Annotated in this window: 40 protein-coding genes, 1 tRNA gene and 1 rRNA gene; 27 read left to right on the top strand and 15 right to left on the bottom strand. The window is 72.2% G+C overall.

The window, feature by feature from the left end; translation table 11 throughout:
• Positions 1–7: 7 nt before the first annotated feature.
• The 3 genes from rrf (at position 8) to JXZ78_RS36650 (ending at position 1,124) form a co-directional block, all read left to right on the top strand.
• A 5S ribosomal RNA gene (gene rrf, locus JXZ78_RS36640) occupies positions 8–124 on the top strand.
• Between the two features lie 115 nt (positions 125–239).
• Positions 240–938, top strand: a complete 699-nt coding sequence (locus JXZ78_RS36645) for a DegT/DnrJ/EryC1/StrS family aminotransferase (RefSeq protein WP_030024626.1) — start codon at positions 240–242, stop codon at positions 936–938.
• A gap of 110 nt (positions 939–1,048) precedes the next feature.
• Positions 1,049–1,124: transfer RNA gene (locus tag JXZ78_RS36650), tRNA-Thr, on the top strand.
• Between the two features lie 70 nt (positions 1,125–1,194).
• Here the strand turns inward: JXZ78_RS36650 and JXZ78_RS36655 are convergent.
• A complete protein-coding gene (locus tag JXZ78_RS36655; protein WP_372498478.1) occupies positions 1,195–3,867 on the bottom strand; it encodes a SpoIIE family protein phosphatase in 2,673 nt (890 codons plus the stop codon).
• Between the two features lie 257 nt (positions 3,868–4,124).
• On the opposite strand from JXZ78_RS36655, the gene JXZ78_RS36660 reads away from it, so the two are divergent.
• The 12 genes from JXZ78_RS36660 to JXZ78_RS36715 all read left to right on the top strand — a co-directional run bounded on the left by JXZ78_RS36660 (position 4,125) and on the right by JXZ78_RS36715 (position 20,308).
• A complete protein-coding gene (locus JXZ78_RS36660; RefSeq protein WP_238783629.1) occupies positions 4,125–9,635 on the top strand; it encodes a HAMP domain-containing protein in 5,511 nt (1,836 codons plus the stop codon).
• 253 nt (positions 9,636–9,888) lie between these two features.
• Positions 9,889–10,548, top strand: a complete 660-nt coding sequence (locus tag JXZ78_RS36665; RefSeq protein ID WP_030024631.1) for a response regulator — start codon at positions 9,889–9,891, stop codon at positions 10,546–10,548.
• A gap of 226 nt (positions 10,549–10,774) precedes the next feature.
• Entirely contained in the window at positions 10,775–13,585 is a 2,811-nt protein-coding gene (locus JXZ78_RS36670; RefSeq protein WP_030024632.1) for a DNA translocase FtsK, read from the top strand.
• A 328-nt stretch (positions 13,586–13,913) separates the two neighbouring features.
• On the top strand, positions 13,914–14,729 hold the full coding sequence (locus tag JXZ78_RS36675; RefSeq protein WP_030024634.1) for a helix-turn-helix domain-containing protein: 816 nt from the start codon (positions 13,914–13,916) through the stop codon (positions 14,727–14,729).
• A 102-nt stretch (positions 14,730–14,831) separates the two neighbouring features.
• Positions 14,832–16,325 (top strand): 30S ribosomal protein S12 methylthiotransferase RimO, encoded by a 1,494-nt coding sequence (gene rimO / locus JXZ78_RS36680; protein WP_030024635.1) that lies wholly within the window; start codon positions 14,832–14,834, stop codon positions 16,323–16,325.
• A complete protein-coding gene (gene pgsA / locus JXZ78_RS36685; RefSeq protein ID WP_030024636.1) occupies positions 16,322–17,065 on the top strand; it encodes a CDP-diacylglycerol--glycerol-3-phosphate 3-phosphatidyltransferase in 744 nt (247 codons plus the stop codon). The genes rimO and pgsA overlap by 4 nt, the downstream gene beginning before the upstream one ends.
• 162 nt (positions 17,066–17,227) lie before the next feature.
• Positions 17,228–17,773 carry a CinA family protein gene (locus JXZ78_RS36690; protein WP_050503045.1) on the top strand — a complete coding sequence of 182 codons (546 nt, stop codon included), beginning with the start codon at positions 17,228–17,230 and terminating at the stop codon, positions 17,771–17,773.
• Between the two features lie 109 nt (positions 17,774–17,882).
• The gene (locus tag JXZ78_RS36695; protein WP_030024638.1) at positions 17,883–18,266 is read left to right on the top strand and encodes a helix-turn-helix domain-containing protein; all 384 of its coding nucleotides are present in this window, start codon (positions 17,883–17,885) and stop codon (positions 18,264–18,266) included.
• A 368-nt stretch (positions 18,267–18,634) separates the two neighbouring features.
• Positions 18,635–19,105, top strand: coding sequence for a Dps family protein (locus tag JXZ78_RS36700; RefSeq protein WP_030024639.1), 471 nt, complete (start codon positions 18,635–18,637; stop codon positions 19,103–19,105).
• A gap of 160 nt (positions 19,106–19,265) precedes the next feature.
• Positions 19,266–19,448, top strand: a complete 183-nt coding sequence (locus JXZ78_RS36705) for a hypothetical protein (protein ID WP_030024640.1) — start codon at positions 19,266–19,268, stop codon at positions 19,446–19,448.
• 124 nt (positions 19,449–19,572) lie between these two features.
• On the top strand, positions 19,573–19,992 hold the full coding sequence (locus tag JXZ78_RS36710; RefSeq protein ID WP_030024642.1) for a PPOX class F420-dependent oxidoreductase: 420 nt from the start codon (positions 19,573–19,575) through the stop codon (positions 19,990–19,992).
• Positions 19,993–20,113: 121 nt separating this feature from the next.
• The gene (locus tag JXZ78_RS36715; RefSeq protein ID WP_208870247.1) at positions 20,114–20,308 is read left to right on the top strand and encodes a hypothetical protein; all 195 of its coding nucleotides are present in this window, start codon (positions 20,114–20,116) and stop codon (positions 20,306–20,308) included.
• A gap of 99 nt (positions 20,309–20,407) precedes the next feature.
• On the opposite strand, the gene JXZ78_RS36720 is transcribed toward JXZ78_RS36715, so the two are convergent.
• The 4 genes from JXZ78_RS36720 to JXZ78_RS36740 all read right to left on the bottom strand — a co-directional run bounded on the left by JXZ78_RS36720 (position 20,408) and on the right by JXZ78_RS36740 (position 28,784).
• Positions 20,408–20,917, bottom strand: coding sequence for a hypothetical protein (locus JXZ78_RS36720; protein WP_030024644.1), 510 nt, complete (start codon positions 20,915–20,917; stop codon positions 20,408–20,410).
• Positions 20,918–20,997: 80 nt separating this feature from the next.
• A complete protein-coding gene (gene hemC, locus JXZ78_RS36725) occupies positions 20,998–22,056 on the bottom strand; it encodes a hydroxymethylbilane synthase (protein ID WP_030024646.1) in 1,059 nt (352 codons plus the stop codon).
• Between the two features lie 918 nt (positions 22,057–22,974).
• A complete protein-coding gene (locus JXZ78_RS36735; RefSeq protein ID WP_050502507.1) occupies positions 22,975–23,811 on the bottom strand; it encodes an Fpg/Nei family DNA glycosylase in 837 nt (278 codons plus the stop codon).
• Between the two features lie 161 nt (positions 23,812–23,972).
• Positions 23,973–28,784 carry an ATP-dependent helicase gene (locus tag JXZ78_RS36740; protein ID WP_030020321.1) on the bottom strand — a complete coding sequence of 1,604 codons (4,812 nt, stop codon included), beginning with the start codon at positions 28,782–28,784 and terminating at the stop codon, positions 23,973–23,975.
• Between the two features lie 143 nt (positions 28,785–28,927).
• On the opposite strand from JXZ78_RS36740, the gene JXZ78_RS36745 reads away from it, so the two are divergent.
• The 3 genes from JXZ78_RS36745 to JXZ78_RS36755 all read left to right on the top strand — a co-directional run bounded on the left by JXZ78_RS36745 (position 28,928) and on the right by JXZ78_RS36755 (position 31,276).
• Positions 28,928–29,908: an AraC family transcriptional regulator gene (locus tag JXZ78_RS36745; protein ID WP_030020322.1), complete on the top strand. Its 981-nt coding sequence runs from the start codon at positions 28,928–28,930 to the stop codon at positions 29,906–29,908.
• A 265-nt stretch (positions 29,909–30,173) separates the two neighbouring features.
• Complete coding sequence (locus tag JXZ78_RS36750) at positions 30,174–30,971, top strand: AzlC family ABC transporter permease (RefSeq protein ID WP_050502510.1); 798 nt, start codon at positions 30,174–30,176, stop codon at positions 30,969–30,971.
• The gene (locus tag JXZ78_RS36755) at positions 30,968–31,276 is read left to right on the top strand and encodes an AzlD domain-containing protein (protein ID WP_030020324.1); all 309 of its coding nucleotides are present in this window, start codon (positions 30,968–30,970) and stop codon (positions 31,274–31,276) included. The genes JXZ78_RS36750 and JXZ78_RS36755 overlap by 4 nt, the downstream gene beginning before the upstream one ends.
• A 39-nt stretch (positions 31,277–31,315) precedes the next feature.
• Here the strand turns inward: JXZ78_RS36755 and JXZ78_RS36760 are convergent, their stop codons facing one another.
• Both JXZ78_RS36760 and JXZ78_RS36765 read right to left on the bottom strand, forming a co-directional pair.
• Positions 31,316–32,710: an MFS transporter gene (locus JXZ78_RS36760; protein ID WP_157851596.1), complete on the bottom strand. Its 1,395-nt coding sequence runs from the start codon at positions 32,708–32,710 to the stop codon at positions 31,316–31,318.
• Between the two features lie 504 nt (positions 32,711–33,214).
• Positions 33,215–34,141: a hypothetical protein gene (locus JXZ78_RS36765; RefSeq protein ID WP_030020326.1), complete on the bottom strand. Its 927-nt coding sequence runs from the start codon at positions 34,139–34,141 to the stop codon at positions 33,215–33,217.
• A gap of 474 nt (positions 34,142–34,615) precedes the next feature.
• Between JXZ78_RS36765 and JXZ78_RS36770 the strand changes: the two genes are divergently transcribed.
• From JXZ78_RS36770 to JXZ78_RS36790, 5 genes are all read left to right on the top strand, one after another.
• Positions 34,616–34,810, top strand: a complete 195-nt coding sequence (locus JXZ78_RS36770) for a DUF3046 domain-containing protein (protein ID WP_030020327.1) — start codon at positions 34,616–34,618, stop codon at positions 34,808–34,810.
• 249 nt (positions 34,811–35,059) lie between these two features.
• Positions 35,060–36,295, top strand: coding sequence for an AI-2E family transporter (locus JXZ78_RS36775; RefSeq protein ID WP_167745429.1), 1,236 nt, complete (start codon positions 35,060–35,062; stop codon positions 36,293–36,295).
• 255 nt (positions 36,296–36,550) lie between these two features.
• On the top strand, positions 36,551–37,678 hold the full coding sequence (gene recA / locus JXZ78_RS36780; RefSeq protein WP_030020329.1) for a recombinase RecA: 1,128 nt from the start codon (positions 36,551–36,553) through the stop codon (positions 37,676–37,678).
• Positions 37,679–37,684: 6 nt separating this feature from the next.
• On the top strand, positions 37,685–38,377 hold the full coding sequence (gene recX, locus JXZ78_RS36785; RefSeq protein ID WP_030020330.1) for a recombination regulator RecX: 693 nt from the start codon (positions 37,685–37,687) through the stop codon (positions 38,375–38,377).
• Between the two features lie 434 nt (positions 38,378–38,811).
• On the top strand, positions 38,812–40,119 hold the full coding sequence (locus JXZ78_RS36790) for a hypothetical protein (RefSeq protein ID WP_238783632.1): 1,308 nt from the start codon (positions 38,812–38,814) through the stop codon (positions 40,117–40,119).
• A 112-nt stretch (positions 40,120–40,231) separates the two neighbouring features.
• Here JXZ78_RS36790 and JXZ78_RS36795 read toward each other — a convergent pair whose 3' ends face one another.
• The 8 genes from JXZ78_RS36795 to JXZ78_RS36825 all read right to left on the bottom strand — a co-directional run bounded on the left by JXZ78_RS36795 (position 40,232) and on the right by JXZ78_RS36825 (position 47,519).
• Complete coding sequence (locus JXZ78_RS36795) at positions 40,232–40,621, bottom strand: rhodanese-like domain-containing protein (protein WP_030020333.1); 390 nt, start codon at positions 40,619–40,621, stop codon at positions 40,232–40,234.
• Positions 40,618–41,157, bottom strand: a complete 540-nt coding sequence (locus JXZ78_RS36800) for a cupin domain-containing protein (RefSeq protein ID WP_030020334.1) — start codon at positions 41,155–41,157, stop codon at positions 40,618–40,620. The genes JXZ78_RS36795 and JXZ78_RS36800 overlap by 4 nt, the downstream gene beginning before the upstream one ends.
• Positions 41,158–41,233: 76 nt before the next feature.
• The gene (locus JXZ78_RS41205; protein ID WP_324607239.1) at positions 41,234–41,320 is read right to left on the bottom strand and encodes a putative leader peptide; all 87 of its coding nucleotides are present in this window, start codon (positions 41,318–41,320) and stop codon (positions 41,234–41,236) included.
• Positions 41,321–41,427: 107 nt separating this feature from the next.
• Positions 41,428–43,704, bottom strand: a complete 2,277-nt coding sequence (locus JXZ78_RS36805; RefSeq protein WP_238783633.1) for an FAD-dependent monooxygenase — start codon at positions 43,702–43,704, stop codon at positions 41,428–41,430.
• A gap of 163 nt (positions 43,705–43,867) precedes the next feature.
• Positions 43,868–44,833: an amino acid ABC transporter permease gene (locus JXZ78_RS36810; RefSeq protein WP_030020337.1), complete on the bottom strand. Its 966-nt coding sequence runs from the start codon at positions 44,831–44,833 to the stop codon at positions 43,868–43,870.
• Positions 44,830–45,477 carry an amino acid ABC transporter permease gene (locus JXZ78_RS36815; protein ID WP_030020338.1) on the bottom strand — a complete coding sequence of 216 codons (648 nt, stop codon included), beginning with the start codon at positions 45,475–45,477 and terminating at the stop codon, positions 44,830–44,832. Before JXZ78_RS36815 ends, JXZ78_RS36810 begins: the two co-directional genes overlap by 4 nt.
• Before the next feature lie 292 nt (positions 45,478–45,769).
• Entirely contained in the window at positions 45,770–46,678 is a 909-nt protein-coding gene (locus tag JXZ78_RS36820; protein ID WP_030020339.1) for a glutamate ABC transporter substrate-binding protein, read from the bottom strand.
• A gap of 55 nt (positions 46,679–46,733) precedes the next feature.
• Positions 46,734–47,519 (bottom strand): amino acid ABC transporter ATP-binding protein, encoded by a 786-nt coding sequence (locus JXZ78_RS36825; RefSeq protein WP_030020340.1) that lies wholly within the window; start codon positions 47,517–47,519, stop codon positions 46,734–46,736.
• Positions 47,520–47,858: 339 nt separating this feature from the next.
• Here JXZ78_RS36825 and JXZ78_RS36830 point away from each other — a divergent pair, with 339 nt between their 5' ends.
• From JXZ78_RS36830 to JXZ78_RS36845, 4 genes are all read left to right on the top strand, one after another.
• A complete protein-coding gene (locus tag JXZ78_RS36830) occupies positions 47,859–48,596 on the top strand; it encodes a response regulator transcription factor (RefSeq protein ID WP_030020341.1) in 738 nt (245 codons plus the stop codon).
• Positions 48,597–48,614: 18 nt separating this feature from the next.
• Positions 48,615–50,021 carry a sensor histidine kinase gene (locus tag JXZ78_RS36835; protein ID WP_030020342.1) on the top strand — a complete coding sequence of 469 codons (1,407 nt, stop codon included), beginning with the start codon at positions 48,615–48,617 and terminating at the stop codon, positions 50,019–50,021.
• A gap of 319 nt (positions 50,022–50,340) precedes the next feature.
• Positions 50,341–50,544: a cold-shock protein gene (locus tag JXZ78_RS36840; protein WP_030020343.1), complete on the top strand. Its 204-nt coding sequence runs from the start codon at positions 50,341–50,343 to the stop codon at positions 50,542–50,544.
• A gap of 191 nt (positions 50,545–50,735) precedes the next feature.
• On the top strand, positions 50,736–52,143 hold a 1,408-nt coding region (locus JXZ78_RS36845; protein ID WP_372498479.1), incomplete at its 3' end, for a DEAD/DEAH box helicase.

The raw sequence follows: 52,143 nt of genomic DNA on the forward strand, positions 1-52,143 counted from the left end.
ATAGTGTTTCGGTGGTCATAGCGTTAGGGAAACGCCCGGTTACATTTCGAACCCGGAAGCTAAGCCTTTCAGCGCCGATGGTACTGCAGGGGGGACCCTGTGGGAGAGTAGGACGCCGCCGAACAATCTTTCAGCTCCGGTCCCTGAACCTTCTGGTTCAGGGACCGGAGCTTTTTTGTTCTTGTGGTGCAGTGCGGCGCGTTACTTCATGTTCACTTCAAGTGGTCAGGCTCCGTGGCATGGGGACAGTCGAAACGCTCAGGTCGGCCGGTGTCCGCGCGGGCGACGAGGTGGTGGTGCCGGCGTACGGCAGCCCTGAAGTCACCGAGGCCGTCGTGGAGCTGGGCGCGCTGCCGGTCTTCGCCGACGTGGACGCGGACAGTTTCTGCCTCGACCCGGCCGCGGTGGCCGACGCCGTCACCCCGCGCACGGCTGCCGTCGTCGCCGTACACCGCTTCGGCCGGCCGGCGGACATGGGCTGGATACGGGAGACCGGGCGGCGGCACGGGCTGCTGGTCGTCGCCGCCGACGAGCCCGGTGCCGGGCGGGCGGACCAGGGCGACGTACAGCGCCGACAGGACCGCGCCGCTTACCTGAACGGGCGGCTGACCGGCGTCCTGACGCCGCCCGCCGTCGCGGGCCACACCTACGAGCAGTACGTCGTGCGGGTGCCGGGCAACGGACGGCCGGACCGGGACGCCTTCGCGCGGGCGCTGCGCTCCCGGGGCGTCGCCTGCCGCGTCCCCGTACAGGCGCCGGTGTACCGCTTGCCGGGGCTGCGTCGGGACGTGTTCCTGCCGCAGACGGAGCGGGCCGTGGACGAGACGCTCGCACTGCCGGTGCGCCCCGAACTGTCGCGACGCGAATTGCAGAAGATGGCCGGCGCGTGCAACGCGCTCGGCGGACTGCTGCGGCCGATGCTGCAACCAGCGTTCTGAAAAATCCCTTTTGCGGGGGAGTGGCGGGCGGTCAGCGGGCACTCTTCCGGGTGAGCGTTCCTTGATTCGGTTTATCGGACGAGTTCGGGTAGAGTTTTCCTCGTTGCTGCGCCCCAATAGCTCAGTCGGCAGAGCGTCTCCATGGTAAGGAGAAGGTCTACGGTTCGATTCCGTATTGGGGCTCCAGAGGGAAAGGCCCCCGCCGTACGGCGGGGGCCTTTTTCGTTGCCGGAAAAGGCCCGTCGGGCCCCCGGGGTCACGCGTCGAGCGGGACCTCGGGGACACGCATGGCGAGGATGGCCATGTCGTCGGACGCCGGTTCGGCGGCGAAGCGCTCCACAGCGCGCAGGATGCGCGCGGCCACGGCGCCGGCGGTCAGACCTGTACAGGTCGTCAGCACGTCGGTGAGACCGTCGTCACCCAGCATCCGGGTGCCCTCGCGGCGCTCGGTGACGCCGTCGGTGACGCAGAGCAGGACGTCGCCCGGATCGAGCGTGACGGTCTGCTCGTACAGCTCCAGGTCGTCCATGACGCCCAGCAGGGGCTGCGGCTCGGCGGCCGGCTCGACCGTGCCGTCCTGGCGCAGGCGCAGCGGCAGCGGATGGCCCGCGCAGACGACCTTCAGGACGGCGCTGCCGTCGCGCTGCGGCCACAGCTCGCCGTAGAGCAGCGTCAGGAAGCGGCTGCGGGCTCCCTCGTCGAGGATCGCGGCGTTCAGGCGCTCCAGGACGGCGGGGCCGCCGAAGCCCTCCCGGGCGAGCAGGCGCAGGGCGTGCCGGGCCAGGCCGGTGACCGCGGCGGCCTCCGGGCCCGTACCGCAGACGTCGCCGATGGCGAAGCCGTACGCGCCGTCGCGGATCGGGAAGAGGTCGTAGAAGTCGCCGCCGACCTCGTTGCCCTCGCCGGCCGCGCGGTAGATGACCTCGACCTCGACGCCCGGGACCTCGGGCAGCTCCGGCGGGAGCAGGCTGCGCTGGAGGGACTGGCTGATGGCCGTGCGCTCCGAGTACAGGCGCGCGTTGTCCAGGGCGAGTGCGGCCCGCCGGGAGAGGTCCTCGGCGAGTTCCAGGATCTCCTGGCGGAAGTGTTCCTCGCTGGGCTTGCCGAGGGTGAGCATGCCGATGACACGGTTGCGGGCGACCAGGGGCAGGACGACGGTCTCGCCGCCCACCGCGGAGGCGGTGGCGAGGGTGGCGCCGGGGCCCTTGGAGGGGCGGGCCGAGTTGCCGAGGCCCAGGCTGCGCAGGGAGGTGCGCAGGGCCGCGTCGTGGGCGGCGTCGGTCGGCGCGTTCCAGAGGCGGGCGCCGGGGGTGGGCACCGGCTCCGGCGGGTCGACCTTCATCAGGAGCGACTTGAGGCCGTCGATGCGGTCCTCGTCCTCGTGCAGCACGTAGGACAGCTCCGGCTCGGACGCCTGGTCGGCGACGGTGTAGACGGCGCACCAGGTGGCGAGGGTGGGGACGGTCATCTGGGCCATCAGGGCCAGCGTCTGGTCCCGGTCGAGGGTGCCGGCCAGCAGGTCGGAGGCCTCGACGAGGAAGGAGAGGGAGCCGCGGCGCAGGCGTTCCAGTTCGGTCAGGCGGGCCCGTTCGACGGCCAGGGCGATGCGGTCGGCGGCGAACTGGAGGCGCAGGGCCTCCTCGTTCGTGTAGCGGCCGGGGGCTTCGGCGGCGACGCCCAGGGAGCCGGTGAGGCGGCCCTCGACCTTCAGGGGGACCGTGACGACCGAGCGCATGCCGGTGCCGGAGAGCAGCGGTACGGCGCCCGGTACGGCGGTCAGGTCCTCGTGGACGGCCGGCATCCGGGCGGAGCCGTACCGTCCGGAGCCCGCCTCGACCGGGACGCGGGCGAAGCGCTGGCGGGCGGAGGGCAGGCCGGTGGAGGCCCGTACCTCCAGTTCGGTCTCGTCGTCGGTGGCCAGCAGGAGGTACGCGGCGTCGCCGTCGAGCATGTCGCGGGCGCGTTCGACCGTGCGCTGGAGCAGGCCGTCCAGGTCGTCGGGGGCCGGCGAGCCGATGAAGACCTCGAACGGGTCGGCGGGGCCGCGGCCCTCGGACGGCTGGGCCGCCTGGTCGGGGGCGGGGGTGCGCAGCGGGCTCTGCAGGACGGCGCGCTCGTGGTCGCGCACCAGGAGGCAGACCGTGTACGGCTCGCCGTCGGCGTCGCGGACGCGCAGGTGGGAGGCGTACACCGGGACGACCCGGCCGTCCGCGCCCCGTATGCCGTACGAGCCCTCCCAGCGGGAGAGCAGCAGCGCCTCGGCGATGCCGGTGCCCGTGCCGGGGGTGTGCGGCCAGGCGGCGAAGTCGGTGAGGGGTTTGCCGACGACCTGCTCGGGGTCGTAGGCGAAGAGGTCCCGCGCGTCCTCGTTCCAGAAGCTGATGCAGCCGCCGCGGTCGATCTGGACGACGGCGACGCGGACCCGGCTGTCGGCGACCGGCAGGGCGTCCACGGGCAGGGCGGGGCCCGCCGAGCGGGTGCCGGCCGGGCGCTCGGGCAGGTCGAGCTGGAACCAGACGTGCTTCTGGGAGGCGGTGTACTCCACGCCCCAGCGGCTGGCCAGCGCGCCGCACAGCAGCAGTCCGCGGCCGCCCTCGCGATCCGGATGGGCGAACGCGCGCCCGGCGTTCTGGAGCGGGATCTCCCGTTCCGGATAGCGGTCCGCGACCTCGATGCGCACGCCGCCGTCCGTGCGCAGGCACAGTACGTCGGCGGCGGTGCCCGCGTGGACGACGGCGTTGGTGACCAGTTCGCTGGTCAGGACGACGGCGTCGTCGACGATGTCGCCGTAGCCCCAGCCCTGGAGGGTGTCGCGCACGAAGGCGCGGGCGGTGGCGACCGAGCGGCCGACCGGCTCGAACGTGGCAGCGGCCCGCGCGGTGATCACTGGTCTCCTCATGCGTGTGTCGGTGATCTGCTCTCCCACCATGGCGGCGCCCCTCCGAAAGCCTGGTGTGCTCCCCACTGCCCGTGCTGGACGGCCGGGGCGGGTGGACAGCCGGATGCCAGGTTACTTACCTTCGCCGCGCGTGCGGATGCCGGTCACGTCTGTTTGCGCCCCGATCGTGCTTCGGGACGGTATGCGATGCTGCCGAACTGTTATGGCCTGGTTGGGCCATGGTGAAACACTGGGCAAGCTCAAAGAGAAGGCCCGGGTAGAACGGTCGACCCTGCGGGAGGGACACGGTGGAGTCTGGCGCAGCGGCGCGGGGCACGAGCACGCGCGCGAAAGGCGGACGTTCCCGGAGCAACGGGACGACTGAGGTGGATACGGCTGCGCTGAACCGGCTGCTGGCTGCTCTCGTCTCGATGCGGGACGGGAATTTCCGTAAGCGGCTGACGGTCTCCGGTGACGGAGCGATGTCGGAGATCGCCGCTGTCTACAACGAGGTGGCGGACCGCAATCTGCACCTGACGGGAGAGCTGGCGCGGGTGCGCCGGGTCGTCGGCCGTGAGGGAAAACTCACGGAACGGCTGGAGGCCGGCGCCTGTGAGGGCTCCTGGGCCGCGGCCATCGACGCCTCGAACGCCCTGGTCGACGATCTCGTACGGCCGGTGTCCGAGGTGGGCCGGGTGCTCTCCGCGGTGTCCGAGGGCGACCTGGAACAGCGGATGGACCTGCGCTCGCGCGGTACGGACGGGACCTCGGCGCATCCGCTGCGCGGGGAGTTCCTGAAGGTCGGCCGTACGGTCAACGGTCTGGTGGACCAGCTGTCGGCCTTCACCGACGAGGTGACGCGGGTCGCCAGCGAGGTCGGTACGGAGGGCAAGCTCGGCGGGCAGGCGCGGGTGCGCGGCATGTCCGGGTCCTGGAAGGACCTGACCGAGTCCGTCAACACGATGGCGTCCCGGCTGACGGCACAGGTGCGGGACATCGCGCTGGTCACCACGGCCGTCGCCAAGGGTGATCTGTCACGCAAGGTGACCGTGCATGTCGCCGGCGAGATGCTGGAGCTGAAGAACACCGTCAACACGATGGTGGACCAGCTCTCCTCCTTCGCCTCCGAGGTCACCCGGGTGGCGCGCGAGGTCGGTACGGAGGGCGAGCTGGGCGGCCAGGCGCAGGTGCCGGGTGTCGCGGGGGTCTGGAAGGACCTCACGGACTCCGTCAACCTGATGGCCGGCAACCTCACCGCCCAGGTGCGCGGGATCGCCCAGGTGACGACGGCGGTCGCCAACGGCGACCTGTCGCAGAAGGTCACGGTCAGCGCGCGCGGCGAGGTCGCGCAGCTGGCCGACACGATCAACACGATGACCGAGACGCTGCGTACGTTCGCGGACGAGGTCACCCGGGTCGCCAACGAGGTCGGGGCCGAGGGCCAGCTGGGCGGGCAGGCGCAGGTGCCGGGCGCCGCGGGGACGTGGAAGGACCTCACCGATTCGGTGAACAACGCCTTCCGCAACCTGACGGGGCAGGTCCGGGACATCGCGCAGGTGACGACGGCGGTGGCCAACGGTGATCTGTCGCAGAAGGTCACGGTCGACGTCGCGGGCGAGATGCTCGAACTGAAGAACACCGTGAACACGATGGTGGACCAGCTGTCCTCGTTCGGTGCCGAGGTGACGCGCGTCGCGCGGGAGATCGGCGTCGAGGGCGAGCTGGGCGGCCAGGCCGCCGTACCGGGTGCCGCGGGCACCTGGAAGGACCTCACGGACTCCGTGAACACGGCCTTCCGCAACCTCACCGGTCAGGTGCGCAACATCGCGCAGGTGACGACGGCGGTGGCCAACGGTGATCTGTCGCAGAAGGTCACCGTCGACGTGTCCGGCGAGATGCTCCAGCTGAAGAACACCGTGAACACGATGGTGGACCAGCTGTCCTCGTTCGCCGACCAGGTCACCCGGATGGCCCGGGACGTGGGCACGGAGGGCCGCCTCGGCGGTCAGGCCCGGGTGGACGGCGTCAGCGGTACGTGGAAGGAGCTGACCGACTCCGTCAACTTCATGGCGGGCAACCTGACGTCCCAGGTGCGGCAGATCGCCCAGGTGACGACGGCGGTCGCGCGCGGCGACCTGTCGCAGAAGATCGACGTGGACGCGCGCGGCGAGATCCTGGAGCTCAAGAACACCATCAACACGATGGTCGACCAGCTCTCGGCCTTCGCGGAACAGGTCACCAGAGTGGCCCGCGAGGTCGGTACGGACGGCAGGCTCGGCGGCCAGGCACAGGTGCCGGGCGTCGCGGGCGTCTGGCGCGATCTGACCGACTCGGTGAACGGCATGGCCGGCAACCTGACCGCCCAGGTGCGCAACATCGCGCAGGTCGCGACGGCGGTGGCCCGCGGTGACCTGTCGCAGAAGATCGACGTGGACGCCCGGGGCGAGATCCTGGAGCTGAAGAACACCCTGAACACGATGGTCGACCAGTTGTCGTCGTTCGCCGACCAGGTGACGCGCGTCGCCCGCGAGGTGGGCACCGAGGGCATCCTCGGCGGCCAGGCCGAGGTGCAGGGCGTCAGCGGTACGTGGAAGGACCTCACCCAGTCCGTCAACTTCATGGCGAACAACCTGACGTCCCAGGTGCGCAGCATCGGCGAGGTGACCACCGCGGTCGCGCGCGGCGACCTGTCGAAGAAGATCACCGTCGACGCCAAGGGCGAGATCCTTGAACTGGTCACGACCGTGAACACGATGGTCGACCAGCTGTCGCTCTTCGCCGAGCAGGTGCTGCGCGTCGCCCGTGAGGTGGGCACGGAAGGCCAGCTGGGCGGCCAGGCGCGGGTCCCCGGGGTCACCGGCATCTGGAAGGACCTGAGCGACAACGTCAACCTGATGGCCAACAACCTGACCATCCAGGTGCGCAACATCTCCCAGGTCTCGGCGGCGGTCGCCAACGGCGACCTGACCAAGAAGGTCACGGTCGAGGCGCGCGGCGAGGTCGCGCAGCTCGCCGACACGGTCAACACGATGGTCACGACGCTGTCGTCGTTCGCCGACGAGGTCACCAGGGTGGCCCGTGAGGTGGGCACCGACGGCATCCTGGGCGGCCAGGCCCGCGTACCCGGCGTCGCCGGTACGTGGAAGGACCTGACCGAGTCGGTGAACTCGATGGCCAACAACCTGACCGGCCAGGTGCGCAACATCGCGATGGTCACCACGGCCATCGCCAAGGGCGACCTGACCAAGAAGATCGACATCGACGCGCGGGGCGAGATCCTGGCCCTGAAGACGACCATCAACACGATGGTCGACCAGCTCTCCTCCTTCGCCGAGCAGGTCACCCGGGTGGCCCGTGAGGTGGGTACGGACGGCCAGCTGGGCGGCCAGGCCCAGGTGCGCGGCGTGGCCGGCACCTGGAAGGACCTGACGGAGTCGGTGAACGAGATGGCGGGCAACCTGACCCGTCAGGTGCGGGCGATCGCCGCCGTCGCCGCCGCGGTGACCCTGGGCGACCACAACGTCCGCATCGACGTGGACGCGGCGGGCGAGATCCTGGAGCTCCAGGACAACGTCAACACGATGATCTCCACGCTCCGCGAGACCACCCTGGCCAACGAGGAGCAGGACTGGCTCAAGGGCAACCTGGCCCGGATCTCCGGCCTGATGCAGGGCCGCCGCGACCTCAAGGACGTGGCGACGCTGATCATGAGCGAGCTGTCCCCGGCGGTCTCGGCGCAGCACGGCGCGTTCTTCCTCGCCGCGCAGCCCGGCGACAGCAACGAGATCGGCGCGGACGGCGGTGAGCCGGGCGCCTACGAGCTGCGGCTGATGGGCTCGTACGGCTACTCGATGGGCACCATGCCGACGACGTTCCGGCCGGGGGAGACCCTGATCGGCACGGCGGCGGCGGAGAAGCGCACGATCCTGGTGGAGAACGTGCCCTCCGGCTATCTGAAGATCGCCTCCGGGCTGGGCGAGGCGCCTCCGGCCAACGTGATCGTGCTGCCGGTGCTCTTCGAGGACAAGGTGCTCGGCGTGATCGAGCTGGCCTCCTTCCAGCCGTTCACCCAGATCCAGAAGGATTTCCTCAGCCAGATCGCGGAGATGATCGCGACCAGCGTCAACACCATCTCCGTCAACACCAAGACCGAGGTGCTGCTCAAGCAGTCGCAGGAACTGACCGAACAACTCAAGGAGCGTTCGGGCGAGTTGGAGAGCCGCCAGAAGGCGCTGGAGCTGTCCAACTCCGAACTGGAGGAGAAGGCCGAGCAACTGCGCGCGCAGAACCGTGACATCGAGGTGAAGAACACCGAGATCGAGGAGGCGCGGCAGGTCCTGGAGGAGCGTGCCGAACAGCTCGCCGTCTCGATGCGCTACAAGTCGGAATTCCTGGCGAACATGTCGCACGAGCTGCGGACGCCGCTGAACTCGCTGCTGATTCTCGCCAAACTGCTCGCCGACAACGCGGAGGGGAATCTCTCCCCGAAGCAGGTCGAATTCTCCGAGACCATCCACGGCGCCGGTTCCGACCTGCTCCAGCTCATCAACGACATCCTGGACCTGTCGAAGGTCGAGGCGGGCAAGATGGACGTCAGCCCGACCCGGATCGCGCTGGTCCAGCTCGTCGACTACGTGGAGGCCACGTTCCGGCCGCTGACCGCGGAGAAGGGACTCGACTTCTCCGTACGGGTCTCCCCGGAGCTGCCCGCCACGCTGCACACCGACGAGCAGCGGCTGCTCCAGGTGCTGCGCAACCTGCTGGCCAACGCGGTAAAGTTCACCGACAGCGGCGCCGTCGAGCTGGTCATCCGGCCGGCCGGCGACGACGTGCCGACGGACATCCGTGAGCATCTGCTGGAGCACGGCGCGCTGCGCGAGCCGGACGCCGACATGATCGCGTTCTCGGTGACGGACACCGGTATCGGCATCGCGTCCAGCAAGATGCGGGTGATCTTCGAGGCGTTCAAGCAGGCGGACGGCACCACCAGCCGCAAGTACGGCGGTACGGGCCTGGGCCTGTCCATCAGCCGGGAGATCGCGCGGCTGCTCGGCGGCGAGATCCACGCTGCCAGTGAGCCGGGCCGCGGTTCGACCTTCACGCTCTACCTGCCGTACAACCCGGGCGGGCTGCCGCCGCAGGGCTACCCGCAGTTGGTCGCGGGCGGCCTCGCGATGGACGCCGAGGCGCGGGACGCGGAGCTCGGCCGGCAGGCCGCGGAGGAGGCCGTACAGGCCGGTGTCGCGCCGTCCCGGGGCAGCGGCCCGGGGATCGCCCGGCGTCGCCGCCGCCCGGTCGCCGTCGAGGCGCCGCGGCCGGAGCTGCCGGCCGCGCCCGTACCGGCGGCGCCGCGGCCCGCGGAGGAGCCCGCGCAGGCGTCCGTCGAGGAGCCCTGGATCGGCAACGGCCAGGACCTGGTGTCGGGCGGGTTCGACGGCGGGTTCCACGGCGAGAAGGTGCTGATCGTCGACGACGACATCCGTAACGTCTTCGCGCTGACCAGCGTGCTGGAGCAGAACGGGCTGTCGGTGCTGTACGCGGAGAACGGCCGGGAGGGCATCGAGGTCCTGGAGCAGCACGACGACGTGGTGCTCGTCCTGATGGACATCATGATGCCGGAGATGGACGGCTACGCGACCACGGCCGCGATCCGGCGGATGCCGCAGTTCGCCGGGCTGCCGATCATCGCGCTGACCGCGAAGGCGATGAAGGGCGACCGGGAGAAGAGCATCGAGTCCGGGGCGTCCGACTACGTGACCAAGCCGGTGGACACCGACCACCTGCTGACGGTGATGGAGCAATGGATGCGCACGCGGTGACACGTTCGTCAAATGAGGCTCGTAAGGTTCCCCGCATGTTGACTCAGTGTGGCCGGCCACGTGTGGGAGAGCGGTATTCGGGGAACCTTCTGGTCTCTCACTGCGTTTGTGCTACGTGCACAGTGACATCACGGTGACAGGGTGTGGCGACAGGCGGGGTGCGGCTACGATGACCGGCACAAGGACGGGCGGCACGACAGAGCCGTCCCCTGGGGCGGCGTCCGGTTCATTGCCGGGGCGAGGAGGACGGGCCATGGTGCAGAAGGCCAAGATCCTCCTGGTCGATGACCGGCCGGAGAATCTGCTGGCGCTGGAGGCGATCCTCTCCGCGCTCGATCAGACACTGGTGCGGGCATCGTCCGGGGAGGAAGCGCTCAAGGCACTGCTCACCGACGATTTCGCGGTGATCCTGCTCGACGTGCAGATGCCGGGGATGGACGGGTTCGAGACGGCCGCGCACATCAAGCGGCGCGAACGGACGCGGGACATCCCGATCATCTTCCTGACCGCCATCAACCACGGCCCGCACCACACCTTCCGTGGTTACGCGGCGGGTGCGGTCGACTACATCTCCAAGCCGTTCGACCCGTGGGTGCTGCGCGCCAAGGTCTCGGTCTTCGTCGAGCTGTACATGAAGAACTGTCAACTGCGGGAGCAGGCGACGCTGCTGCGGCTCCAGCTGGAGAGCGGCCGTGCCGCGGCGGACGAGGCCAGGGAGCCCGCCGGGCTGCTCGCCGAGCTGTCCGCCCGGCTCGCGGCCGTGGAGGAGCAGGCCGAGGCGCTGTCCAAGCAGCTGGACGAGTCGGCGGACGCGGCGGCCATCGCGACCGCGGCCCATCTGGAGCGCAAGCTCACCGGACTGCGGCGGGCGCTGGACGCCCTGGAGCCCGGCACGGGCAACGGCGCCTCCTGACACGGTGCCCTGCGGCGCCGTCAGGCGCCCCAGCGGCCCGCTGGGCGGCCTGCGGGCCGTGGCGGCGGGTTCCCGCCCCGGCGCGCCTCTGACGGGCCATCACCAGCCGTGTGCGGTGCCGGTGTCGTGAGCCGTCGGCGTGAAGTGTCCGGCGCGGAGCGCGACACGAATGGGTGAAGGGCCGAGCGCTCGTGTCACTGTGGCCGTCGCCTGTAATCTCGTCACCATGGCCTCACGTACGTCCGGCAAGGGTTCCCAGAGCACGGCGGGCCCCTCGAAGCAGCGCGCCGGACAGCCCGGAGGCGCCGCCAAGAAGGCCGCCGCGAAGAAAGCACCGGCGAAGAAGGCGCCGGCTCCGGCCAAGAGGGCGCCCGCCAAGAAGACCGCGCCGGCCAAGCGCGCGCCGGCGAAGAGAGCGGCCGCCAAGAAGGCGCCGCCGAGACCCGCGCCGTCGCCCACCGGCGGCGTCTACCGCCTGGTGCGGGCCTGCTGGCTCGGGCTGGCGCACGGCGTCGGCGCGCTGTTCCGCGGCTTCGGGCGCGGCGCGAAGAACCTGGACCCGGCGCACCGCAAGGACGGGCTCTCGCTGCTGCTCCTCGGCCTCGCCCTGGTCATCGCGGCGGGCACCTGGTCCAGCCTCAGCGGTCCGGTCGGCGACCTCGTCCAGCTGCTGATCACCGGCGCCTTCGGCCGGCTGGACCTGGTCGTGCCGATCCTCCTCGGCGGCATCGCGCTGCGGCTGATCCGGCACCCGGAGCAGCCCGAGGCCAACGGGCGGATCGTGATCGGGCTGTCCGCCCTGGTCATCGGCATCCTGGGGCAGGTCGCGATGGCCTGCGGGTCGCCGGGCCGGGGGGACGGCATAGCGGCCATGCAGGACGCCGGGGGCTATGTCGGCTGGGCCGCGTCCAAGCCGCTGATCTTCACCGTCGGGCAGACCCTGGCGGTGGCGCTGCTGGTGCTGCTCACCGTCTTCGGCCTGCTCGTCGTCACCGCCACACCCGTCAACGCCATCCCGCAGCGGCTGCGGCTGCTCGGTGCCCGGCTGGGTCTGGTCGAGGTGTACGAGCCCGAGCCGGTGGCCGTGGAGCCCGAGGAGTACGCCGAGGACTGGCGTGACCGGTCCGGGCGGGGCACGCGGCGTGCGACCGGGCCGGCTCCCGCGGACGATCCGGACGCCATAGAGGAGGCGGCGCTGGCCAAGCGCCGCCGCGGGCGCCGTACGCCCCTGCAGCCCGCCGACCGTCCCATGGACGCGGTCGACGTGGCCGCGGCGGCCGCCGCCTCGCTGGACGGGGCCGTCCTGCACGGCGTCCAGCCCTCGCCCCTGGTCGCCGACCTCAGCAGCAGCATCTCCGGCGAGCGCCGGGACGGTGAGCACCGCGACGACGAGCGGCCCACCGCCGGCAAGAAGCAGGACAGCGGCGCGGTGCCGCCCGCCCGCGGCCCGGGCCAGGGCGGCGGGGACAAGCACTCGGGCCCGGTGCCGGACTTCACGAAGGCCGCGCCGGAACCGTCCGGCGAGCTGCCCCCGCGGGCCGAGCAGATGCTGCTGTCCAACGACATCACTTACGCCCTGCCGTCGCTGGACCTGCTCACCCGCGGCGGCCCCGGCAAGACCCGCAGCGCGGCCAACGACGCCGTCGTGGAGTCGCTGACCACCGTCTTCCAGGAGTTCAAGGTGGACGCGGCGGTCACCGGCTTCACCCGTGGCCCGACGGTCACCCGCTACGAGGTCGAACTGGGCCCCGCGGTGAAGGTCGAGAAGATCACCGCGCTGGCCAAGAACATCGCGTACGCGGTCGCCAGCCCGGACGTCCGGATCATCAGCCCGATCCCCGGCAAGTCCGCGGTCGGCATCGAGATCCCGAACAGCGACCGGGAGATGGTCAACCTCGGCGACGTGCTGCGCTCGGCGGAGTCGGCGGGCGAGGACCACCCGCTGCTGGTCGGCCTCGGCAAGGACGTCGAGGGCGGGTACGTCTCGGCCAACCTGGCGCGGATGCCGCACATCCTGGTGGCCGGCGCGACCGGCTCCGGCAAGTCGTCCTGCATCAACTGCCTGATCACCTCGGTGATGGCGCGCGCCACCCCCGACGAGGTGCGGATGGTGCTGGTCGACCCCAAGCGCGTCGAGCTGACCGCGTACGAGGGCATCCCGCACCTGATCACCCCGATCATCACCAACCCCAAGAAGGCCGCCGAGGCCCTGCAGTGGGTGGTGCGCGAGATGGACCTGCGCTACGACGACCTGGCGGCCTACGGCTACCGGCACATCGACGACTTCAACGCGGCCGTGCGCAGCGGCAAGGCGAAGCCGCCGGAGGGCAGCGAGCGCGACCTGTCGCCGTACCCGTACCTGCTGGTGATCGTGGACGAGCTGGCGGACCTGATGATGGTCGCGCCGCGCGACGTGGAGGACTCCATCGTCCGCATCACCCAGCTCGCGCGCGCCGCCGGCATCCACCTGGTGCTGGCCACCCAGCGCCCCTCGGTGGACGTGGTGACCGGTCTGATCAAGGCGAACGTGCCGTCCCGGCTGGCGTTCGCGACCTCCTCGCTCGCCGACAGCCGGGTCATCCTGGACCAGCCGGGCGCGGAGAAGCTCATCGGCAAGGGCGACAGCCTGTTCCTGCCGATGGGCGCGAACAAACCGGTGCGGATGCAGGGCGCGTTCGTCCAGGAGGACGAGGTCCAGCAGGTCGTCCAGCACTGCAAGGACCAGATGGCGCCGGTCTTCCGGGACGACGTCACCGTCGGCACGGCCAAGAAGAAGGAGATCGACGAGGACATCGGCGACGACCTCGACCTGCTGTGCCAGGCCGCTGAGCTGGTGGTCTCCACCCAGTTCGGGTCCACCTCCATGCTCCAGCGGAAGCTGCGGGTGGGCTTCGCCAAGGCCGGGCGGCTGATGGACCTGATGGAGTCGCGCAACATCGTCGGGCCGAGCGAGGGGTCGAAGGCGCGCGACGTCATGGTCAAGCCGGACGAGTTGGAGGGCGTACTGGCGGTCATCCGGGGGGAGACGCCTTCATAGCGGCCGATGTTCTCCGGAGCCGTCGTCCGGGTGCGTCACCCGGCGCGGGGTGACGGCGGCGGAAGTTCAGGAGCCGCGCTCCAAGTTCACTCGTACGGGCGGTCCGGAGCGGCTGTCGGAGATCGAAAGCAACCGTTTCCTCCGTCGCTACGTCACGTTGAGGGAGGTGGTGGAAGGATGATGCAGCCTCGGCAACCGGACCGGGCGTCCGGCGGCCTCACCCGGCCTTCTGATGGCGTACAAAGTCCGCTCTTCCGCTTGCCCGACCCTTTCGGTACACCCCTAGACTGAACCTCCAGCAGGTGGCTCACGCTCGAAAGGCGCCCACGTGTCCATCGGCAACTCCCCCGAAGACGACCGGCCCTCCATCGGCCACGCCATCCAGCAGGCCCGTATCGCGGCGGGACTGACCGTCGACGAGGTCAGTACCACCACCCGGGTGCGCGTGCCCATCGTGCAGGGCATCGAGCAGGACGACTTCTCAGGCTGCGGCGGCGACGTCTACGCGCGGGGGCACCTGCGCACCCTCGCGCGCGCCGTCGGCCTCGATCCGGAACCGCTGATCGCGCAGTTCGACGGGGACCGCGGCGGCCGCCCCGAGCCGACCCCCGCGGCGCCCCTCTTCGAGGCCGAGCGCATCCGGCCCGAGCGGGGCCGCCCGAACTGGACGGCGGCGATGGTCGCGGCCATCGTCGTGGTCGTCGGGTTCGTGGGCTTCACCCTTTTCAGCGGCGGCGGCAAGGGGAGCGCGGTCGCCGACGGGGAGAACACCGTGGCGCCGGTGCAGCCGACCAAGCCCGCCGCCGGCAAGTCCGGCAAGGCCGCCAAGCCCAGCACCGTCCCCGGCCCCGGGCCCTCGGAGAGCGCCATCGCGGGCGTACCGAAGGACAAGGTCACCATCAAGATCACCGCGAAGGACGGGCAGAGCTGGATCTCCGCCAAGGACGCCAACGGCCGGCTGCTGGAGGACGGCCTGCTCAAGAAGGGCGAGTCCAAGACCTTCACCGACAAGAAGCGGATCGACCTGGTCGTCGGCAACGCCGGGGTCGTGCAGCTGTTCGTCAACGGCAAGGAGGTCGAGAAGGTCGGCGACAAGGGAGCGGTCGAGCGGCTGAGCTACTCGGCGGGCCCGCAGGCGGGCTGACCAGGCCGGGACCGGGCCCGAGCCGGGCCGGGACCGGGGCACCGGCCGGCCCCGGCAACCCTGGCAGCGATGGAGGTTGCCGGGACAAAGTACGCTGACTCCATGCCCGAACGCCGTACCGTCGCCCTTGTCACTCTTGGCTGCGCCCGTAACGAGGTGGACTCGGAGGAGCTCGCAGGCCGCCTGGCAGCGGACGGCTGGGACCTCGTCGAGGACGCCGCCGATGCCGATGTCGCCGTCGTCAACACCTGCGGTTTCGTCGAGGCCGCCAAGAAGGACTCCGTCGATGCCCTGCTGGAGGCCAACGACCTGAAGGACCACGGCCGCACCCAGGCGGTGGTGGCCGTCGGCTGCATGGCCGAGCGGTACGGCAAGGAGCTGGCCGACGCCCTGCCGGAGGCCGACGGCGTCCTCGGCTTCGACGACTACAGCGACATCTCCGGGCGGCTGCAGACGATCCTGAGCGGCGGCAACGTCGAGGCGCACGCCCCGCGCGACCGCCGCAAGCTGCTGCCGATCAGCCCCGCCGAGCGCCAGGACGCCGCAGGCGTCGCCCTGCCCGGCCATGGCGCCGCGGAACCGGCTCCGGCCCCCGCGGACCTGCCGGAGGGCGTGGCGCCCGCCTCAGGGCCCCGTGCGCCGCTCCGGCGCCGGCTGGGCACCAGCCCGGTCGCCTCCGTGAAGCTGGCCTCCGGCTGTGACCGCCGCTGCTCCTTCTGCGCCATCCCGTCCTTCCGCGGCTCCTTCATCTCGCGCCGCCCCTCCGACGTGCTCGGCGAGACCCGCTGGCTGGCGGAGCAGGGCGTGAAGGAGATCATGCTGGTCTCCGAGAACAACACCTCCTACGGCAAGGACCTGGGCGACATCCGCCTGCTGGAGACGCTGCTGCCGGAGCTGGCCGCCGTCGACGGCCTGGAGCGCGTCCGGGTCAGCTACCTCCAGCCCGCCGAGATGCGCCCCGGCCTGATCGACGTGCTGACGGAGACCGACAAGGTCGCCCCGTACTTCGACCTGTCCTTCCAGCACTCGGCACCGGGTGTGCTGCGCGCCATGCGGCGCTTCGGCGACACCGACCGCTTCCTGGGCCTGCTGGAGCAGATCCGCGGGAAGGCGCCGCAGGCCGGTGCCCGCTCGAACTTCATCGTCGGCTTCCCCGGCGAGACCGAGGACGACGTCGCCGAGCTGGAGCGCTTCCTGACCGGGGCCCGGCTGGACGCGATCGGCGTGTTCGGCTACTCCGACGAGGACGGCACCGAGGCCGCCACGTACGAGAAGAAGGTCGACCCGGACGAGGTCGCCGAGCGCCTCGCGCACATCTCCCGGCTGGCCGAGGAGCTGACCGCGCAGCGCGCCGAGGAACGGCTGGGGGAGACCCTCAGCGTTCTGGTGGACAGCGTCGACGAGGAGGACGGGGTCGTGGGGCGCGCGGCGCACCAGGCCCCCGAGACCGACGGCGTCACCTTGCTGCGCACCTCACTCGATCTCGCGCCGGGTCGTATGGTCGAAGCAAAGGTCGTGTCCAGCGAGGGCGTCGACCTGGTGGCCGAGGTGCTGTCGGTGGACGGCGCGCCGTGTACTGAGGAGGCGGGCAGATGACCGGAGTCCCGGCTTCCGCGGCCGGTGGGCACCACCGCCCGGCGCCGGCCGTCCGGACGGCCGGACTGTGGAACATCGCCAACGTCCTGACCATGGTGCGGCTGCTGCTCGTACCGGCCTTCGTGATGCTGCTGATGCACGGCGACGGCTACGACCCGGCCTGGCGCTCGTTCGCCTGGGCGGCGTTCGCCATCGCCATGATCACCGACCTGTTCGACGGCCACCTGGCACGCCAGTACGACCTGGTGACGGACTTCGGGAAGATCGCCGACCCGATCGCGGACAAAGCGATCATGGGCGCAGCGCTGATCTGTCTGTCCATCCTGGACGACCTTCCCTGGTGGGTGACCGGCGTCATCCTCTTCCGGGAGCTGGGCATCACCCTGATGCGGTTCTGGGTGATCAAGCACGGGGTGATCCCCGCCAGCCGCGGCGGAAAGCTGAAGACCCTCGCCCAGGGCACCGCGGTCGGCATGTACGTGCTCATGCTGACCGGGCCGCTGGCGTCGTTCCGGTGGTGGGTGATGGCGGTCGCCGTGGCGCTGACCGTCGTGACCGGCCTGGACTACGTACGGCAGGCGGTCGTCCTGCGGCGCGCCGGGCTGGCCGAGGCGCGGGCCGTACAGGCCGAGGAGCGGGCCAGGACGGCCGCGGAGGCGCACGGCGACGGCCCTGCCGGGAGCGCGGGGGCCGCGGGCCGGTCCGGCGCCGTGGCGGACGACGGGAACTCCGTACGGTGAATCCGGAGCCGGCCGCCCGGGCGACCTTCCGAAGTGGCTGCGGAAATGCGCGCTGATACGGGCCGGAAGGCGGGCGGGGAAGCGGGCGGCGAGGCCGCCGACGCCCCTGACGCCTCTGACGCCTCGGACGCTTTTGACGTCCCCGAGGCCGTGCGTGCCTCGGTGGGCGAGGGGGACGGGGAGCCGACCGCCGAGGCGGCGTCCGCGGCGGCGCGGGTGCTCGACCTCCTCGCCGCGCGCGGGCAGAGCCTGGCCGTCGCCGAGTCGCTCACGGGCGGGCTGGTGGCCGGGGCGCTCACCGGGGTACCCGGAGCCTCCCGGGTCTTCCGGGGCTCCGTGACGGCGTACGCGACCGAGCTCAAACGGGACATTCTCCAGGTCGACGGGTTGCTGCTCGACGCGCGCGGAGCCGTGGACGCGGAGGTTGCCCGCCAGATGGCCCGTGGTGTAAGGCGTGTGCTGAGCGCGCACTGGGGTATCGCCACTACAGGGGTTGCCGGTCCGGACCCCCAGGACGGACAGCCCGTAGGCACCGTCTTCGTCGCGGCCGACGGCCCCGGCGGAGCGGGCGGTGTGCTGCGCCTCACGCTGGACGGCGACCGTCGGCGGATCCGCCGGGACACGGTGGCCGCGGCGCTCCGGCTGCTGGTGAGCCAACTGACAGAGAACGCGGCCGCACAGGATACGGAACAACGGGGGGAAAATTGATGTTTGCAGCCCTGAGTGAACACGAACTCGCGCCCCGCACGGCCGAGGCCCGAGGCGGTACGGTGGGGCGAGAAGGATCCGGATCCGAGGTCCGAGGAGGGAGCCAGCGATGATTCTGCTTCGTCGCCTGCTGGGTGACGTGCTGCGCCGACAGCGTCAGCGCCAGGGCCGCACCCTGCGCGAGGTCTCCTCCTCCGCCCGGGTGTCGCTCGGCTACTTGTCCGAGGTCGAACGGGGACAGAAGGAAGCCTCTTCCGAACTGCTCTCGGCGATCTGCGACGCGCTGGACGTGCGCATGTCCGAGCTCATGCGGGAGGTCAGCGACGAGCTGGCGCTCGCCGAGCTGGCGCGCTCCGCCGCCGCGAGCGACCCGGTGCCCGCACCGGTCCGCCCCAAGCTGAACTCGGTGTCCGTGACCTCGCTGGCCGGGGTGCCGGAGGACCGCGTGACGATCAAGGCTCCCGCGGAGGCCGTGGACGTCGTGGCGGCCTGAGGCCGTGGGCTCCGGGCCCTTCCGCGTCCGTCTGCCCGGGTGCCCCTCCCGAGTGCGCTGAGTGCGCCGAGCGCCTGTGAGGGCGTTACCGCGAGCTTCCTGAGCGCCGGTGAGTGCCGTACGCGCCCTGTGGGCTTTCCTGAACTTCCCTGACCCCCGTCCGGCGCCGCTGGGCGGGGGTCGCGGCGTCATGGGGCCGTGCGGTCCGAGTGCCCGGGGCGAAGGACGGGGGCGGCGAGGACCTTCGTCCTGAAGGTGAAGGGTCCGCGCATTACCGCAGCACATCTGGGTACCCGATCCGTACAGACAGGAACAATCGTTTGTACGACGGGCGAACGTATTCATTCGCCCTGAAAAGGAGTAAATGGATGTCTGTCGTCAAGAGCACGCTGTCCGACGACGCGCGCAAGGTGGTCGGGGAAGCACTGCAGGGAGCCCTCGTCGACCTGGTGGATCTCTCGCTCGTGGCGAAGCAGGTCCACTGGAACATCATCGGCCCGCGTTTCCGGTCCGTACATCTCCAGCTCGACGATGTCGTGGACACGGCCCGCGCCTACGCCGACACGGTGGCCGAGCGTGCCTCGGCGATCGGTGTCTCCCCGGACGGCCGGGCCGAGACGGTCTCGAAGACCAGCGGCATCGACACGGTGCAGGACAACTGGATCAAGGACGCCGAGGTCGTCCGGGTCGTGACCGACGCGCTCGGCGCCGTCATCGCCCGGATGCGTGAGCGCATCCGCGTCACGGACGAGCCCGACCCGGTCTCCCAGGACATCCTCATCGGCCTGACCGCCGACCTGGAGAAGCACCACTGGATGTTCCAGGCCGAGTCCGCCTGACCGGTCGTGGCCCTTCCCGGCCGGCCGGTCCGTATGCAGCGTGACCAGCCAACCAGTCTCTTCAGCGCCCCTCTGATGCCGTCAGGGGGGCGCTTGGGCGTTACGGGGAGCCGGCCGTCACGGGCCGGGTCCTCGGTCGTCACGGGCGGGGCCGGAGGCGGTGCCCTTCGAGGGTGACGACGAGGCCGTGGCGGGCGATCTCTGGTGCGCCAGCGCGGGCCCACCGCCGGTGGGCCGCCTCGATCCCGTCCCGGAGCCGGTGGGCGAGGAGAGCCGCGTGGAAGCCGGTGCCGGTGCCGATCTCCACTACGCGTTGCCCGTCGCCGAAGGCAGCGGACGGTGACGTGGCCGTGCGACCCGCGTGACGGAGTGCCGCGGTGGCGTGTCTGTGAATCGGGAAGGTGTGGGCGGACGATCATGTTGGGGAAACGAACGCCGGATCAGCAACGTACGGAGGAGTGTCCGCTATGTCGAAACCCCCGCTGCCGCAAGAGGCGGTCGCCATGCTGGAGAAGGCCAACCCGGCCGTCATCACGACCCTGCGGTCGGACGGTCAGCCGGTCTCCACGGCGACCTGGTACCTCTGGGACGACGGCCGGGTGCTCGTCAACATGGACGAGGGCCGCAAGCGCCTGCAGCACCTGCGGAACGACCCCCGGGTGACGATCACCATCCTCGACGAGTCGAGCTGGTACACCCACATCAGCATCATCGGCCGCGTCACCGAGTTCCGTGCGGACGAGGACCTGGCCGACATCGACCGGCTGGCTCGTCACTACCTCGACGATTCCTACCCGCAGCGCGACCGTGCCCGGGTCAGCGCCTGGATCGAGATCGACCGCTGGCACGGCTGGGGCACGCTCAAGGACAGCAGCCAGGCCGGCTGACGTTCCATGGGACGGACCTCCCCCGGGATGCGGGGGAGGTCTTGTGCCGAAGCTGTGCGTTTCTGCGTCCGGCCTACGGCCGGCACCTCAGCCGCAGCCGTGGACAGTGATCTTGTCGGGGGTGATGGTGCTCATGACTGGTGAGCCCTTGCGTGTGGCCCTTGCCGAGCTGCGGGAGTCGTTCGACGTGCTGCTGCGCCATGGCGAAGCCACGGCGGGCACCGAGGTGACCCTGGACAAGGAGTACTTCTGGTCCGTGCCTTTCCATCTGGTCCGGCTCGCTGATGTCCTGCGAGCGATCGGCCATGACCTCTGACCTACCCGGGGGCCGTGCGGACGCGGGAGTTACGACGGTGACCGCATCCGCCTGCGACACCGACCCTGGCCGGCAAGGTCAGAATCCACGGCTGGACCACTAGGCGGCGAGTTCGTACGCCTCCAGACGTTTGATCATTCGGCGGACCACCAGCAGGGGAATCACGCCGAAGACGCCGAACGACATGTCGATCAGCTGCCAGTAGAACGGAATTCCGCGGATCGAGCCGCAGATGAGGGCCAGTGGAATGATTCCCGCGCAGGCGATCATGCCGAAGTCGATGACCCAGATGTTGCGGACCGGATCGCGGAACGGGCCGTAGAACGCCACCGCGATGACCAGGTGGGCGAACGCCAGCCAGTCCGTTCCGTACAGCATGAACGGATACTTCGCGTCGGTCGCCTCCAGCCCCTCCCGGGCTCTGCCGATCCACTCCACCAGCCCCGGGAAATGCCCGGCGAGTGATGACGCGTCCGACCGCAGCAGTTCGTCGGCCCACCGGATTTCCGTGGCGAGCGGAAAAGCCGTCAGCCCGCTCAGTACGAGACCGATGATGAAGACGACAAGCCAGATACGAATACGGCGCCGAAGCGCCTTACGCCCCTCCATGATCGGGAGCGTACGCCTGTCTTCACCGGCCTTTCGGGCCGGGGTCGGTGTGCGAAATGCGGGAGGTGCGGGAAAGCGGTTCAGAGCGGGATTCCGGTGTCGATCAGGGAGCGGGCACCCTGGCTGAGGAGTTCGGTGGCGGCGTGCGCGCCGAGTGCCGCCGGGTCGTGCGGGGCGTCGCTGCACAGATGGACCTGCGCGAAGGCGGCGCCGTCCGGGGAGAAGACCATGCCGCGCAGGGAGAGCCGGCCGCCCGGGCCGGTGACGCAGTAGCCCGCGATGGGGCTGTTGCAGTGCCCGCGCAAGCCCTGGAGCATGACGCGTTCGGCGGTCGCCTCGGTGAGTGTGGGCTCGTGGTTGAGCTGTGCCAGCAGCGCGGCTACGGCGCTGTCGTCGCGGCGGCACTCCAGGGACAGGACACCGGCGCCGACGGCCGGCAGCAGTTCCTCGACCTCGAAGACCTGCCGCGCCCGGTGGCTCAGGCCGAGCCGCGCCAGTCCGGCACCCGCCAGGACCAGGGCGTCGAGGGTGGGGGGTTGGGTGGGGTTGGTGGTGGGACCTGTGGGGCGAGTGGGTTGATCGGGTTGATCGGGTTGAGAGGAGTCGGTGAGGGCGGTGGGGGTGTGATGCTTGCCGTCCAGGAGGTCGAGACGGGTGCCCACCGCGCCGCGTACGGGGATGATCCGCAGGTCGGGGCGGGTACGCAGGAGCTGGGCCCGGCGGCGTACGGAGGCGGTGCCGACCCGGGCGCCGGGCGGGAGCTCGTCGAGATGACGCACCGCCGAGTGGTCGGGGACGACCAGGACGTCGCGGGCGTCGGCGCGCTCCAGGTGGGCGGCGACGACCAGGCCCGCGCGGAGCGGCACATCGCCGGGCACGTCCTTGAGGCAGTGCAGCGCGAGATCGATGTCGCCGCTCTGCAACCGTGCGTCGAGCGCCTTCACGAACAGGCCCTTCCCGCCGATGCCGGACAGCTCGCCCTGCCAGAGATCGGCCTCGGTCCGGACCGGGACGGCCACGGTCCGCAGCCGCGGGTCGAGCTGGTGCAGCAGCTGGGTGACCTGGGCGGTCTGGGCGAGAGCCATGGGGCTCGTACGGGTTCCGATGCGCAGCTCGCGGGCGGGGAAATCGGTGCTCACGGGCGGCCTCCGTTCGGTGGATCTCGGGCGGTGCCCGCCGTCGGCGGTGATCATTCAGTGCAGCGTAGGAGACACCGGGCGACGGGCCGGGGAGGTGCGGGTTCGGGCTGGTGTACGGGGCGGAAGGCGGCGGGCGCGCCGGGGCGCGCGTCCGTCGGGCCGGGGGCCGGCCTCCGGGCGTCTGGATGCGGGCCGGGGGGTGGCGGGCGAAAATACCGGGAAGACAGAGATCCGTGAGAACGGGGTATGGACGAGCGGGCCCCGTCGAGATGTTCGCGCCGGTTGTGCCCCGGTGCGCCCTCCCGCTGGGCGGCTGCGTCCGTCTAGCGTCGGACGGAGGAGGCAGCCATGGCTAGGCACGACTTCTTCGCCCGGTTCGGCATATCTCCGGCCCGGCTGGCGGCCAGGGTTGCCGCCGCGGGTCTGTGGTGGTGGGCCGTACTGCGGCTGACGCTGTGGCCGGGCACACAAGGGATCGTCGAGGGAGCGGTGGCGGCCGGAGGGTGGGGGCTGAGCCTGTTGCCGGTGCACTGCGTGCCGTGGGCGGACCGGATGCGGGGGAGGGGCGCGGGCAGGGGACGGGGCGGCAGAGGTGGGAACGGGAACAGGGGCAGGAGGCCGGGTGGGCGGGGTCGGAGCTGGGGCCGGGAGCGGGGTGGGGGTTCCGGCGGCTGGTGGTAGGGGGAGAAGGGGGATGGGAGTGGGAGAGAGGGAAGGTCACCTGATTGGCCGAAGGGGCGGGAGGCCGGGCGGGCGGGGGTGCCGGGGGCGGCGCGGGGCAGCCGGGTGGCGGCGCGGTAGGGATTTCTTCCGTGACGTGACGTGACGTGACGGAGCGGGGCGTGGCGTGGCGGTGGCGGTGCTACGGGGTGACGAGGGCGGCGGCGCGTACGGGAAAGGGCACGAGGTGACGCGGCGTCAGGCGCCTTGCGCCGGAGCGGCCTTGTCGCCCTTCGACGCCGCCCCGTCCTCCTCCGGCTGGCAGGTGGGGCACCAGTAGGTGACGCGTTCCTGGGTGGGCGGGCCCTGTTCTCCCGTACGGATCGGTGTACCGCAGCGGAAGCAGGGGCGGCCCGCGCGGCCGTAGACCCACTGGCGGCGGTCCGGGCGGGCGCTCGGCGTCGTGACGCGGGCGAGGCGGTCCTTGTTGGCTTCCAGGAGCTTCTTGGCGAGGGTCGTCGCGCGTTCCGGCGTCGGCAGACGGCCGACCGGGAGCCAGGGGGAGGCGCGCAGCAGGAAGCACAGTTCGCACTTGAAGACGTTGCCGATGCCGGCCAGGTTGCGCTGGTCGAGCAGGGCCTCGCCGAGGGGGCGGGCGGGGTCGGCGAGCAGGCGGCGCAGGGCCTCGGCCGGGTCCCAGTCGGGGCCGAGCAGGTCGGGGCCCAGGTGGCCCACGGCGTCGTCCTCGTCGGCGGTGCGCAGGAGTTCGAGGACGGGGAGGCGGTAGCCGACGGCGGTGCGGTCGGCGGTGGCGAGGACCGCGCGGATCTGGTGGGCGGGGCCGCCCCGCCAGCGCTCGGCGGGCGCGTAGATCTTCCAGGCGCCGTCCATGCGCAAGTGGGAGTGGAGGGTCAGTCCGCCTTCGACGCGGGTGAGGAGGTGCTTGCCGCGCGGGACCACCTCCAGGACCGTACGGCCGGACAGGTCGGTGGTGGCGAGCTTCGGCACGCGCAGGTCGGATCGGGTCAGCGGCTTGCCGGCCAGCGCTTCGTGCAGACGGCGGGCGGTACGCCAAACGGTGTCGCCTTCGGGCATGGGGACATTGTGCCGGGTGGGGACGGGCTGCGGGCTGCGGGCTGCGGGCTGCGGGTGGAAGCCGGAAGAGGGGGCTGGATGTGGGGGTTGGGTGTGGGGGCTGGATGTGGCGCCCCGGCACGAGGTACGGAAGCGGTCTGCGGTCGGCCGCGTCATGACGGTCACGGCCGGAGGCGGAAGCCGCGTGGTGTGGGGTGGAAACCGGCGGCCTCCAGGGCAGGGGCGAGCGGGGCGGTCAGGGCGGCGACGCCGTTGACGCGCTCCACGGTGATCGTGCCGAGAGCGCCCGCGCGGGCCGCGTCGGTGAGCGCTTCGAGGGCGAGCCGCAGGCGGGTGCCGGCGGGGGAGCCGCTGTCGGGTGCGGTGCCGTCGGCGGCGTGTGTCCAGGCCAGCAGGGTCTTGCCGCCGCGTTCCATGTAGAGCGTCAGTTCGCCGTCGACGAGGACGACCAGGGAGCCCGCCTTGCGGCCCGGTTTGTGCGTCGAGCCGTCGGGCGGCTCGGGCCAGGACAGGGCGGCTCCGTACGCGTTCGCCGGGTCGGCGGCGGCCAGTACCAGGGCCCGCTGCGGTCCGGCGGAGCGGCGGTCCCCCGGGCCGTCCTGGGCGTACTCGTCGGCGACCCGCTCGCGGCCGGTGTTGACGGCGCGGAGCCGGTCGACCGCACCGTCCATCGCGAACTGCGCCGCTCCCAGCCCTTCGACCACATAGCCGCGCCGGGCCTGTCCGGTCTCCTCGAAGACGGCCAGGACGCGGTAGGCCGCGGAGAAGCCGCCCTCGACGCCTTCGGCGGCCACGGCGCCACGGGTGACGACGCCGTGGCGGTCCAGGAGGGCGCGCGCCAGGGCGTGGGCGCGGTGGGTGGGGTCCGGCTCGGGGGCGGGGAGCAGCGACCAGCGGCCGGCGACGGTCGGCGGGCCGGAGCGGGAGGCCGTGGGGCGGCCCGTACGGCCGGTGGCGGCGGTCAGCGTGCCGTACCGGCCGCGGGGGACCGCGCGCTTGGCGCGGTGGGCGGTGGAGCCGGACGTGCGGCCCGAGCCGAGGAGGGACCGGAGCGGGGCGAGGGTGTCGTTGGTGAGGCGGCCGGACCAGGCCAGGTCCCACAGGGCGTCGGCGAGTTGGGGGTCGGTCGCCTCGGGGTGGGTGGTGGCGCGGACCTGGTCGGCGAGCTGGCGGAAGAAGAGGCCGTAGCCGGGGGCGAGGGCCTGGAGGACGGACTCGTGCAGGGGGGACAGCTCCAGCGGGTGCGGTGGCGGCAGGAGCAGCGGGGCGGTGTCGGCGAGGTAGAGGGACACCCAGCCGTCCTTGCCGGGCAGCGCTCCCGCGCCGGCCCACAGCACTTCGCCGGTGGAGGTCAGCTCGTCCAGCAACGCCGGGGCGTAGTCGCCGACCCGGGACGGCAGGACCAGCTTCTCCAGGGCGGAGGCGGGCACGGACGCGCCTTGCAGCTGCTCGACGGCGCGGACCAGGCCGTCGATGCCGCGCAGGCCGTACGAGCCGCCGCGCCGCGCCGCCGCACCGTGGTGTGCCGGGGGGAGCAGGGGCCCCACCTGCTGCCACTGCGGGAGGAAGGACGCGAGGGCGGCGGGCGGTACGGGCTCCAGCTCGTGCCGCAGCGCGGCCAGGGAGCGGCGGCGCAGGCGGCGCAGCACCTGGGCGTCGCACCATTCCTGGCCGATGCCGGAGGGGTGGAATTCACCCTGGACGACGCGGCCGGCCGCGGCCAGGCGCTGTAGGGCGCCGTCGGTGACGGCCGTGCCGAGGCCGAAGCGGGTGGCGGCCTGCTCGGAGGTGAACGGGCCGTGCGTACGGGCATAGCGGGACAGGAGGTCGCCGAGCGGGTCCTTGACGGGCTCGGTGAACGACTCCGGGACGCCCACGGGCAGGGCCGTGCCCAGGGCGTCGCGCAGCCGGCCCGCGTCCTCGATCGCGGCCCAGTGGTCCCGGCCGGCGATCCGGACCGTGATGGCCCGGCGGGCCGACGCCAGCTCCCGGACCCATCCGGACTCGGCGCCGCGCTCGGCCAGCTCCTCGTCGGTCAGCGGGCCGAGCATCCGCAGCAGGTCGGCGACGCCTTCCGCGTCCTTGACCCGGCGGTCCTCGGTGCGCCACTGCAGCTCGCTCTCCAGCTCGGCCAGGACGTCGGCGTCGAGCAGTTCCCGCAGTTCGGCCTGGCCGAGCAGCTCGGCCAGCAGCCGGGAATCCAGGGAGAGGGCGGCGGCCCGGCGCTCGGCGAGGGGGGAGTCGCCCTCGTACAGGAACTGGGCCACGTACCCGAACAGCAGGGAGCGGGCGAAGGGGGAGGGCTCGGGCGTGGTGACCTCGACGAGGCGGACCCGGCGGGCCTCGATGTCCCCCATCAGCTCGGTCAGGCCGGGTACGTCGAAGACGTCCTGGAGGCATTCGCGGACGGCTTCCAGCACGATCGGGAACGACCCGAACTCGCCCGCCACCTGGAGGAGCTGGGACGCGCGCTGCCGCTGCTGCCACAGGGGGGTGCGCTTGCCGGGGTTGCGGCGGGGCAGCAGCAGGGCGCGGGCCGCGCACTCGCGGAACCGGGAGGCGAACAGGGCCGAGCCGCCCACCTGGTCCGTGACCACCTGGTCGACCTCGCCCTTGTCGAAGACGACGTCGGCGGCGCCCACGGGGGACTGCTCGGGGTCGTACTCCATGCCGCGGGCCGCCGGGTCGAAGTCGCCGGTGTCGCTGTCGAGCAGGTCCAGACCCATCAGGTCGGCGTCCGGCAGGCGCAGCACGATGCCGTCGTCGGCGTGCATGACCTGCGCATCCATGCCGTAGCGCTCGGAGAGGCGGGCGCCGAGGGCGAGCGCCCAGGGGGCGTGCACCTGCGCGCCGAACGGGGAGTGCACCACCACCCGCCAGTCGCCCAGCTCGTCGCGGAAGCGCTCGACGACGATCGTGCGGTCGTCCGGCACATGGCCGCAGGCCTGCTTCTGCTCGGCGAGGTACGCGAGGACGTTGCCCGTCGCCCAGTCGTCCAGGCCGGCGGCGGCCAGCCGCTCTCGGGCGGCCTCCGGAGCGAGCGCGCCGATCTCGCGGAGGAACGCGCCGAGCGCGCGGCCCAGTTCGAGCGGGCGGCCGAGCTGGTCGCCCTTCCAGAAGGGCAGCCTGCCGGGCACGCCGGGAGCCGGGGAGACCAGCACCCGGTCACGGGTGATGTCCTCGATGCGCCAAGACGTCGTACCGAGGGTGAAGACATCGCCGACGCGGGACTCGTAGACCATCTCCTCGTCCAGTTCGCCCACCCGTCGCCCACCACCCCGGCCGGAGGCACCGCGCGCCGCGGTGTCCGACGAGCCGCCGCCCTTCGCCGGTTCGGAGCCGGCCAGGAAGACGCCGAAGAGGCCCCGGTCGGGAATCGTGCCGCCGGAGGTGACGGCCAGCCGCTGGGCACCGGGGCGCCCGGTGACCGTCTGCGCCACCCGGTCCCACACGACGCGCGGCCGCAGCTCGGCGAAGGCGTCGGACGGATAGCGGCCCGCGAGCATGTCCAGCACGCCGTTGAACGCCGACTCGGGCAGCGCCGCGAAGGAGGCGGACCGGCGGACCAGGGCCAGCAGCTCGGTCACGTCCCAGGTGTCCATCGAGGCCATCGCGACCAGCTGCTGGGCCAGCACGTCGAGCGGGTTGGCGGGGACGCGCAGCGACTCGATGGACCCGGCGCGCATCCGCTCCGTGACCACCGCGGCCTGCACGAGGTCGCCGCGGTACTTGGGGAAGACCACGCCCCGGGACACCGCGCCGACCTGATGGCCGGCGCGGCCGACCCGCTGGAGGCCGGAGGCCACCGACGGCGGTGACTCGACCTGCACCACCAGGTCGACCGCGCCCATGTCGATCCCCAGCTCCAGGCTGGACGTGGCGACCACGGCCGGCAGCCGGCCCGCCTTCAGGTCCTCCTCCACCTGGGCGCGCTGCTCCTTGGACACCGAGCCGTGGTGGGCGCGGGCCAGCAGCGCGGGCGCCCCCTTGGCGGCACCGGCCTCCGCCATCAGCTCGGCGGGGGAGTGGTTCTCGGGCAGCGCCTCGCCGGTGGCGCGCTCGTACGCGATCTCGTTGAGCCGGTTGCACAGGCGCTCGGCGAGGCGCCGGGAGTTGGCGAAGACGATCGTCGAGCGGTGCGCCTGCACCAGATCGGCGATCTTCTCCTCGACATGCGGCCAGATGGAGGGCTTCTCACCGGTGTCGCCCTCCTGGACGGGGGAGCCGCCCAGCTCGCCCAGGTCCTCGACGGGGACGACCACCGACAGGTCGAACTCCTTGCCGGACGGCGGCTGGACGATCTCCACCCGGCGCTGCGGCGACAGATAGCGGGCGACCTCCTCCACCGGGCGCACGGTCGCCGACAGGCCGATGCGCCGGGCCGGACGCTCCAGCAGATGGTCGAGCCGCTCCAGGGAGAGCGCGAGGTGGGCGCCGCGCTTCGTGCCCGCGACGGCATGCACCTCGTCCACGATGACCGTCTCGACGCCTTCCAGGGCTTCCCGGGCCGAGGAGGTCAGCATCAGGAAGAGCGACTCCGGGGTGGTGATGAGGATGTCCGGCGGCCGGTTGGCGATCGCCCGGCGCTCGGCGGCCGGGGTGTCGCCGGAGCGGATGCCCACCCGGATGTCGGGCTCCGGCAGCCCGAGACGCACGGACTCCTGGCGGATGCCGGTCAACGGGCTGCGCAGGTTGCGCTCGACGTCGACCGCCAGGGCCTTCAGCGGGGAGACGTACAGCACGCGGCAGCGCTTCTTCGGCTCGGCGGGCACCGGGACGCTCGCGAGCCGGTCGAGCGAGGCGAGGAAGGCGGCCAGCGTCTTGCCGGAGCCGGTCGGCGCGACCACCAGCACGTCCGAACCCTCGCCGATGGCCCGCCAGGCACCCTCCTGCGCGGCGGTGGGCGCGCGGAACGCCCCCGTGAACCAGTCGCGGGTCGCGGGGGAGAACGAGTCGAGCGCTGCCTTGGCCATGTCCCCCATCGTGCAACGGACCACTGACAATCGCCGGTGACCCGCCGTTCACCTGCGCTGATGCGGGCGAGCGGCGGCGGTCGGCGCCGTCCACGTGCCGGACGGACCGCCCCCGGCAGGCCGGGCCGCAGCACAATTGAGCCATGACGGGGCACGGGGCGGCGGACACGCGGGGCGCGGAAGGCGGGCCGGGCCCGCCGTTCGCGGTGGCGGCAGGCGCGGGAGCCGGTACGGGCGGGCCTCCGGCCGCGGCGCCCGCCGGCCGCAAGGGCGGCGAGTGGGCCCGGCACTGGCAGTACGCCGAACTCCCCGGCCTGGACCTGCTGCGCGCCCGCTACGTACGGCACTCCTTCCCCCGCCACTCCCACGACGGTTACGTCCTGGGCGCCGTCACCGGCGGCGTCGAGCGGGTCGGACTGCCGGGCGGCATCACGGACGCCGGGCACGGCGGCATCATCATGATCAACCCTGAGGTGCCGCACACCGCGCAGGCCGGTGCGCCGGAGGGCTGGTCGTACTCCACGCTCTACCCCTCCGAACAGCTCGTCGCCGGCATCGCGGCCGAGACGACCGGCCTGACCGGCACCGCCGCGTTCACCGAGCCCCTCGTCGACGACACCCTCGCCGTCCACCTCGTCAACGGTGTGCACCGCGCGGCCGAGGAAGGCAACGCGCTGGCCGCCGACAGCCTGCTGCGCATCGTGGTGGCCCGGCTGCTGCGGCGCCACGGCGGCCCGCTGCCGACCCGTATGCCCGCCACAGCGGGAGCCCGTACCGCCGAGCGCGCCAGAGCGCTCCTGGAAGCACGGCTGACCGCGCCACCGACCCTGGAGCACCTGGCCCGGGAACTGGGCACCAGCCCGTTCGCCCTGCTGCGCGCCTTCAAGAACGCGTACGGGATGCCGCCGCACGCCTGGCTCACGAACGCCCGCATACGCCGGGCGCGCCGGCTCCTGGAAGCCGGCACGGCACCGGCGGACGCCGCCGTCGCCGTCGGGTTCACCGACCAGCCGCACCTGAACCGGCACTTCACCCGGATCGTGGGTGTGCCGCCGGGCGCGTACCGGCGTGAGCGGGCGGGCGGCGCAAGAACGTACAAGACCGCGGGGGAGGGCGCTTCCTAGGGTCCGGAGCGTGGCACAGGAAACGCAGCGAGAACGCAACCGGCAGTCGCAACAGCACCGAGAGAACCGTACGGAGCAGGAGCTTCGGGAGTTTCAGGAGCTCCAAGACATCCAAGGCATCGAAGGCATCGAAGACGTCCAAGGCGTCCAAGACATTCATGGGGTCCGAGGGGCCCGAGGGATCAGCGGGACTCTAGGGGTCCAAGAGGCCGACGAGTTGCGAGAGGCCGGAAAGTCTCCCAAGACACCCCAAGCGCACCAGACAATCCCATCCCGTCAGCGACACCAGCCGGAACAGACACATCAACCACGGCCGGCCAAGCCCCCTTCCGCGGTCGTCAGGGACGCGCTCGGCGTCGGTGTCGCCGTCGGGCTGTCCGGCTTCGCCTTCGGGGTGACCGCGGTGGGCTCGGGCCTCTCGGTGTTGCAGACCTGTGCGCTGAGCCTGCTGGTGTTCACCGGCGCCTCGCAGTTCGCGCTGGTCGGCGCGCTGGCCGCGGGCGGCAATCCGTTCACCGCCGCGGCCGGGGCGTTCTTCCTGGGCACCCGTAACGCGTTCTACGGACTGCGGCTGTCCGGCCTCCTCGGGCTCCGGGCCGCGGTCAAGCCGTTCGCCGCCCACTGGGTCATCGACGAGACCTCGGCCGTCACCCTGGTCCAGCCCGACCGGCGCAGCGCACGCCTCGGGTTCGCGGTCACCGGGCTGACCCTGTACCTCCTGTGGAACCTCACCACGTTCGCCGGGGCCAAGGGTGCCGGGGCCCTTGGCGACCGGGCGGCCTGGGGCCTGGACGCGGCCGGTCCCGCGGTCTTCGTGGCGCTGCTGGCTCCCCTGCTCACCTCCGCGGTGGAACGTTTTGCCGCGGGGCTCGCGGTCGTACTGCTGCTGATGTCGCTGCCGTTGCTGCCGGCGGGTGTGCCGGTCCTGGTCGCGGCGCTCGCCGCGCCGGCGGTCCTGTACGGGGAGGGGCACCGGGCCCGTAAACGTACCGCTGACCGGCCTGAAACCGGCGCGGATACGCCCGTACGGGGGAACAGCGCGGGAGAGGTGGACGCACGATGAGTGTCTGGATCGCGATCGGCGTCACCGCCGTGGGCTGCTACCTGGTGAAGTACCTCGGCCTCCTGGTACCGGCGGGTGCCCTGGAACGGCCGCTCGTCAAGCGCCTCGCCGCTCTGGTGCCGGTGGCGCTGCTCGCCGCGCTCACCGCCCAGGAGACCTTCAGCGACGGGCATCAGCTGCTGTTCGACGCCAAGCTGGCGGGCGTCGGTGCCGCGGTGGTCGCGCTGCTGCTCCGCGCGCCGTTCCTGCTGGTCGTGGCGGTCGCGGTGGCGGTGACGGCGGGGGTACGGGCGCTGGGCGGGTGAGGGCACCGGGCGGGTGCGGGAGGCGAGGACGGGAAGCGGTCATCCCCGTACGACCCTCGCCTCCGCGACCCCCAGCCGCCACGCGTCCCGTTCGGGGCGCAGGAAGAGCGTCACGGCCACTCCGGCCAGCACCGTCAGGCCCGCCATCGTCCCGTACGCGCCGAGGTACCCGTCCGCGACGGTCTCCCCGGCGTCCACCAGCCGGCCCGTCACCGCGGGAGCCAGCACGCCGGCCAGAGCGAAGACGCAGGTCAGCGCACCGAGCGCGACGCCGCGCCGGTCCGCGGGAGAGATCCGGGAGACGGAGGTCTGCGCCACGGTCATGATGATGTCCGAGCCGGCCATCGGACCGAGCAGCAGGACGGCTTTCAGCCACAGCACGTCCGTCGCGGCGAAGGCCAGGGTCGCCGCGCCCGAGAGGAGCAGCACCAGCCCGTTCTTCACGCCGGAGGGCAGGGGGATACGGGGGCGCAGGCCGGCCGCCGCACGCCTGCCCGCGCGCTGTACGAGCAGGCCGTGGGCCAGCATCGCGGTGCCCTTGGCCAGTGCGGCCAGCATGATCAACAGGCTCGCCTGGCGCAGCCCCAGCCCGCCGACCTCCTGGAAGTAGTCCACGGCCCAGGTGAGCGAGGCCGACACCGTCCAGAAGGCGGCGAACGCGCCGAGCGCCGCGGACAGCCAGGTCCTGGAGAGCAGCAGCTTCCGGTACGGGACGGAGCCGCCGCCGAGGGAGGTGTTACGGGCGGGACGCTTTCCCACCGGGGTGCCGTCGGTGGACCGCCGTCCCACCGGGGCGCTGTCGGCGGATCGCTGCCCTACCGGGGCATCGCTGACGCGCCGCCGCCCTACCGGAGGCGCCAGGGGTCCTTCCTCGCCGTACCGGAGCCACACCGCCGCCCACACCAGGCCGACGAGGCCCACCACGCCGAACGCCCAGCGCCAGCCCCACGCGGCGGTGACCGCGCCGAGCACCGGCGCCGCGACGGCGACGCCCACCGCCGCGCCGACCAGGAAGATCGCGGTCGGCAGCGTACGGTCGCGCTCCTCGAACCAGCCGTGCAGGTGGTGCACCGCCACCGGGGTCGCCGGGCCCTCCGCCGCGCCCAGCAGCACCCGGGTGGCGACCAGGACGCCGAACCCGGCCACGCCGAGCAGCATCGGCAACTGGGCGGCGGACCACAGCAGCGCCATACCGAGCAGCAGGACCGGGGTGCGCACCGTACGGGTGAGGAAGGAGCCGCCGAGCGCCGCCAGGCTGAAGAGCGCGAAGAACGCGGCGGACGCGGTGCCGAACTGTTCGCGGGTCAGGTGCAGTTCGGTCATCACCGGGTTGGCGACCAGGCCCATCACCATCTTGTCGGCGAAGTTGACGAGCATGAAGGCGACCAGCAGCCAGGTGGTGCGCCAGGCCCGCCGGTGCTCGGAAGCAGTCATTCCGGAAAGCTCGCCGGGGTACGCCCCGGGCCCGGTCGCACGGGTCACCGAACGGCCTCCCTGTCCCGATCCACGTCTCCGGCACCGGCTTGCGGCGAGCCGGATTCCGGTCGTACCAGCCCTGCCCTGGCGTACGCGCCCGTGTGCCCGGGGGCCGGCCCGGAGATGGCCGTGAGGGCGGGCCCGGGGGCTCCGGCCCCCGTCCCGGTGCTCTCCCTGTGCGGACTGTGCGGGCTGTGCTGCGTCGAACCATCCGTCATGCCGGGCAGCTCCTCATGCGCGCCGGGCACCTGTGCTGGTCAGGCGCCCGCTGTCGGTCCTCGGGTCGGTCCTCGGGTCGGTCCTCGGGTCGGTCCTCGGATCGGCCCTCTGGTCAGTCCTCGGATCGGCCCTCTGGTTAGTTCTTTGGTTAGTCCTCTGGTCGGTTTTCCGGCCTGCCCCGGCGGCAGGAGTCCGGTGTCCCCGAGGGCCCGACGCCACCCGCCGGTGTCACAGCCGTACCCGCTACCGGGCGGTGAGGCGCCCGTACGCGCGCAACGTCAGCAGCGCCTTGACCGTCACCATCGGGCGGCCCTCCAGAGCCGTTCCGGGAGCCCACACGCGCCAGCTCACGGGCCAGCCGCCGTCCTCCCGCTGGAGGGCGGCGAGGTGGTCCAGCGCCCGGTCCGTCTCCGCGTCCGTGAACCAGCGGCGGGCGAGAGAGCCCGGCGTGGCCGCGTAGTCGTACGCGAAATGGTGCTCCCCGGGCGCGTAACCGTCGGGTACGGGGGCGTCCGCCGTGCGGTCCGGGTCCAGGAGGACCAGCCGCTGCTCGCGCACCATGGTGCCCAGGCGCTGTGCGGCCGCCTCGGCGCGCGGCCGGTCGGGTACGCCCTCCAGGAAGGCGAGCGCCGCCTGGACCTCGTACGGGTGGGTCCGCTCCAGGGACTCCACCGCCTGCCAGCAGAAGTCCGTGGCCCGGAAGAGCCAGGCGTGCCACACCGCGTTGCGGTGCAGCAGGCCCACGACGGGTCCGGTGGTCAGGAGGGCGCTCGGCGGGTCGTCGGGCACCGGGAGCCACGGCGCGGCCGGATAGCCGCGCAACTCGGGGCGCACGGCGGGCAGCGCGCCCTCCAGGGTGGACACCCCGGTCAGATAGCGGCAGATCCGCTCGGCCCGCCGGCCGCCGCAGCGCCCGATGAGGTCGAGGACGTACAGGGCGTGCGCGGTGTGCAGCGGCTGGCTGACCGGGCCGCGCAGGTCGGGTTCCAGGGCGTGGCCGTAACCGCCGTCGGGGTTCGCGTAGGCGGTGAGCGCGGCGTCGACACCGTCCGCGCCGCCTTCCAGGAAGTGGTACGCGAAACGGCGCTGTTCGAGCACCCGGGCAGTGAGCCAGATGAAACGCTCGGCACGTGCCAGTGAGGTCGGCTGTGGTGCTCCGTTTTCCGCCATGGACCGACGGTAGGGCCGTGCGCGCCGCCCGGCACCGGCGTGGACGTGGCTGCACTCTCAGGGGCGGGGTTCCGGACGTGCGCGGTTGACGGTCGTCCGGCAGCGGACGGGCCCCAGCCTCGACAGCGGCGGTCCGCGGACCCGGCAGCGTTCGGGCCCACCCCCGGCAGTGGCGGCCCGCAGTCCCGGCAGCGGGCGGTCCGCAGTCCTGGCAGGTCTGTCGGCCCCACTGGTGGGGCGCCGGTTCGCCTCCGTTCCCGGAGCGCCCGTGTGCGCGCTGTTGCTGCTGCCCTTCCCGTCCTTCCCGTCCTTCCCGCCCTTCGGCCTCTCCGGCAGGTCGGCCGGGGCTTTACTCTGCGTACATATACGTCCTTCACGCCGGCGCGGGAGGCCGCGCCGCCAGAGTGGTGCGGCCCTGCCGGGAGTGCAAGGTATGGGAAACGTGCAGGTCAAGGCGAGTGCGGAGTGGGTTTCATGCGGTTGACGGTCTTCTGGGAGCGGATGGCGGATCACTTCGGTGAGGGGTACGCCGACTCGTTCGCGCGCGATCATGTGATGTCCGGGCTCGGCGGGCGGACCGTGCACCAGGCGCTGGCGGACGGGTGGGAGGCCAAGGACGTGTGGCGGGTGGTCTGCGCGACGATGGACGTGCCGTACGACAAGCGCTGACGGGAGCGACGGCTCCGGGGGTGGGCCCGGGAGCGGACCCGGGGGCGCGCCGGCCCCGTGGACGGCGGCTCAGGCGACGGCGGAAGGCGGCACGGAGGTATCGGGCGGAGGTATCGGCCGGAGGCGGGCGGCGGTGCCGAGCGGGGCAGGGCGGGAGTTGTCGGACCTGTGAGCGACACTGGGCCCGTGCCAGCGACCGAGAATCCCACCCGTCACGACGACCCGCGCCCCGGAGGCGCCGCCCAGCGGATGCCACGGTGGCTGCCCCGCGCCATGGTGCTGGCGCTCGCCCTCGTGGCCTGCTTCCAGCTCGCCAGCTGGGCGTTCCACCAGCTCATCTCGCTGCTGCTGAACGTGCTGATCGCCTTCTTCCTCGCCCTGGCCGTCGAGCCGGCCGTGGACTGGATGGCGGCCCGCGGGCTGCGCCGAGGGGGCGCCACCGGGCTGGTCTTCCTCGGCATACTCGTCGGGACCGCGGGCTTCTTCGCACTGCTCGGTTCGATGCTCGCGGGCCAGATCGCCACCATGGTCCAGGAGTTCCCGCAGTACCTGGACTCGGTGATCAGCTGGATCAACACCACCTTCCACACCCACCTCTCGCGGGTCGAGGTGCAGAACAATCTGCTGAAGTCCGACTGGCTGCAGAAGTACGTACAGGACAGCGCCAACAACGTGCTCGCCGTCTCCGCGACCGTCCTGGGCAGCCTGTTCAACCTCCTGACCGTGGCCCTGTTCTCCTTCTACTTCGCCGCCGACGGCCCCCGGCTGCGCCGCGCCCTGTGCTCGGTCCTCCCGCCGTCCCGGCAGGCCGAGGTGCTGCGCGCCTGGGAGATCGCGGTCGCCAAGACCGGCGGGTACCTGTACTCCCGCGGCCTGATGGCACTGATCTCCGGCATCGCGCACTACGTCCTGCTGGAGATTTTGGGCGTCCCGTACGCACCGGCGCTCGGCATGTGGGTCGGGCTCGTCTCCCAGTTCATCCCGACCATCGGCACGTACCTCGCCGGCGCGCTGCCGATCCTGATCGCCTTCACCGTCAATCCCTGGTACGCGCTGTGGGTCTTCGGGTTCGTCGTGGTGTACCAGCAGTTCGAGAACTACCTGCTCCAGCCGCGCATCACGGCCAAGACCGTGGACATCCACCCGGCCGTCGCCTTCGGGTCGGTGATCGCCGGTACGGCGCTGATGGGCGCGGTCGGCGCGCTGATCGCCATCCCGGCGACCGCGACGCTCCAGGCGTTCCTGGGGGCGTACGTGAAGCGGTACGAGGTCACGGACGAGGTACGGGTACGGGGCGGCAACCGGCGCCGGCGCGCGACCTCGGCCCTGCGGCGGCTGCGCCGGTCCCTGCACGACGAGCCGCCGGCCGCGCCCCTGGAGGGCCGGGAGACCGGTGGGGACGGGGACGAGGGTGATCGGGACGGGCGAGGCGGAAGCGGCGGGAGCCGCGGGAGCGGGCCCGGCGCGGGGGGCAAGGAGAGCTGAGGGGCCGGGCGGCCGGGCCGGGCCCCGCGTTCCCGCCGTACGGGATCGTCCGGGCGTGACCGGGGCGACGGGCCCGGCGTGGTGCGCTTGACACTGAAATCGAACATCTATTCTTATGAGACGTCCGGCCCGTGTCTCCGCCCGGAGTTCCCGGGAGTTATCCACAGGCCGGAGCCGGGTCCGGGCGCGTTGTCAGTGGCAGGCGTTAGCGTCATGGATGTGAAGCGATCGACTCAAGCAAACCGGGTGGAAGCCATGGCAGGCACGGACCGCGAGAAGGCGTTGGACGCCGCGCTCGCACAGATTGAACGGCAATTCGGCAAGGGCGCCGTGATGCGGATGGGCGAGCGCCCGAACGAGCCCATCGAGGTCATCCCCACCGGGTCGACCGCACTCGATGTCGCGCTCGGCGTCGGCGGCATCCCGCGTGGCCGTGTGGTGGAGGTCTACGGCCCGGAGTCCTCCGGTAAGACGACCCTGACCCTGCACGCGGTGGCGAACGCGCAGAAGGCCGGCGGCTCCGTCGCCTTCATCGACGCCGAGCACGCGCTCGACCCCGAGTACGCCAAAAAGCTGGGCGTGGACACGGACGCGCTGATCCTGTCCCAGCCGGACAACGGCGAGCAGGCCCTGGAGATCACGGACATGCTGGTCCGCTCCGGCGCGCTCGACCTCATCGTGATCGACTCGGTCGCCGCGCTGGTGCCCCGGGCCGAGATCGAGGGCGAGATGGGTGACTCCCACGTGGGTCTCCAGGCCCGGCTGATGAGCCAGGCTCTGCGGAAGATCACCAGCGCGCTCAACCAGTCCAAGACCACCGCGATCTTCATCAACCAGCTCCGCGAGAAGATCGGCGTGATGTTCGGCTCGCCGGAGACCACGACCGGTGGCCGCGCCCTGAAGTTCTACGCCTCGGTGCGGATCGACATCCGCCGTATCGAGACCCTCAAGGACGGCACCGAAGCGGTCGGCAACCGCACCCGCTGCAAGGTCGTCAAGAACAAGGTCGCCCCGCCCTTCAAGCAGGCGGAGTTCGACATCCTGTACGGCCAGGGCATCAGCCGCGAGGGCGGCCTGATCGACATGGGTGTGGAGCACGGCTTCATCCGCAAGTCCGGCGCCTGGTACACCTACGAGGGCGACCAGCTCGGCCAGGGCAAGGAGAACGCCCGCAATTTCCTCAAGGACAACCCCGACCTCGCCAACGAGGTGGAGAAGAAGATCAAGGAGAAGCTGGGCATCGGCGTCAAGCCGGCGGAACTGGCGGAGCCGGGTGCGGACGCGGCGGGAGCGGCGGCCGACGAGGAGGCCCCGGCCAAGTCCGTACCGGCACCGGCCGCCAAGGGCGCCAAGGGCACCAAGGCCGCCGCGGCCAAGAGCTAGTCCATCGTGACGCGGCGAACGGAATGGCCCGACGACCACGGCCACGGCCCCGGTGCGGGAGTCGGTCACGACGAGGGGCGTGACGACGACGGCCGGGGCGGGAGCGGCAGCGCCGCGGGCGGCGCCGAGAACCGTAGGAAACGCAAGGACGGCGGTGGTTCCTCCTCGTCGAGGGCCGAGGCGGGACCGCCGCGTACGCCCGAGGAGCAGGCGCGGGCCATCTGCCTGCGCCTGCTCACCGGGTCGGCGCGGACGCGCAAGCAGCTCGGGGACGCCCTGCGTGAGCGGGGCATCCCCGAGGACGCCGCACAGGAGGTGCTGTCCCGCTTCGAGGAGGTGGGGCTGATCGACGACGCCAAGTTCGCCGATGCCTGGGTGGAGTCCCGGCATCACAGCCGGGGGCTGGCCCGCCGGGCGCTCGCCCGCGAGCTGCGCACCAAGGGCGTCGCCCCCTCGACGGTCGACGAAGCCCTCGGGCAGCTGGACTCCGAGCAGGAGGAGCGCACGGCCCGCGAGCTGGTCGACCGCAAGCTGCGGGCGACCCGGGGCCTGGACCGGGAGAAGCGGATACGGCGCCTCGCGGGAATGCTGGCCCGCAAGGGATACTCGGAGGGCCTCGCCCTGCGGGTGGTCCGGCAGGCCCTGGAGGAGGAGGGGGAGGACCCGGAGCTGATGGAGTATCACTTGCCGGAGGCGTGATCCGGAGGCGTGATCCGGAGGCGTGATCCGGAGGCGTGATCGCGGCGGGGTGTGAGCCGATGGGGGCGTGGCCCGGCGGAGGTGTGAGCCGACGGGGGCGTGGCCCGGCGGAGGTGTGGGCCGGAGGGGGCGCGCGCCGGTGGGGACCGAGCCGCGGTCCGCGACGGTCGGTACAGGCCGCGACGGTCGGTACGGCCTGTGACGTGCGGCCCGGCACTCGACGTGCGGCCCGGCACTCGACGTGCGGCCCGGCACTCGACGTGTCGTCCGGCTCATGACGGACGGGTTGGCCGGTGACGGACCAGCCCCCGCTGCCGTGTCCGTTCTCGTCGGTGGCCGGAGCCGCATCGACCGGCTTCCGGGGGGAAGCCCCCCTCCGACGAGGAGGCTGGCTGCAATGTGCTGTGCGTGCCGTGGGCGGCAGAGTGCGGTGCATGATCTTCACTCGAAAACGCCGTGGATGGTCCGCCGCGCCCGGCATCCTCGTCCTGGGGTGCGCCGCGGCCGTACTGGCTACCGGGGCAGTGGCGACGACCACGGCGGCAGCGACGCCCGAGAGCCCGGGTGCGGGCCCTGGCACCGGCACGACGACCGCGACCAGAACCTCACCCACGGCCGGACCCGACGCCGCCGAGCAGCGCTCGGTGCCCGGTTCGGTGGTCTCCGTCGCCCTCGTCGCCGACCTGGACGCGAAGAAGGTCGCGGCCCGTCTGGAGAAGGCCGGTATCGACGCGGCCCAGGTCCGTTACGGCGTACGCGCCCACCGCGTCGTCTACCGCACCCGCGGCCTCCGGGGCGAGCCCACCACGGCCAGCCAGCTGATCGCCGTACCCAAGAACGGCAAGCGGGTCCTCCAGACCGTGTCCTGGCTGCACGGGACGACCGTGTACCGAGGCGACGTGGCCTCGGTGAACGAGCAGTCCACCGACCGGGCGGCGGCCCTGCTCTTCGCCTCGACCGGCCGGGCCGTCTCCGCGCCGGACTACCTGGGCCTGGGCGAGGGCCCCGGCATCCACCCGTACGGCCATCCGCGGGCGACCGTCACCGCCTCGGTCGACGGGTTGCGCGCGGCCCGTGTGTTCGCCCGGCGGGAGCAGCGCATCCTCGACAGGAACGTGCTGGTCAGCGGCTTCTCCCAGGGCGGGCCCGCCACGATGATGGTCGGTCGGGCCCTCCAGCGGGGCGCCGACCCGTACTTCCGGCCGGGGGCGCTCGCCCCGATCGCCGGGCCCTTCGACCTGAGCGGTTTCGAGGCCGCGGCGGCCGACGACAAGGTCGTCCGGTCGTCGCTCTACCTGGCCTACTTCGCGACCGCGTGGGACCGGATGTACGGGCTGTACGACACGCCGGGGCAGGCCTTCCGCGCGCCGTACGACAAGACGGTGGAGTCCCTGTTCGACGGCGATCACAAGACGTCGGAGATCGCGGCCGCGCTGCCGGCGACCTCGGAGGAACTGTTCACGCCGGAATTCCTCGACACGGTTCGCAGCCCGCGGGGGAAGCTGCGGCAACAGTTGAAGGCGCTGGACACCACCTGCGACTGGCGCCCGGAGGTGACGGTGCACCTCTACCACGCCAAGGGCGACCAGGACGTGGCGTTCGAGAACGCGCGCCACTGCGAGCGGCACCTCACCGCCAACGGGGCCGCCCACCGGCTCACGGACATCGGAGACGTGGACCACAACGGGACGGTGCGCAAGGCCCTGCCCCTCGTGGTCCGGCAGTTCGACGCCGGACGCTGAGACGCCACCACCTGAGACGCCACCATCTGAGACGCCACCACCTGAGACGCCGCACATCGAGACGCCGCACTGAGCCGACGGCGGGCCCGCTTCGGGCGGACCCGCCGTCACCTCATCCGTGGCCGCGGGCGCGGACCGGCAGTCCTGCCGCCCGCCATGCCTGGAAGCCGCCCACCAGGTCGGTCGCCCGGTACAGGCCCAGTTGCCGCAGGGAGACGGCCGCGAGGCTCGACGCGTAGCCCTCGTTGCAGACGACGACCACCGGCAGGTCGTGGCCGGTGGCTTCCGGGGCGCGGTGGGCGCCGGTGGGGTCCAGGCGCCACTCCAGTTCGTTGCGTTCGACGATCAGCGCACCCGGGATGGTGCCGTCACGTTCGCGCAGCGCCGCGTATCGGATGTCGACCAGCAGCCCGCCGTCCCGCTGGACCACCGCGGCCTGCTCGGGGGACACCCGGTCCAGTCCGGCCCGTGCCGCCTCCAGAAGCGCGTCGACGGCGCTCACCGCCAGTCCTCGGGCAACTCGACCTCTTCGAGGCGCAGGACGGGACCGGTGCGGCTGTAGCGGCGCATCAGCGGCAGCGGCGGATAGTAGGCGTGCACCGAGACGGCGTGCGCGTCCTCGGAGGGGTTGAGCACCTGGTGGACGTGGTGGGGGCCGAAGGCGCGGCCGCGGCCGTCGGCCAGCTTCCGCTGCCGGTCCACGCCGTCCGCCAGTTCCAGTGTCTTCCAGCCCTCGGTGGGCAGTTGGGCGGCGAGCGACTGCTCGGTCAGCTCGCCCGCGGCGGCGGCGAACGCGCCGTGCGAGCCGCCGTGGTCGTGCCAGCCGGTGCCCGTACCGGGCGGCCAGCCGATCAGCCACGCCTCGCTGCCGCCGGGACCGTCGAGCCGGATCCAGGTCCGGCCTTCGGGGTCGAGGGGCAGTGAAGCGATGAGTGAGGTGTCGGCGGCGGTGCGGCGGGCGAAGTCGAGGAGTTCGGCGGCGGTGGGGCCGCCGGTGGCGTCCGGACGCGGGCGCGCGGGAGTACGTACGTCGGGCACAGGAACCGTCCTGAGTGATCGCGAAGAGGCGCGCGGGCAGCGGGAAACGCGGCGGCGCGCGGGGGAGGGATGCGGATCAGCAGGACGGACGACACACACAGCCCGCGTAGCGGACCAGGTCCAGATGGACCCTCCGCCAGAAGCGCGAACCGTTCTCCGTCACGTTCCGGAGTCAAGCACGGCGCTTCCCGCAGGGTCAACCGCCGACGGTGGCGCGAGGGCGTGCACAGGGGCGCTCGCCGACCGGCGCCACGGCGCGCGCGGGAGCGCTCACCGACCGGTTCCGCCCCCCGACCGGACCTCCGCCTCCGTCACGTCCCGGGCCGTGCCCCTGTCGGCTTGCGGGGATGCCGCTCCCTCGGCAGGCTCCGGTCCGTCGTCCGGCCGTGCCGGATGCGCGAACGGCCCCTCCGAACCCGCGCCGACCCCGTTCCCGGGCCCAGGACCGGCCCCGTTCCCGGCCCCGGCCCCGGCCCCGAGCCCAGAATCGGCCCCGGCTCCGGCCCCGGTCTCAGCCCTGGCCCGCTCCACACCGTCGAACGCCGCAGCGCCCTCCGCGCGCCCCACAGGTCCCACTGGCCCCGCGGCCCTCGAACCGTCCCGCACACCGTCCCCCATGCCGCCCGCGGGACCGCCCTTCGACCCGTCCCCCGGGCCGCCGCTCCCCGCGTCCCCGCCCCCACCCCGTACCGCCTCCGCGCACGCGTACAGTTCCGCCGGCCGGACGCCTCCCATGGCCGTGACCAGGTGCCCGTCCGGCCGTACGACCAGGACGGTGTGGGCGACCGCGCCCGGGTAGGACTCGGCGACCAGTACCTCGGCGGGCATCGGCAGGGCGTCCACCGTCTTCGAGAGACGCGGCATCAGGCCGGCCGACTTCCAGTGCCGCCGGTCCCACACGCCCGTACCGGGCGCCACCAGCACCACCAGCAGCCCCCGTCCCAACCGGGTGCGGAGCGGTACCTGGGAGCCGTCCGAGGCCGTCACGGGGACGTCCGCGACCGGCGCGCCGACCTCCGTGCCCACCGTCATCGCGCACGACGGATCGACGGCCGGGGCGAGCGGGGAGCGGGCGTACGCGGGGGGCGCGCCGAGTGGCCCGCGCCCCAAGTGCCCGTCGGTGAGCATCGCCGTGTGCCCGCGCGCGGCCCCGGGCAGGACGGCCCGCCACCGGCCGCCCCGCTCGCCGTCGCGCAGCAGCGGCAGGGCCCGGTCGGCGGCGCGCAGCCGGGCCGTCACGGCACCCCTGCGCTCGGCCTGGTAGCTGTCCAGCAGGGCCTCCGAGGCGCCCTGGTGCCAGGCCAGGGCCAGCTTCCACGCGAGATTCTCGGCATCCCGCAGGCCCTCGTCCAGGCCCTGGGTGCCGAGCGCGCCGAGCAGGTGGGCGGCGTCACCGGCGAGGAAGGCGCGGCCGCGCCGCCAGCGCCGGGCCAGCCGGTGGTGGACCGTGTGCACACCGGTGTCGAGGAGTTCGTACGGCGGTACGGCGGGAACGTGCGGGCCACCCCGGCCCCCACCCTTCCCACCGGAACCGGAACTGGAACCGGGCCCGGCACCGGCACTGGAACCGGACCCGCTCGCCGGCCCGGCACCCGCTCCCGCCCAGGTCCCAGCCCCGGCCCAGCCCCCCGCCTCAGCCGCCCACACCGCCAGCGAATCGCGGATCCGGGCCACCAGCGCGTCCGGCGTCACCAGGTCGCGGCCGGGCGGCAGCAGCCAGTCCAGCCGCCACACCCCGCCGGGCAGCGGCCGGGCGGTCACCTCGCCACCGGACCCGCCGCCGCCCTGCCGCGCGGGCGAGCGGTGCAGCAACGCCTCGCCCGGCCAGGGAAGTTCCGTACGCAGCGCCGCCACCGCGTGCCGCTCGACCGCCGTACGCCCCGGGAAGCGGACCTCCAGCAGTTTGCGGACCGTCGAGCGCGGACCGTCGCAGCCGACCAGGTAACTGGCACGCCACCACGCGCCGTTGGCGCCACGGGTATGTGCGCTGACCCCGTACTCGTCCTGCCGCAGTTCGTCGAGCCGGCTGCCGGCGACGATCCGGACGCCGGGCTGCGCCGCGAGCGCGGTGCGCAGCGCCCGGGCCAGCGCGTGCTGCGGCACATGCACGGGAGAAACAGGGGAAGCGGGAGAAACGGAAGGGCCGAGAGAAGCGGGAGAGCCGAGAGAAGCAAGAGAGCCGAGAGAAGCGGCAGAAACGAGAGCGCCGGGAGCGCCGGGAGCGCCGGGAGCGCCCGGAGAACCGGAAGAAACGGCGGAACCAGGCAACAGCTCCTCCGGGCCGAACTCCACCCGCTCCAGCAGCCGCCTCCGCCGCACCGAGCGCCAGGCCGTCCAGCGGGTGCCCGCCGAGGCCAGGGCCGGGCCGCAGCCCAGCCGCTCCAGGAACGCGGTGGTGTCCGGCCGCAGGACGACGGTGCGGGCGGGCCGCGGATCGATCGCACCGGGGGCTTCGTCCAGCACCACGCAGGGGACGTCGAGGCGGGCGAGGGAGAGGGCGAGTGCGAGGCCGACGGGTCCGGCCCCGACGACGATCACCGGGTCCACGGCGTGGCTCCCCCGGTCCGCGGGTTCTTACGGGACGTACAGGAGCTGGCAGTTGGAGCCCGGTGCGCGATCACACAGCGTATGCAACCCATTGCGGGCGCCCGCGTCAAGTGACGGGGGCAGCGGCGCACGCGGCACTGCCCCCGCCCACGGTGTCACATCGTCAGGGCGTGAAGCCGCCCCCGCCGCCCAGGCCCGGGGGGCGCCGGGTGTCGATCGGCCCGCCGGGTGTGCCGTCGGTGCCGTCCAGCGCGTCCGACGCGGTGACCGGCTCGGCCGCCCCGGCCACTGCGATGCCGGTCTTGGCCCGCCGGCCGCGCCGCTCGATCCAGTTGGCCAGCGCGGACAGCGCCAGACACATCGCCACGTAGATCGCACCGGCCACGATGATCATCGGCACGTACGGGTTCTCGTCGTTGACGACGATGGTGCTGGCCATCTGCTGGATCGTGTACAGCAGCTCCTCGAAGGTGATCACATAACCGAGCGAGGTGTCCTTGAGGGTCACCACCAGCTGGCTGATGATCGTCGGCAGCATCGCCCGGACGGCCTGCGGCATCAGCACCGTCGTCATGACCTGCGTCTTGCTCATGCCGAGCGCGTACGCCGCCTCGCGCTGGCCCCGGGGCACCGCGTTGATGCCGGCCCGCAGCACCTCCGCCTGCACCGAGCCGTTGTAGACGGTCAGGCCGACGACCAGGGCCCAGAACTGCGGGGAGTCGCCGGTCAGGCCCAGCTCCTCCTTGTAGGAGAGCAGCAGCACCCACAGGGCGTAGATCGTGATCAGCAGCGGGACGGCCCGGAACAGCTCGATGAATCCGGTCGCCAGCCAGCGCACCGGCTTGTGGTCGGAGAGCCGGGCGACGGCGAGCAGCACGCCGAGCGCGAGGGAGAGCACCGCGGCGACCGCGAAGACCTGGAGGGTCGTCAGGACACCGTTGCGGATGTTGGTCCGCACGCCGGCGTTGTTGAAGATGTTCCACATCTCCGGCTCGAACTGGCCCTTGGCGGCCAGCCGCAGCACGGCGAAGACGAGCAGGCCGAGCACGGCGAGCGCGCCGACGACGGTGTAGACGCGGTTGCGGACCTTGGCCTTGGGCCCCGGGGCGTCGTAGAGGACGCTGGTCATCGGGCCACCTCCAGGCGGCGTTCGAGCAGCCGGAAGATGCCGCTGATGGCGAACGTGATGATCAAGTAGGCGAGGGCGATCCAGAGGAAGATCCAGCCGATCGGCCGGCCCTGGTCGTTCAGGAGTTTGGAGACGTTGAACAGTTCCGCGTTGCTGAAGGCGCCTGCGATGGCCGAGTTCTTGGTGAGCGCGATCAGGATGCTGCTCAGGGGCGGGATCACGGTGCGGGTGGCCTGCGGCAGGACGATGATGCGCAGCGTCTGGACGAAGGTCATCCCGATGCTGCGGGCGGCCTCCGCCTGGCCCAGCGGCACGGTGTTGATGCCCGAGCGGACGGCCTCGCAGATGAACGAGGACGTGTAGAAGCCCAGGGCCAGCGTCGCGAGCACGAACGGGCTGATGCCCGGGAAGAAGATCTGCGGGACGACGAAGAAGGCGACCAGGAACAGCAGGGTGAGCGGGGTGTTGCGCAGCAGCGTCACCCAGGCCGTCCCGAAGGCGCGCAGCGGGGGCACCGGCGAGACCCGGAAACCGGCTATGAGGAGGCCCAGCAGGATGGCGAGCGCCCCGCTGGCCGCGGTGAGCGACACGGTTCCGAGGAACCCGGTGCGGAACTCGGGAAGATAGTCGAGGAGTACGTTCATGGGTTCTCCGCGGTAGCGGTCAGGTCAGCGGCGGACGGGTGGACGGCCCGGTGCGGGGGCGTGCGGGGCGTGCGGGCTGTGCGCGGCGCGTGGGCTGTGCGCGGGAGTGCGATCCGGCGTACGGGCGCTCGCGTGCGCGGCGTACCGGTGTACGGCCGGGAGCGCGGGCGCGGCCCGCGACGGTGTGCGCACGGGCGTCCCGGCGCGTCGGTCCTCAGGCACCCACGCCCCGTACGCCCGCCGAAGCGGCGTACGGGGCGTGCGGCGACGGTCAGCGGGTGCGCGACCCGGGTCAGTCGCGCGGCAGCGGCGTCTCCGGCGTGACGAAGCTGGTCCCGGACTTGCCGAGGGTGCCTTCGTACGCCTTCTTGTAGTCGCCGTTCTTGATGTGCTTCTCCAGCGCGTCGGTGATCGCGTCCCGCAGCGCCTTGTCACCCTTCGTCAGGCCGACGCCGTACGGCTCCTTGGTGAACGGCTTGCCGACGACCCGCAGCTTCTTGGGCCGCTCGGCCGCGTACCCCTTGAGGATCGCGTCGTCCGTGGTGACCGCGTCCACCTGGCCGTCGAGCAGCTGCTTGACGCACAGCGAGTACTTGGCCAGCTCGGTGGTCTGCGCGCCGTACTTCGGCTTCTTGATCTCCTGGAGCGGGGTGGAGCCGACGATCGAGCAGACCTTCTTGCCCTTGACGGTGTCCGGGCCGGTGATGGACTTGTCGTCCCTGCGCACCAGGAGGTCCGCGCCCGCGGTGTAGTACGGGCCCGCGAAGTCGATCTGCTTCTTGCGCTCCTCGTTGATCGTGTACGTGCCGACGTAGTAGTCGACCTGGCCCTTGGAGATCGCCGTCTCGCGGACGTTGGAGTCGACCGTCTTGAACTCGATCTGCTTCTCGGAGAAGCCCAGTTCGGCGGCGATCATCTTGGCGATCTCGATGTCGAAGCCGGTCCGCTTGCCGGTGGTGTCCTGGAAGCCGAGGTAGGGCTGGTCGGCCTTGGCGCCGATGGTGATCTTCCCGGCCTGCTTGGCCTTCTTCCAGGCCGGCGAGTTCACGTTCGCCTTGGCGTTGACCGCGTACGTACCGCTGAAGACGTCCCCGCCGGACGCCTTGTCGCCGGCCGTGCCCGACTCGCCGCCGCAGGCGGTCGCGGTCGCCGTCAGCGCGAGCACCACCGCACCCGCCGCGGCCGTCTTACGAATCCTCATGGTGAACATCCTTTGGTTCAGCGGAAGGTGGCAATCATGATGACCGGCCGCGGGGTCAGTGGTGGAGGATCTTCGAAAGGAAGTCCTTGGCCCGGTCGCTGCGCGGGTTGTTGAAGAACTGGTTCGGCTCGGCCTCTTCGACGATGCGGCCGTCCGCCATGAAGACGACGCGGTTGGCCGCCGAGCGGGCGAAGCCCATCTCGTGCGTGACCACGACCATCGTCATGCCGTCCCGGGCGAGCTGCTGCATGACCTCCAGCACCTCGTTGATCATCTCCGGGTCGAGTGCGGAGGTCGGCTCGTCGAAAAGCATGACCTTGGGGTCCATCGCCAGGGCCCGGGCGATGGCCACCCGCTGCTGCTGCCCGCCGGACAGCTGGGCGGGGTACTTGTCCGCCTGGGTGCCGACCCCCACCCGGTCCAGCAGGGCCCGGGCCTTCTCCTCGGCCGCCTTCTTGTCCGTGCGGCGGACCTTGGTCTGGCCCAGCATCACGTTCTCCAGCACCGTCTTGTGCGCGAAGAGGTTGAAGGACTGGAAGACCATGCCCACGTCGGCCCGGAGCCGGGCCAGCTCGCGCCCCTCCTGCGGCAACGGCTTGCCGTCGATCGTGATGGCGCCGGAGTCCACGGTCTCCAGCCGGTTGATCGTGCGGCACAACGTCGATTTGCCGGACCCCGAGGGCCCGATCACCACGACCACCTCACCGCGCCGGATGGTCAGGTCGATGTCCTGGAGTACGTGCAGCGCGCCGAAGTGCTTGTTCACGTTGTCCAGCACGACCAGCGGGTCGCCCGCCGGCGCGGGCCCCTTGTCGCTCTTGGTCACCGATACTTCGCTCATCGGCGTACAGCTCCGTCCTCCTCGGTTGGGGAGGACCCTAGTAACGCACTGCGACCAGCGTCATTACATCTGAGCGGGATTTGAGCATAACGATACGGCCGCGAAGGGGCACACGGCGTGCACGGGGCGCACGGAACGGGCGCCCCGGTGTACCGGCTGCATAACGGAACCGTCCCTCCGGGAATACCCCCTTGACGTGCGTGCCGTCCATCGCCGTAGATGCCTTTTGGCCGTCCCGTGGACAGCCCGCGACCCGTACGCGCCCGCGTACGGGTGTACACCTATGCACCCGCGCGTCCAGGTATGCGCGGCCGGGCACACATCGTGAGGAGGGGGCCGGTGCGGCTGCTGCTCGTGGAGGACGACGACCATGTCGCGGCCGCCCTGTCCGCCGTGCTGTCCCGGCACGGCTTCGACGTCACCCACGCCCGCAACGGCGAGGAGGCGCTGCAGGCCCTGCTGCCCGGCGGCCGGGAGCCCTTCGGGGTGGTCCTGCTCGACCTCGGCCTGCCCGACCAGGACGGTTTCGAGGTCTGCGGGCGGATCCGGCGGATGTGCGGCAGCCCGGTGATCATGGTGACCGCGCGGGCGGACGTACGGTCGCGGATCCACGGCCTGAACCTCGGCGCCGACGACTACGTGGTCAAGCCCTACGACACCGGTGAACTGCTCGCCCGTATCCACGCCGTCAGCCGCCGCCGCGCCGCCGCGCCCGCCGCCGGGGAGCCGTCCGCCCAGGAGGGTGCCCCGTCCGGCGGCCTGCGGCTCGGCGCCGTCACCATCGAGCTGTCCACCCGGCAGGTGTCCGTGGACGGCACCGCCGTACCCCTGACCCGCAAGGAGTTCGACCTGCTGGCCCTGCTCGCGCAGCGGCCGGGCGTCGTCTTCCGCCGCGAGCAGATCATCAGCGAGGTGTGGCGCACCAGCTGGGAGGGGACCGGCCGGACCCTGGAAGTGCACGTCGCGTCACTGCGCGCCAAGCTGCGGATGCCCGCGCTGATCGAGACGGTGCGCGGCGTCGGCTACCGGCTCGTGACGCCGCCCGCCGCCGTGTCGCCGGCCGGCCCGGCCTCCTGACGGCCGGCGGCCCGCACCGTGCGCACCCGACTCCTCCCGCTCCTGATCGTCCTGCTGGCCGGGGTGCTGCTCGCGCTCGGCTTCCCGCTCGCCGGCATCACCGCGGGCGTCGAACAGCAGCGGGTGGTCGTCGACCGGATCGACGACGCGGCGCGCTTCGCCTCCCTCGCCCAGTACGTCACCACCCGCCCGGGCGCCGGCAAGACCCCCGACGAGGACGAACGGCAGACCACGCTGAGCGCCGAACTCAAGCGCTACCACGAGCTGTACGGCATCCGCGCCGGCGTGTTCTTCCGCGACGGGACGCCCATGGCGGCGGCCCCCGCCGGCTGGCGCGTACCGGAGGAAGGGGAGGGCGCGCGGGCCTTCAGCGAGGCACTGGCGGGCCGCCGCAGCCACGACCCCCACCAGATCTGGCCCTGGGACGACGACGGCCGGATCCCCGTCGCCTCACCCGTCGTCCGGGACGGCGACGTGGTGGCCGTCGTCGTCACCGACTCGCCCACCGGGCGGATGCGCTTCCGCATCCTGCACGGATGGCTGCTGATCGGGGCGGGGGAGTGCGCGGCCATGCTCGTCGCGGTGGGCGCCGCCTTCCGGCTCACCGGCTGGGTGCTGCGCCCGGTGCGCGTCCTGGACGCCGCGAGCCACGACATCGCCACCGGCCGGATGAAGTCCCGGGTCGCCGCCGCTTCCGGGCCCCCGGAACTCCGCCGCCTGGCCCGTTCGTTCAACGAGATGGCCGACAACGTCGAGGAGGTGCTGGAACAGCAGCGTGCCTTTGTCGCCGACGCCTCCCACCAGCTGCGCAACCCGCTCTCCGCACTGCTGCTGCGCATCGAACTGCTCGCCCTGGAGCTGCCCGAGGGCAACGAGGAGATCGCCTCCGTCCGTACGGAGGGCAAGCGCCTGGCCCGGGTCCTGGACGACCTCCTGGACCTGGCGCTGGCCGAGCACGCCGCCGCCGACCTCCAGCTCACCGATGTCGCCGCGCTCGCCGCCGAGCGGGTCGACTCCTGGCGCCCGCTGGCCGACGACAAGGGGGTGCTGCTGTCCTACGAGGGCCAGCGGGCCGTGACGGGCTGGGCGGACCCGGTCGCCCTGTCCAGCGGCCTGGACGCGCTGGTCGACAACGCCCTGAAGTTCACGCCCGCCGGGGAACGGGTCACCGTCGGTGTGGCGCCGGACGGCGAGTGCGTACGGATCACCGTCTGCGACCACGGCCCCGGCCTCACCGAGGACGAACTGGCCCGGATCGGCGACCGTTTCTGGCGCAGTGGACGCCATCAGAACGTCTCCGGCTCCGGGCTGGGCCTGTCGATCACCCGCGCGCTGCTCACCGCGGGCGGTGCCACGCTCTCCTTCGCGCCGCACCGGCCGCACGGGCTGCGGGTGACCGTGGTGGTGCCGCGGAGCGCGCCGTGACCGCCGGTACTGGTTCCGACTCCGGTCCTGGCTCCGGCCCTCGCCCTGGCCTCGACTCCGGTCCTGTCCCCCCGTCTCCCGGCCCCGGCTCCGGCCCCGTGCCCGGCCTCGTCCCCCGGACGGACCTGCCAGGACCGTGAAGGTGTGTTACCGTTGACGGTGTTGCAGTTGTGGTACCCATGAACTTTGTGCGCGCCCGGAGGCTGGAAGCCCCGGGCGTTCATTGTTTTCCGGACCTTTCTCCGGTGTGGGGCGATCATCTCGGCGACAGGGAGGCCGTGCAGTGCGGTCTCCGGTTTGCCCCTAGAAGGAGAAAAACATGGCCACCGGCACCGTGAAGTGGTTCAACGCGGAAAAGGGCTTCGGCTTCATCGAGCAGGACGGCGGCGGCCCCGACGTCTTCGCCCACTACTCGAACATTCAGGCCCAGGGCTTCCGTGAGCTCCTGGAGGGCCAGAAGGTCAGCTTCGACGTGACCCAGGGCCCGAAGGGCCCGCAGGCGGAGAACATCGTCCCCGCCTGACGGACCAGCACGTCCGCGGACGGGGCCCGCACCGGCCGGTGCGGGCCCCGTCCGTATCCGTACGGCCCGCCGCCGTACGCCCCCTCGCGCGGCTCGCCGACCGCGCCGACCGTCTTCGTGCGGGCGCACCGCCGCCGCACGATCCGCATGCGTACGCCCCGTACCCGTGCGGCCCGAGACCGCACGGCACCGTGCCGTACGCGCTCGGCCTCCCCGCCACAGAAGGGCTTTCAGTGACCCGAGCGACCGCACCGCGACAGAGCGCCGCATCCAAGCCGTCCCCGCGGACGGCCCCCCAGCCGCCCGCCGTCTCCTTCGACGAGCTGCCGCTGGCACCGGCCCTTCTCTCCGCGCTGCGCGCGCAGGGCGTCACCGAGCCGTTCCCCATCCAGGCCGCGACGCTGCCCGCCACCCTCGCGGGCCGGGACGTCCTCGGCCGTGGCCGGACCGGCTCCGGCAAGACCCTGGCCTTCGGGCTGGCGATGCTCAGCCGTACGGCCGGACGCCGCGCCGAGAGCAAGAGCCCGCTGGCGATGGTGCTCGTGCCCACCCGTGAGCTGGCCACCCAGGTCACCCAGGCGCTCGCCCCCTACGCCACCGCGGTCGGCCTGCGCACGACCACGGTCGTCGGCGGCACCTCGATCAACCGCCAGGTCGACGCCCTGCGCAAGGGCGCCGAGATCCTGGTCGCCACCCCGGGCCGGCTCGCCGACCTGCTGGACCGCCGCGCCTGCAAGCTCGACCAGGTCACCATCACCGTCCTCGACGAGGCCGACCAGATGACCGACATGGGCTTCCTGCCGCAGGTCACCCGCCTGATGGAGAAGGTGGACCCGGACGGCCAGCGGATGCTGTTCTCCGCGACGCTGGACCGCAACGTCGACAAGCTCGTGCGCCGGTTCCTGACCGACCCGGTCACCCACTCCGTGGACCCGTCGGCCGCGACGGTCACCACCATGGAGCACCACGTCCTGTACGTGGACGACACCGACAAGCGGGCCACCACCACCGAGATCGCCGCCCGCGACGGCCGCGTGATCATGTTCGTGGACACCAAGCGCGGCGCCGACCGGCTCACCAAGCACCTGCTGTCGCAGGGCGTACGGGCCGCGGCCCTGCACGGCGGCAAGTCCCAGCCGCAGCGCACCCGCACCCTGGAGCAGTTCCGCACCGGCCAGGCCACCGCGCTGATCGCCACCAACGTCGCCGCCCGCGGCATCCACATCGACGGCCTCGACCTCGTGGTCAACGTCGACCCGCCGACCGAGGCCAAGGACTACCTGCACCGCGGCGGCCGCACCGCGCGGGCCGGCGAGTCCGGCACCGTCGTCACCCTGGTCACGCCCGGCCAGCGCCGGGACATGACCCGGCTGATGTCCCGGGCGAAGATCACCCCCGGTACGGCCCGGGTCCGGCCCGGCGACGGTGAACTGATACGGATCACGGGCGCGCAGGCGCCGTCCGGCCAGCCGGTCGTGATCGCCGTCCCCGCCCAGCAGGAGCGGCCCAAGCCCGCGGGCTCCGGCGGCCGGCGGCGTCCGCGCCGCGGCGGCTCCGGCGGCGGCTCGGCAGGCGCCGGCACCGGCGCGTCGGGCGGCG

This window comes from Streptomyces monomycini, from assembly GCF_022271435.1.
GTDB lineage: Bacteria > Actinomycetota > Actinomycetes > Streptomycetales > Streptomycetaceae > Streptomyces > Streptomyces monomycini.

Bases quoted from the DNA above. Each gene is read 5' to 3' on its own strand.
- JXZ78_RS36810 (WP_030020337.1), bottom strand. From the start codon at position 44,833: ATGACCAGCGTCCTCTACGACGCCCCGGGGCCCAAGGCCAAGGTCCGC.
- JXZ78_RS36720 (WP_030024644.1), bottom strand. From the start codon at position 20,917: ATGGAGGGGCGTAAGGCGCTTCGGCGCCGTATTCGTATCTGGCTTGTC.
- rimO (WP_030024635.1), top strand. From the start codon at position 14,832: ATGCCCGAACGCCGTACCGTCGCCCTTGTCACTCTTGGCTGCGCCCGT.
- JXZ78_RS36710 (WP_030024642.1), top strand. From the start codon at position 19,573: ATGTCGAAACCCCCGCTGCCGCAAGAGGCGGTCGCCATGCTGGAGAAG.
- pgsA (WP_030024636.1), top strand. From the start codon at position 16,322: ATGACCGGAGTCCCGGCTTCCGCGGCCGGTGGGCACCACCGCCCGGCG.
- recA (WP_030020329.1), top strand. From the start codon at position 36,551: ATGGCAGGCACGGACCGCGAGAAGGCGTTGGACGCCGCGCTCGCACAG.
- JXZ78_RS36760 (WP_157851596.1), bottom strand. From the start codon at position 32,710: ATGACTGCTTCCGAGCACCGGCGGGCCTGGCGCACCACCTGGCTGCTG.
- JXZ78_RS36745 (WP_030020322.1), top strand. From the start codon at position 28,928: ATGACGGGGCACGGGGCGGCGGACACGCGGGGCGCGGAAGGCGGGCCG.
- JXZ78_RS36770 (WP_030020327.1), top strand. From the start codon at position 34,616: ATGCGGTTGACGGTCTTCTGGGAGCGGATGGCGGATCACTTCGGTGAG.
- JXZ78_RS36815 (WP_030020338.1), bottom strand. From the start codon at position 45,477: ATGAACGTACTCCTCGACTATCTTCCCGAGTTCCGCACCGGGTTCCTC.
- JXZ78_RS36700 (WP_030024639.1), top strand. From the start codon at position 18,635: ATGTCTGTCGTCAAGAGCACGCTGTCCGACGACGCGCGCAAGGTGGTC.
- JXZ78_RS36655 (WP_372498478.1), bottom strand. From the start codon at position 3,867: ATGGTGGGAGAGCAGATCACCGACACACGCATGAGGAGACCAGTGATC.
- JXZ78_RS36645 (WP_030024626.1), top strand. From the start codon at position 240: ATGGGGACAGTCGAAACGCTCAGGTCGGCCGGTGTCCGCGCGGGCGAC.
- JXZ78_RS36695 (WP_030024638.1), top strand. From the start codon at position 17,883: ATGATTCTGCTTCGTCGCCTGCTGGGTGACGTGCTGCGCCGACAGCGT.
- JXZ78_RS36665 (WP_030024631.1), top strand. From the start codon at position 9,889: ATGGTGCAGAAGGCCAAGATCCTCCTGGTCGATGACCGGCCGGAGAAT.
- JXZ78_RS36840 (WP_030020343.1), top strand. From the start codon at position 50,341: ATGGCCACCGGCACCGTGAAGTGGTTCAACGCGGAAAAGGGCTTCGGC.
- JXZ78_RS36820 (WP_030020339.1), bottom strand. From the start codon at position 46,678: ATGAGGATTCGTAAGACGGCCGCGGCGGGTGCGGTGGTGCTCGCGCTG.
- JXZ78_RS36670 (WP_030024632.1), top strand. From the start codon at position 10,775: ATGGCCTCACGTACGTCCGGCAAGGGTTCCCAGAGCACGGCGGGCCCC.
- JXZ78_RS36740 (WP_030020321.1), bottom strand. From the start codon at position 28,784: ATGGCCAAGGCAGCGCTCGACTCGTTCTCCCCCGCGACCCGCGACTGG.
- JXZ78_RS36765 (WP_030020326.1), bottom strand. From the start codon at position 34,141: ATGGCGGAAAACGGAGCACCACAGCCGACCTCACTGGCACGTGCCGAG.
- JXZ78_RS36755 (WP_030020324.1), top strand. From the start codon at position 30,968: ATGAGTGTCTGGATCGCGATCGGCGTCACCGCCGTGGGCTGCTACCTG.
- JXZ78_RS36790 (WP_238783632.1), top strand. From the start codon at position 38,812: ATGATCTTCACTCGAAAACGCCGTGGATGGTCCGCCGCGCCCGGCATC.
- JXZ78_RS36775 (WP_167745429.1), top strand. From the start codon at position 35,060: ATGCCACGGTGGCTGCCCCGCGCCATGGTGCTGGCGCTCGCCCTCGTG.
- JXZ78_RS36825 (WP_030020340.1), bottom strand. From the start codon at position 47,519: ATGAGCGAAGTATCGGTGACCAAGAGCGACAAGGGGCCCGCGCCGGCG.
- JXZ78_RS36735 (WP_050502507.1), bottom strand. From the start codon at position 23,811: ATGCCCGAAGGCGACACCGTTTGGCGTACCGCCCGCCGTCTGCACGAA.